Source organism: Duganella radicis (assembly GCF_009720825.1).
Classification (GTDB): domain Bacteria; phylum Pseudomonadota; class Gammaproteobacteria; order Burkholderiales; family Burkholderiaceae_D; genus Rugamonas; species Rugamonas radicis.
Window position 1 is genome coordinate 1 of sequence record NZ_WNKY01000043.1, and the last position, 53,026, is coordinate 53,026.

Sequence of the window (53,026 nt, forward strand, 5' to 3'; positions counted from 1 at the left end):
GGCGGCGCGCCACGCAACGGCAATCCGGCGCGCGGCAACGGCGGCGGCAGCGCCGCCCAGCACCGCTCCGGCGGCCGCGGCCGCTAAAACTCCGGAGTCAAAACTCCGGGGTCAAACTCCGGGGTCAGGTCCTCCATTTCAACACGGCCCCGGCTATAGCATCACGCTACGGCCGGGGCCGTGTTCAATTGGAGGACCTGACCCCGGATTTTGGATTAGGATAGCGAATCGCCCATCGACCGCCATCCTTCATGCCCAAGTTCGCCGCCAATCTGTCCATGCTGTACACCGAAGCGCCTTTTCTGGAGCGCTTCGCCCGAGCCCGCCAGGCCGGCTTTGACGCCGTCGAATTCCTCTTCCCCTACGCCTTCGAACCCGAACAGATCGCCGCGCAGCTGCGCCAGCACCAGCTCCAGCTGGTGCTGTTCAATCTGCCGCCGGGCGATTGGGATGCCGGCGAGCGCGGCATGGCCTGCCACCCGGACCGCGTCGGGGAATTCCACGCCAGCGTCGCGCTGGCCCTGCGCTACGCCCAGGCCCTGGGCGTCAAACAAGTCCACTGCATGGCCGGCAAGGTGCCGCCCGGCATCCCCCTGGAACAAGCCCGCGCCACTTACCTGGCCAATCTGCGCCACGCCGCCCAAACGCTGGCACCGGCCGGCATCAACCTGCTGATCGAGCCGATCAATCACTACGACATGCCCGGCTACTTCCTGAACCGCAGCAGCCAGGCGCTGGACCTGATCCGCGCGGCGGCCTGCCCCAACCTGTTCCTGCAATACGACATCTATCACATGCAGCGCATGGAGGGCGAGCTGTCCAACACCATCCAGGCCCACCTGCCGCTGATCCGGCATATGCAGATCGCCGACACGCCCGGCCGCCACGAACCCGGCACCGGCGAGATCAATTACCGCCACCTGTTCGCCTTCCTCGACCAGATCGGCTACGACGGCTGGCTCGGCTGCGAATACCACCCGGCCAACGGCACCGACGCCGGCCTCGGCTGGCGAGCGGCGCTGACCACATAGTCTGCGCCCGCGCAACACGCGAATATTCACCAGAGGCAACAATCGTCCCATCCACCGCGGAGTGCCCATGAAACTATCCCGCCTGTTTTTGATCCTCGGCCTGCTGGCCATCCTGAGCGGCTGCGCCAGCAGCACGCCGCGCATGGCCGAGGTGCGCGCCTTTGCCGCCGAGTCGCCCAAGCTCGGCGCCTATCACGAGTTGACCGAGCGCTACCGCAACACCTATCAGCGCGAGCAGCCCTATCTCTCGCCCGAGGCCGACGCCCGCGAACAGCAGCTCAACGCCGCCCGCCAGCAGGCCTGCGACGATTTCGTCAAGCTGCAATACGGCTTGCAGGCTTATATGCAAACGCTGGGCAAGCTGGCCGGCGACAACCAGTACGACCTGGAGGACCAGGTGAAAAATCTCGGCGGCGGCGTCAAGGCCTGGCCCGGTTCCGGCCTGGACGACCGCCACGTCAGCGCCTTCGCCGGCCTGACGCGGCTGGTCACGCGCGGCCTCACCCGCAACTTGCAGGAGGGCGCCGTCAACGACCTGCTGCGCGACGGCCGGCAGCCGGTGCAGGATGTGCTGGACGCCATGCGCACCCTGCTGCGCCTGTACGACAAGAGCAGCGACAATGAACAGAAAATCGTGCTCGGCATGCTGGACAGTGAAATCCCCTTCCTCGATCCCAAACGCGAGCGGCTGCTGCTGGCCCTGGCGCGCGCGCAGCAGCAGGACAAGCAGGCCGAGTTCCGCCTGGTCGGCCTGCGTTACACGCTGGCGCGCAAGCATCTGGACGCGATCGAGCAACAACACCGCGCGCTGGTGGCGCAAATCCCGCCTGAAACCAAGGAGCAGCCATGAGCGATCCCGCCCAGCAAGCCCGCTATGAAGCCCTGGCCGATCACCTGTCGGCCTGCGCCGACGCCCTGCACGCGCGTCTGATGCGCGCCCTGCGCCAGCCGGCGCCGGGCGGTGCGCCGGCCGTGTCCCAGGAGGTGGCGCAGGCACTGTTTGACGACGAGGTGACGCTGCGCCAGCGCGCCAACGGCCTTTACCTCGACGCCGCCAGACTGGCCGCCAGCGGCCTCGCGCCGCAACAGCAGGCACTGTTGGACCTGACCGCGCGCGCCCGGCAAAAAATCGATAAGATAGACCGCATCAAGGATCTGGTCGATCTGGCCGCCGAGCTGCTGTCGCTGGGCGCGGCCGTGGCCACCGGCAAGCCGGACAAGCTCGTGCAGCCGCTGGAAAAACTCAAGCACCATCTGGACGCACTGTAGAACGAAACGCCGTCGCACCGGTCCAATGCCCTAAGGAGCATCAGCATGAACGGACTGGACGACCAACAATGGCGTGGCTTGCAGGCGCGGCTGGAACGCGCGCGCGCCGCCCTGCTCAGCCAGCTGGCGGACGATCTGGACCGCGGCACCGACCTGCGCCTGCCGCTGCCGCACGTGGCCGAGGCCTCGCCGGCCGACAACGCCAGCCAGCGCACGCTGCACGCGGCCGTGCACGAGGCGGCCACCCACACGGCGCGCCAGCTCGACATCGTGCGCCACGCGCTGGCCCGGTTCGACCAGCAAAGTTATGGCTTGTGCGAGAGCTGCGGCGAGGCCATCGGCTACTCGCGCCTGAACGCGCGCCCGGAAGCGCGCTTCTGCATCAATTGCCAGACGCGGCTGGAGCGGCGCCGGCCTTAATCGTCCGACAGCCACGGTTGATTGCGGATTTTCGCCACCTGCCGCTGCGCCATCAGGCGCCACAGCTGCAAGGCGTCGGCCGGCCTGGCCACGGTCATGGTGCGCGGCGCGGCCAGCGCGATCTCGCAATCGCGGTCCGACCATTCGGCAAAGCGCACCGCGCCGCCGCCCGACACTTCCATCTCGTACATCAGGCCATCGTCGTAACCGAAGCGCAGCACTGCACTGCCGGGACCGCCATCCGCGGCCAGCACCTTGCCGTCATAGACGTCGGCCAGGGCGGCCGCCATCTGGGCCTCGGACGGCGCCGTCACATCGCGCCCGTCCGGACGAGTGAGCACTAGCCATGCCTGTGTCATTGCCGCCTCCCGCTCTTCGGTTGGTGTGTAGCGGCTATCATACCGAAAATTGCTCAGCGCAATAGCATCGTCTCGGATAAGCAACAGCGGCAAGCGACAGCGGAATCGGCGGGATCGGCGGCCGGCACGGCGCCCCGCCCTACAGCAGGACCGGCAGCGAATTGGGATCGAAATCGCGCCAGTCGCCGCCGCTGATGCTGCCCTCGGCCCGTTCGATGTCGCGCGCGCCGAGGCGGCGCAGCACTTCCAGCGCGCGCTGCTCGTGCGCCGCGTCGTCCACCGCCACGGCGATCAGCATGCCCGACTTGCGCGGCGCCTGCTGGTTGCTGCCATCCTTGTCCGGCTCGCCCGCCTCCTTCATCTTGTGCAGGCTGTACAGCGATCCCACGTGCGCGCCCACCAGCGCCCCCACCACCGGCCCCACCGGCCCGGTCACGGGAATGGTGGCGGCGCCCACCACGGCGCCGGCCACCGCCCCGGTGGCGCCGCCCTTGACCACGCCCTCGTCGCTTTCGCGGGCGCCGGGCGATTTGTCATGGTCGCCGCCGAGCTCGTACACATCGTGCTGGCCGGGCGGATTGACGTAGAAGGAACTGATGCGCGCGGCGGCGAAACCGGCATCCAGCAACGCCAGCCGCGCATCGGCGATTTCATCTTGCAACTGGAAATGGCCCGCGATAATGATGCTCATGGTCTACTCCCGTTTAAATGATAACCACAGTATGCCGCCTTTCACGGCGGGCTTTCCGTGCGCTCGCGCACGACCGCGCGGCATCGGCGCGGCGGGCCGCGCTTGATTCGTGCGAGCAAATAACATCAATGGTTTTATAATCAACCTGCACTGCCCCCCGTCCGCCTGCTTGCGTCTTGATAGGAGCGCCGATGAACCAGCTCATGCAACAGCCCGGTTTGCCATCCCCGCTGAGCGGCGTCCGGCTGGACGCGGCGCTGGCGCGCGCGCTGGCGGAAGACCAGTTGCTGCTGCTCTACCAGCCGCTGGTGGATCTGCAAAGCGGCGCCGTGGTCAGCCTGGAGGCGCTGGTGCGCTGGCAGCATCCCGAGCTGGGCCTGCTGTCGGCGCAGGAATTCCTGGCCCAGGCCGACGCCGCCGGCCAGACCGCCGCCATCGGCCACTGGGTGTTGCGGCACGCCTGCGGCGACCTGCGCAGCTGGCGCCACAGCGGGCGGCCCCAGCTCAAGGTGGCGATCAACGTCGCCACCAGCCAGTTCCTCGACCCGCACTTTGGCGCCGACGTCGCCGCCACGCTCGACCAGTACGCGGTGGCCGCCGACGCCCTCAGCCTGGAGATCACCGAGACCGCGCTGACCCAGGCCGGCGCCGCCTGCGACCAGGTGCTGGCCGGCTTCAAGCAGCGCGGCCTGTGCCTGACGCTGGACGACTTCGGCACCGGCCACGCCTCGCTGGCCGATCTCAAGCGCTATCCCTTCGACGCCATCAAGATCGACGCCGACTTCATCCGCAGGGTGGTCACCAGCAGCAGCGACGCCGCCATGTCGCGCAGCATCATCGACATGGCCCACCACCTCGGCATGAAGGTGGTGGCCGAGGGGGTGGAGACCGAGGGCCAGTGCGACTTCCTGCGCCGCAATATGTGCGACCAGATCCAGGGCTTCTTCTTCGCCCCGCCGATGGCGCCAGCCGAGCTGCAACGCTGGCTGGACGGCGGCCCGGCGCTGCCGCCGCACCTGCTGCGCATGCACAAGCCGCCGCGCCGGCTGCTGCTGGTGGACGACGAGCCCAACATCGTGTCGGCGCTGCGCCGCTTGCTGCGCGCCGACCACTACGAGATCCACACCGCCAACGACGGCCCGCAGGGGCTGGAGGTGCTGGGGCGCCAGCCGGTCGACGTGATCGTCTCCGACCAGCGCATGCCCGGCATGCTGGGCGCCGACTTCCTGCGCAAGGCGCGCCAGCTGGCGCCCGACTCGATCCGCATCATGCTGTCCGGCTACACCGAGCTGCAATCGGTGACCGACGCCGTCAACGAGGGCGCGATCTACAAATTCCTGACCAAGCCCTGGGATGACGAGCAGCTGCGCAGCCACATCGCCGACGCCTTCCGCGTCAAGGAAATCGCCGACGACAACCGCCGCCTGCACCTGGAGGTGCGCACCGCCAACCAGGAACTGGCCGCCGCCAACCGCCGCATGGAGCAGCTGCTGCACGAAAAGCAGCGCCAGATCAGCCGCGACGAGGTCAGCCTCAACGTCGCGCGCGAGGTGCTCCAGCACCTGCCCCTGCCGGTGATCGGCCTCGACGACGCCGGCATGATCGCCTTCATCAACGCCGCCGGCGCCCGCCTGTTCGAGCCGCACGGCAGCCTGCTTGGCAGCGAGGCCGGCAGCGTGCTGCCCGAGCTGTTCAGCGACGGCGACGGCGCCGCCACCGCCGCCGGCCAGCACGTGGCGCGCGTGGGCGGCCAGCGCTACGCCGTGCTGTGCTATCCGATGGGGGCCGAGTCGGCCTCGCGCGGCAGCCTGCTCACCCTCAGCAAAATGGAGTCCGACCATGCGCCATGCCGGCAAGACCAGTGAGATCGCGCTGGACCAGGCGGCCGCCGGCATGACGCTGGCCGCCGCCCTGCTCGACGCCAACGGCAGCGTGCTGCTGCCGCAGGACGCCGCGCTGACCACCGCCATGCTGGCGGCGCTGCGCCGCCGCGGCGTCGAGCGCTGCGTGGTGTGGCGCGACGACCAGCAGGAGGCCGAAGATCCGGCCGCGCTGGCGCTGCGGCGCGAACAGCGCCTGCGGCGGCTGGAGCACCTGTTCCGCCACTGCGGCGAGCATGCCGGCAGCCAGGCCTTGCTGGCGCAGCTGCGCATCTACCGCCAGGAGCAGCCATGAGCCCGGACGCCATCAGCAAGGCGGTGCGCGACCTACCCTCGCTGCCGGCCGTGGTCAGCGAACTGCTGGTCAGCATGGAGCAGGAAGACCTCGACACCCACGCGCTGGCCGCCAAGATCACGCTCGACCAGGCGCTCACCGCCAAGACGCTGCGGCTGGCCAATTCCTCGTTCTACGGCCTGCCGTCCAAGGTCACCACCATCCACCAGGCGGTGTCGGTGCTGGGCTTCCACAGCATCCGCACGCTGGTGACCGCGTGCGCGCTGACCGGCAGCTTCACGCCGGCGCCCGCCAGCGGCCTCGACTTCCCGGCCTTCTGGCGCCACGCCATGGCCAGCGCGGTGTGCGCGCGCGTGCTGGCGCCGTATTGCCGCATCAACGCCGACACCGCCTTCATCGCCGGCCTGCTGCACGACCTCGGCACGCTGGTGCTGGCCACCCGCTTCCCGCAGCAGTACCAGCAAGTCATCGCCTACCAGCGCCAGCACGACTGCGACAGCGCCACCGCCCAGCTGGCGGTGTTTGGCGTCGACCACGCGGCGGTCGGCAGCGCGCTGGCGGCCCATTGGAAATTCCCGCCGGCCATCCTGGCGGCGGTGGCCGAGCACCACCGGCCGCCGCCGCCCACGCCGCCCGGCATGCAGCCGCCGCTGGCCACCCTGATCCACCTGGCCAACGCCATGGCCCACGCGCTCGACCTGAGCGAGCGCGAGGACGACCAGGCGCCGCCGCTGTCGCTGGCGGCGTGGCAGGCGCTGGACCTGAGCACGGCGGCCTGCACCCGGGTGTTCCACGAAACCGAACAGCTGTACCACGACATGTGCCAGATGCTGCCGCCATGAAGCCCGCCGCCACCTCCGCCCCCGCCCTGCTGTCCGCGCACAGCGACATCGGCGACATCGCCCTGTCGGAGTTCTTCGACGGCCATCCGGTCGCCACCTTCGCCATCGACACCCGCCACGTGGTCACCCACTGGAACCGCGCCTGCGAGCACCTGCTGGGCTGGAGCAAGGCCGACATGATCGGCACCGACCACCACTGGCAAGCCTTCTACCCGCGCGCGCGGCCGCTGCTGGCCGACCTGATCGTCGACAACCAGCCCGAGCAGCTGCCGCGCCACTACGGCGAGAAATACCGTCCCTGCGCCCTGATCCCCGGCGCCTACGAGGCCGAGGACTTCTTCCCCAACCTGGGCGCGGGCGGCCACTGGCTGCACTTCACCGCCGCGCCGCTGCGCGACAGCCGCGGCCAGGTGGTGGGCGCGATCGAGACCCTGCGCGACGTCACCGAGCGGCGGGTGGCGGAAAACGCCCTGCGCCGCGCCTACGACAACCTGGAGCACGTGGTGCACAAGCGCACCGCCCAGCTGGCCGACATGAACGAGCAGTTGCAGGAAGACATACGCCAGCGCCACCAGGCCGAGGCCGAGCTACGCCGCAGCAACCTGGAGCTGACCGCGCTCAACGACCAGCTCTCGCGCGCCCAGCAGCAGCTGGTGCAGGCCGACAAGCTGGCCTCGATCGGCCAGCTGGCGGCCGGCGTGGCGCACGAGATCAACAATCCGGTCGGCTACATCTTCTCCAACTTCAGCACCCTGCAAGGCTATCTCGACCAGCTGTTCGCCATGCTGGACGCCTACCAGGGCGCCGAGGCCGCGCTGGCCGACGCCGCCCCGGCCGCCGCCGCCGCGCTGCGCGAGCAACGCCAGCGCATCGACCTCGACTTCCTGCGCCAGGACGTGCCGGCGCTGATGGCCGAGTCGCGCGAGGGCATCGTGCGGGTGCGCCACATCGTCCAGGACCTCAAAGACTTCTCGCGCGTCGACAGCAACCAGGAATGGGTGTGGGCCAATCTGCACCGCGGCATCGACTCCACCCTGAACATCGTCAGCAACGAGGTCAAGTACAAGGCCGACGTGGTCAAGGACTACGGCGACATCCCCGACATCCAGTGCCTGCCGCTGCAAATCAACCAGGTGGTGATGAACCTGGTGGTGAACGCGGCCCACGCCATCGGCGCGCAGCGCGGCCGCATCACCGTGCGCACCGGCAGCGCCGACCCCGACCAGGTGTGGCTGGAGGTGGCCGACAACGGCAGCGGCATCGCGCCCGAGGTGCTGGCGCGCATCTTCGATCCCTTCTTCACCACCAAGGCGGTCGGCCAGGGCACCGGGCTGGGCCTGTCGCTGGCCTACGGCATCGTGCGCAAGCACGGCGGCCGCATCGAGGTCGACACCGCGCCCGGCGCCGGCAGCCGCTTCCGCGTCTGGCTGCCGGTGCGCCAGCCCGGCCCCGGCGCCGCAGAGGCCCCATGAACAGCATGCTGCAGCCGCCGCCGGCGGACCAGGCCGCGCCAGCCACCGTGCTGTGCGTGGACGACGAACCCAACATCCTGGCGGCGCTGCGCCGCCTGTTCCGCCCGGCCGGCTACCGGGTGCTGCTGGCCGAGAGCGGCGCCGCCGGACTGGCCGTGCTGGAACAGCAGGCGGTGGACCTGGTGATCTCCGACATGCGCATGCCGGAAATGAACGGCGCCCAGTTCCTGGCCCAGGTGCGGCAGCGCTGGCCGGACACCCTGCGCCTGCTGCTGACCGGCTACTCCGACATCCAGTCGATCCAGGACGCCATCAACTGCGGCGAGATCTACCGCTACATCACCAAGCCGTGGGAGGACGGCGACATGCTGCTGGTGGTGCGCCACGCGCTGGAGCGGCGCCAGCTGGAGCAGGACAAGCAGCGGCTGGAGGCGCTGACGCTGCGCCAGAACGAGGAACTCAAGGCGCTCAACCAGAGCCTGGAGGCCAAGGTCGAGCAGCGCACCCGCCAGCTCAAGACCGAGCACGAGGCCACCGTGGCCGCCAACGCCAAGCTCAAGCAAAACTTCGTCACCACCATCAAGATCTTCTCCAGCATGATCGAGCTGCGCGCCCACAACCAGCCCGGCCACGCGCGCCTGGTGGCCGACCTGGCGCGCAAGATGGCCGCCGTGCTGGGGCTGGAGGGGCGCGACGCCCAGGACGTGTTCATCGCCGCCCTGCTGCACGACATCGGCAAGATCGGCTTTTCCGACGAGATGCTGCAAACGCCGCTGACCCTGCTGCGCGGCGACGCCTTGGCGCTGTTCCGCAAGCACCCGGTGCGCGCCGAGGAACTGCTGATGCCGCTGGAGGACTTGCGCGGCAGCGCGCTCATCCTGCGCAGCCAGCTGGAACGCTTCGACGGCAACGGCTTCCCGGACGGCCTGGCCGGGCTGGCCATCCCGCTGGGCGCGCGCATCCTGGCGCTGGCGGCCGACTACTACAATCTGCAACAGGGCGCCATGGTGCAGCGCCATCTGCGCGCCGACGAGGCCAAGTCGCTGATCCTCGACGCCGGCGGCAAGCGCTACGACCCGCACGTGGTAGCGGCGTTCCGCCAGATCATCGACGGCGCCCAGCCCGACAGCGGCGCCGGGGTGGAGGTGCTGTCCGGCGAGCTGCTGCCGGGCATGGTGCTGGCGCGCGACCTGGTCAGCCGCGACGGCCTGATGCTGCTGGCGGTCGACCACGTGCTGGACGCGCGCATGATCCAGCAGGTGCAGGACTTCGAGACCAAGAGCGGCGGCCGGCTGCCGATCTGGGTGCGCAACCCGCGGGAGGGCGCATGAGCAAGATCCTGCTGATCGACGACGACCCCCACGTGCTGGCCGCGCTGGAGCGGGCGCTGCGCCAGATCCTGCGCGAGCAGCCGCCCGAGATCGAACGCCACGCCAATCCCTTCGACGCCCTGGCGCGCATCTGCGAATGCGAGTTCGATCTGGTGATCTGCGACTACCTGATGCCGCAGATGAGCGGCGGCGAGCTGTTGCAGGTGCTCAAGGACGTGGCGCCGCGCACCGTGCGCATCATGCTGAGCGCCTCGACCGAGTACGGCACCGTGGTCAGCGCCATCAACGAGGCGGCCGCGTTCCGCTTCATGAGCAAGCCGTGGGACGCGGCCGAGCTGGAGCAGAACGTGCGCCAGGCGCTGGCGCTGCGCGCCAGCCTGGTGCCGCCGCCCTCGGCCGAGGAGCTGGAGGCGCGGCGGCTGGAGGCCGAGGAACCGGGCCTGCTGCAAGTGCGGCGCGACGCCGACGGCTCGGTCATCCTTTAGCCTCGGCGCCGGGCGGGTGCACCGGCAGGTGCACGGTGAAGCGGGTGCCCTGCCCCAGCACCGAGGCCACCTCGATGCGGCCGCCGTGGCGGTTGACGATGCCATACGACAGCGACAGCCCCAGCCCGGTGCCGCTGCCGACCGGCTTGGTGGTGAAGAAGGGTTCGAAGATGCGGTTCAGGTTTTCCGGCGCGATGCCGACGCCGTTGTCGCCGATCTCCACGAACACCCAGTGGTCCTTGGGGCCGCCGGGGCCGGCCTCCAGCCCGGTGCGGATGGTGATCACGCCCTGCTCGCGCAGCGCGTGGGCCGCGTTCACCAGCAGGTTCATGAACACCTGGTTCAGCTGCGAGGCCAGGCAGGTGACCGGCGGCAGCACGCCGTAGCGCTTCTCGACCCGGGCCTTGTACTTGATCTCGTTGCTGACGATGTTGAGGGTGCTGTCCAGCCCGTGGTGCAGATCGGCCACCTGCCACTCGGTCTCGCCCACGTGGGAAAAATCCTTGAGCGCCTGGACGATGTCCTTGACCCGCTTGAGGCCGTCCATCGATTCGCGCACCAGGTCGGTCACGTCGTCGCGCAGGAATTCCAGGTCGGCCTGGCGCCGCAGCGCCGCCAGCTGCGCCGCCAGCGCGGGGTGCGGCGCGGCGGCCTGCTCGTATTGATCGATCACCTGCAACAGCGTGCCGACATAGTTCTTGAGCGAGCCCATGTTGGAATTGACGAAGCCGACCGGATTGTTGATCTCGTGGGCGATGCCGGCCGCCAGCTGGCCGATCGAGGCCATCTTTTCCGATTGCAGCAATTGCTCGTGGGCGTTGCGCAGCTCGGCGATCAGCTGTTGCTGCTCCACGCCCTTGGCCTGCAAATCCTCCTCCATGCGCTTGCGCTCGGTGATGTCGGTCAGCGAGCCGATCACCTCCAGCGGCGCGCCGTGCTCGTCGCGGATCAGGCGCAGCGTGTCGTGCATCCACAGATAGCTGCCGTCGTGGATGCGGAAGCGGTATTCATACGCGCGCTGGCCCTCGGTGAACACCAGCGCCAGGCTGGAAAAGATATTCGGCGCATCCTCGGGATGGATGTGGTCGAACCAGAAATTGGGGTCGGCCACCATCTGCTCGGGACGGTAGCCCAGCACATTGTAGGCGTTGTTACTGACAAAGGTCATCTTGAAGTCACCGCTGGGCACGGTGCAATAGATGATGGCCGGCGTGTTGTCGACCAGGTATTGCAAGCGCACCAGCGGCGACGCGGCGGCGGCCGGCGTGGCGCGCGCGCTGGCGGTGTCGGCGATGAGAGAATCAAACTCTTCAAATTGCATATCGATAGCCTCGCAGCACGGCCGGCACGCGCCCCGTGGGCGCTGGCGGCTTTCCCGATTATGCCTTAGTTTGCCTCGCCGCGCGCGCAATCTCGCGCGGCGTCACCAGCCGGGCAGATAGGCGTAAGGGGCGGGCTCCGGTGGCGCGGGCGCCGGCGGCGGCGTCATCCATTCGCGCGGATCGACCCGGTAGTACTTGAGGAACTCGGCATACAGCGCGGGATGATGCCCGGCCATCTGGTACGGCTTCTCGAAAAAGGTTTCGGTGGCGACCGCGAAGAATTCGGCCGGATTGGTGGCGCCGTACGGGTCCATCACCGTCTGCTGGCGGTACATGGCGTGCAGGCGCAGGTTCTGGTAGTCGCGCGACAGCACTTCCGACCATTCGCTGTAGCTGGCCGGATTGCCCAGATACGGCGCGCCGTTGGCGCGGCCCGACTCGCTGTCGAGCTGATGGGCGAATTCGTGCAGCACCACATTGTGGCCATCGGTCCAGTCGGCCGCGCCGCGCCGCACATTGTCCCACGACAGCACCACGCGGCCATCGTCCCACGATTCGCCCAGCATGCTTTGGCGGCCCGGCGTGACCACCCCGCCCGGCCCCACCTCGGCGCGCTGCGCCACGAACTCGCTGGGATAGACCAGGATGGTGTGCAGGGCCGGATACACCTTGCTGGGGCGGTTCAGCAACAGCAGGCAGGCCTGGCCGGCGATGGTGACCGCCATCTCGTCGCTCACCGCCAGCCCCTCGCAGCCGACGAATTTCTTCTGATGCAGGAATTGCACCACCAGGCGCCGCAGCTGCTGTTGCAGGTCCGGGCTCATGCGTTGGTAGACGGGGATATTACGCTGCAACACCGCCTCCGCCGCCGCGGGCAGGGGCCGGGCCAGCACACGCCGGAGGCGCCAGCGCGGATACAGAAAAGGCGCCGCGATCAGCAGCGCCGTCAGGCCTATCCAGATTAAAGCTTCCATATGCCGCCGTCCGTGTCATGTCTTGACGGAATAGTTGGGGTTGCATGTTTGCATTTCAATACGCAAACATCCTACCCCTGCGGCGGCTGGGCTTACTCCGCTTTTTGTTGCGATGCCGGCGTGCCGAACAGGGCGGCCACCAGCGGGTCGCGCATCACCGGGCCGCGGTTGACGCGGATGGCGTAATGGGTGTCGTCGGCCAGAATGTGGAAGTGGCGGCCGCTGCCGGCCATGGCTTGCTCGCGCAGGCCCGGACGTTCCTTGCGCGGCGGCGCGCCCTCGCGCTTCGGCTGGGCGATGGCGGCCAGGAAGGCGGCGATGCGCTCCGGGTCGGGGGTCAGCTGGTAGACCGCCTTGCCCAGATAGGTGGCCGTGCCTTCGACGTAGCGCGCCAGCTCGATCACGCCGGCCTCGCGCAGGTCGCGGATGTATTTGCGGGCGCCCGAGGGCGAGAATTTCAGGAACCAGGCGATTTCGTCGGCCAGCATTTCGTGCTGGGTCAGCTCGGCGATCAGCTTTTGCATGTTCTCGATGCGGCGCAGGGTGGCCGAGGTGGAACGCACGCGTTCGATCGACGCCATCGACAGGCCGGGCTTGCGGTCCAGCGGCGCCGGTGTGGAACGCTCCATCATCGTCAAACGCGCCGTGGTGGCTTGCATGTCCGGCGAGGCTTTCATCTCGTTCTGGACCATGGTCTGTTGTTTGCTGGCTGCATGCATGGGAACACTCCTTAAAAACATTTCAATGGCTTGGGGTCAAGAATGCCCGCTCGCAGCGTTCCGGTCTGTGCGTCAACGAACATTGTGGAGGCTTCTTTGCCTTAACTTGGGACAAGCGCGTTTCAATTAAGTTCCAGGAAATGTGGCGGGTTTGATACAGCTCAAAGTTTGGTGCGCTAGCGAACGGTGAAAACGCACCAACGCGCCTAATCTTCGGTCCAACAGCGATGCGACAACATTGCTGCTTTTGAAACAATTATTTCTCAATAAAAACGGGAGCTAACCAGTGAATAAATCCAAGAAGATTGCCCTCGCCGCCGCAGCCCTGTGTGCGTCGTGTTCCGCCATGGCCCAAGATCCGGTCATCAATCCATCGTGGTATATCCAGCCCAGCGTGAACGGCGTCAAGCCCGACTCCGACTTCGGCGTGGACAAGCGCGGCTACGGCGCCGGCCTGAAGTTCGGCAAGGCCGTGAGCGAAAACTGGGACGTGCAGACCGGCTACACCTATGCCCGCTCCCGTGAAAACAACCAGCGCTATCAGCAGGAAACGCTGGGCGTCGACGGCCTCTACCTGTTCTCGCGCAAAAGCTTCCGTCCCTTCATCCTGGTGGGCGTCGGCGCCGAGCGCGACAAGGTCAACCTGCTGGGCAATATCGAGCGCAAGAAAACCTCGCCTTACGCCAGCGTCGGGCTCGGCTTCCAGGCCGACCTGAGCGAGCGCGTGGCGCTGCAAGCGGACCTCCGCAATGTGCACGGCTTCATCCGCGGCGACGAGTTCCCCAACTCCAAGAGCAACAACTACTACGCCACCGTCGGCCTGAACATCGCCTTCAACGCGCCGCCGCGCGCCGCCCCGCCGGCGCCGCCGCCAGCGCCGGTGGTGCAGGAACCGCCGCCACCGCCACCGGCGCCGCCAGCCCCGCCGCCGCCGCCGCCGGCGCGCTTCGAGAAGGTGACCATGTCGGCCACCGAGCTGTTCGCGTTTGACAGCGCCAAGCTCAACCCGAACCAGCCCAAGCTGGACGACATCGCCAACGTCCTCAACAACAACACCGGCATCAATGACGTGGTGATCAGCGGCTACGCCGACCGCCTCGGCAGCGAGAAGTACAACCAGAAACTGTCCGAGCGCCGCGCCAACGTGGTCAAGGACTACTTGGTCGGCAAGGGCGTGGCCGCCAGCCGCCTGAAGGCCGAGGGCCGCGGCGAGGCCAATCCGGTGGTCGAGTGCCACGACAAGAAGCGCGCCGACCTGATCAAGTGCCTGGAACCGAACCGCCGGGTCGAGGTGGAGCAGATCACCATCGAGCGCCGGGTGCAGTAAAGCGGCGGGCCAGCCATGTTCCCGGTGCTGAAATGCACGGTCTCCGAGTGGTTCGAGCACCGCGGCGGCAGCATGGGAGCGGCGCTGGCGTTCTACACGCTGTTCTCGCTGGCGCCGATCCTGGTCCTGGTGCTGGCGATCGCCGGCTGGTTCTACGGGCCGCAGGCCGCGCAGGGTGAACTGTTCGCCCAGTTGCGCGGCCTGGTCGGCCCGCAGGGCGCGGAAGCCATCCAGCTGGTGCTGGCCGGCGCCCGCAACAAGGAAGAAGGCCGCCTCGCGACCCTGGTCGCCGGCGGCCTGCTGCTGTTTGGCGCCACCACCGTGTTCGCCGAGCTCAAGGCCAGCCTCGACGCCATCTGGCAAGTCCCGCCCCTCACCCACGGCACCGTGTGGGACGTGGTGCGCACCCGCCTGCTCTCGTTCGGCATGGTGCTGGTGCTGGCCTTCCTGCTGATGGTGTCGCTGGTGGTCAGCGCCGCGCTGACGGTGCTGGAAAAATACTGGGGCAGCCTGTGGAGCGAGGCCGGCGTGGCGCTGACCGTGATCAACGCCGTGATCAGCTTCGCGGTGATCGCCGCCCTGTTTGGCGTGATCTTCAAGATGCTGCCGCGCGTGCAGCTGTCCTGGCACGACGTCACCATCGGCGCGCTTGGCACGGCGGCCCTGTTCACGCTGGGGAAATATGCGATCGGCGCCTACATCGGCAACAGCGGCGTGGCCAGCAGCTTTGGCGCGGCCGGCTCGATGATCGCGCTGCTGCTGTGGGTGTACTACTCGGCGCAGATCTTCTTCCTGGGCGCCGAGTTCGCGCGCCAGTACGCGCTACAGCTGGGCAGCCTGCGCCACCGCTCACTCGCCCAGTAGCTCGGCCACCACCTCCATGCCCTCGACGCGCTCGGCCACCACCTTGACGATCACGATCAGCGGCACACCCAGCAGCAAACCCCACACGCCCCACAGCCAGCCCCAGAACAGCAGGCTGACAAACACCGCCGCCGCGTTCATGCGGGCGAAGCGGCCGGTCATCCAGGTCGCCACCACCGTGCCGATCAGGGTGGCGATGGCCAGCGAGGCCCCCATCACCAGCAAGCTCATCTGCAAAGACTCAAACTGGAGAAACGCCACCATGCCGGTCGCCAGCATGATCAGCAGCGGACCGAAGTAAGGCATCAGGTGCAGCAGGCCGGCCACGATGGCCCAGGCGCCGGCGTTCTCCAGCCCCACCCAGCGCAGCGCGATCCACATCAGCAGCGCCAGCGCGGCGTTGGTCACCAGCAGCATCAGCATGTATTTCTGGATCGAGCTGTTGATGTCCTCCAGTATGTGCACCGTGATGCGCTTCTTGGTCAGCGACGGCCCGGTCAGCTTGACCAGCTTGCGCTTGAAGGTGTCGCCCGACAGCAGCAGGAAGAACACCAGGAAGATCACCATGGTGGCCTGGCCGAGGAAGCCCATCACGCCCATCGAGCCGGCCCAGATCCAGTTCATCACCGGGAAGGCTTCCGACGGCGGCGTCGGCGCGGCGCGGCGCGCGGCGCGCTTTTCCTGCGCGCCGGCGGTGGCTTGCTGGAGCTCCGCCGCCACGTCCTGGAGGCGCTGGATGGCGCTGGGACCGCCGCTGTGCAGGCGCTCCGACAGCAGCCGCGACAGCTTGTGGCCGGCGGTCGGCAATTCGTCGACGATCGACTGGAATTCGCCCTGCACCTTGTCCAGCACCAGCGCCGAGCCGCCCAGGATGGCGGCCGTCACCAGCGTGGCGCCGACTAGGCGCGGAATGCGCAGGCGCTCCAGCCAGCACACCAGCGGACTCAGGGTATAAGTGATGAGGATGCCCAGCACCAGCGGCACCAGGAAGTCGCGCGACCATTGCAGCGCGTACAGGAAGACAACGGTGGCGATCACGCCCAGCGCCAGGCCGCGCGCGTGGACATGCAAGGGAAGTCGAGGAGCATCCAGGTCCTCCGCGGGCTGATTCATGATGACTCACAAGAACGCCGGCGCGTCCACGCGCGCCGGCCAGGGTTGCTTACTTGACGTGGATGTCGTTCTTCACGGCGGTCACGCCTTTCACGCCGCGGGCGATTTCAGCGGCCTTGGCGATGTCTTCAGGCTGGGACACAAAGCCGCTCAGCTGCACCGTGCCCTTGAAGGTCTCGACATTGATCTCGGTCGACTTCAGGGTCGGCTCGTTGAAGATGCTGGCCTTGACTTTGGTGGTGATGACGGAATCGTCGACATACTCGCCGGTGCCTTCCTTGGTGGAGGTCGAAGCGCAGCCGGTCATGGCGCCCAGCAGCGAGACGGTGAACAGGGCAGTGGCGATTTTATGTGCGATTTTCATGGCGATTCTCCTTGGAGTGATGGAACAATGAGTTTGTCAGCCCTCGGCCGATGTCGCCATTAAACGCCGCTTTGCCGCGCTTCTCTGTTCGGTACCGTACAAAAATCGCCACGCACCGCACGGTGCGCAATCGCACAGACCCGGCCAGCGCTCCTGTCTATGCTGGCATCACACTTTTCCGGGAGGACAATATGAAACGCTCAACTACGCTAGCCGCCGCGCTGTTTGCCGGCGTCGCCGTGCTGAGCGGCTGCGCCAGCGACAACCGCCAGCCGCAACAGATCGGCTATATCAGCAACGAATCTTCCACTTACGGCACCATCGATTCCATCCAGGTGATGCAGGCGCAAGGCAGCTCCGGCGTGGGCGCCGTCACCGGCGGCCTGATCGGCGGCTTGCTGGGCAATCAGGTGGGCTCGGGCAGCGGCCGCACGGCGGCCACGGTGGCCGGCGCGGTCGGCGGCGCGGTGGTCGGCAACAACGTCGAGAACAACCGCAACGCCGGCAAGCAGGAATACCAGATCAGCGTGCGCATGGACAACGGCGACTACCGCATCGTCCAGCAGGACAGCATCTACGACCTGCGCGTGGGCAACCGCGTGCGCCTGATCGACGGCCGTCTGTATCGCTACTAAAACAAGGAGAACATCATGGGCACCATCATTCTGATTATTCTGGTATTGGCTCTGATCGGCGCCCTGCCGACCTGGCCGCACAGCCGCAACTGGGGCTATGCGCCCAGCGGCATCACCGGCCTGATTGTGGTGATACTGCTGATTATGCTGCTCACCGGCAGGCTATGACAACAAGGAGAACATCATGGTACGTCACATCGTCACCGGCGTGATGATGGCGTGCGCGGCCTGGGGCACCGCGCACGCGCAGGACACCACGCCGCCGCAAAACGCCCAGCTGCAACGTCAGGAAATCGCCCGCGGCGAACCGACGCGCTGGTCCCAGCCCGATATCACGCGGGCCCAGCAAGTCCACACACTGCGCAAGGAAATCGGCGCCGCGCTGGCCGAGGCGCGGCAGGCCTGCCGCCAGGGCCCGGCCGCCGAGCGCGGCCCCTGCCTGAAGGAAGCGCAGGCCACCTACCAGCACGACATGGCCAACCTGCCGCAGCTGCTGGCGCAAAGCCACGACTAAAGCAACAGGGCCGCATCACGCGGCCCTGCTGGTTCCTGCTGGTTCCTGCCTGTTCCGGTTGATGCCCCGGTTTATTCGCGCGGCGGCGCGTGGCGCCGCCACAGCCACGCCACGCCGGCCCCGGCCAGCACCACCAGCGCCAGCGCCGGCTTCACCAGCCGCTTGCGCGCGATGTAGGAACCGATGGTCAGCGCATACGGCATCAGGGCCTTGTAGTTAAAGCCGCTGAGGCCGCCCGGTTGCAGCAAGCCGCCCAGGCGCGCCTGCGCCATGCCGATGGCGTGATCGACCGCGCCGTGGAACAGCGCATCCGGTTGCAGCGCCTGGCCCACCAGCGCCTTCGAATGCACCACCTTGATGCGCAGCAGTTCGCCCTCGCGTATCAACCGGTGTTTTTCGGCCGCCAGCGCGGCCTCGTCTTCCTGCTTGCTCATGGCATCTCCTTACACCAGCATGTCGCGGTCCGACTTGAGTTCCGCCATGGTCGCCGGCAGGGACAGCTTGCCGCTGCGGATCAGGGCCCGCGCGTACAGGATCAGGCCGATGGCGAACAGCAGGAACACCGCGGTGATGATCGGCAGGATCACCCAGCCGATCGCCGCCCACGCCAGATAGACGATGGTGACCGTGGCATAGATCAGCGCGAAGCCGCCCAGCAGCACGGCCAGCGCGAACACCAGCACCAGTTGGAGCAGATGGTTGCGCACTTCCGCCAGCTCCAGCGCGGCCAGTTCCAGCCGGTTGAGCAGCAAAGCGATCGCGTTGCGGGTCACCAGACCCAGCGACGCGATCAGGCCCGGCGGCGGGCGGTTGGCTTCGTCATGCGCCACGGTAGCTTACTTGCGGCCGATGATCACGCCAATCAGCAGGCCGATGCCGGCCGCCGCCGCGATCGAGCGCCAAGGGTTTTCCTTGACGTACTCGTCGGCTTGCTTGGCCGCCTCCTTGGTGGCGGCCACGGCGCTGACCTGGGCTTCGTGGGCCTTGGCCAGCGCGGTGTCCAGCGCGCGCATGCCGCGGCCGCGCAACTCCTCCGCCTTTTCACCGGTCAGCGCGGTGGCGGCGGTGAACAAGGCCTGGGCATCTTTCACCAGAGTTTTCACGTCGTTATTCACGGTACTGATGTTTTGTTCCAGCATGATGAAGCTCCTGTTGTGGTTGTTGATGTGAAAACTGTACAGCAAATGCCCTCAGGCTGCTTTTCCATGTTCGTCAAGCAGATCACGCATATCGTCCGCGTGTTCCTCTTCCACCGCCATGATCTTGATCAACAGTTGGCGCGTGGTCGGGTCGCTGTCGCCGATTTTGGCGATCATTTGCCGGTACGATTCAATGGCGACCCGCTCCGCGATCAGATTGGCCCGCACCATCGATTGTACGTCTTCTGACGCATCATACTCGGCATGGCTGCGTGCGAGCAATGTTGCCGGATTGAAATCAGGATCGCCATTCAGCTGGACGATGCGCTCGGCCAGCCAGTCGGCGTGCTCCTGCTCTTCCTGCGCGTGCTCCAGGAATTCGGCCTTGATGCCGGCGTTTTCGCGCCCGCTCACCGTGTAGTAGTGGCGCTTGTAGCGCATGATGCACACCAGCTCGGTGGCCAGCGCCTCGTTCAGCATCTGCACCACGGCACGGCGGTCGCCCTGGTAGCCGGCCGTGACCGGGCCGTCCTCCAGGTTGCGCGCGGCGGCGCGGATGGCTTCGACATCAATGCCGGTTGGGGTAGATTCAGCCATGACTTCTCCTTTGAAAAATTAGCGGCGGTTGGCGATCGGCGCGCCGTTCTGCGACAGCACGATTTCCACCCGGCGGTTCAGCTGGCGGCTGCCGGCGTCGCCATTGCTGGCCACCGGATAGGCTTCGCCATAGCCGCGCGTGGCGATCTTGCCGGCCGGGACGCCCAGGCCGATCAGCGCGTTGCGCACCGATTCCGCGCGCCGCTGCGACAGCTCCAGATTGTGCGACGCGGTGCCGGTGCTGTCGGTAAAGCCTTCGACCAGCACCACGCTTTGTGGTTCCTGCATCAGCACGTCGGCCACTTTCTGCGCGGTGCGCATGCCCTCGGCGCTGAGCTCGGCGCGGTCGACATTGAACAGCACATCGCTCAGGGTGATGACGATGCCGCGCTCGGTCTGCTTGGCTTGCAGGTCGGCCAGTTGCTGTTGCAGGGCGGCGTTCCTGGCCGCTTCGTCGCGCGCCGAGTTGGCGGCGGCGTCGGCCTGGGCGCGGGCGGCGTCGGCGTCGGCCTTGGCCTGGTCGGCCTGCGACTTGGCGCGTTCGGCGCTCATGCGCGCCTGGTTGGCCTCGGCGGTGCGGGCCTGCAGGCGGATCTCGTCGCGCTGGCGGGCGGCGTTGGCCACGTCAGCCTCGGCCTGCTTGGCCTTGGCCGCCTCCTGCGCGGTGGCGATCTTCTGCTTGGCGACATAGGCCAGCTTGTCGATCTCGTTCAGGCTCTCTTTTTTCGCGGCGGCGGCGTTGGCGCGGTCCAGCGCATCGGCGGCGGCCTTGAATTCCAGCGGCGCGTTGGCGGCCACCGAGGGATTGCTCTGCGCCACGCTGAAATCGGCGCGCGCCTGGTCGAGCTGGGTGGTGGTGGTCGGCGTGGTGCTGCACGCGGCAAACATCATCGAGACCGCGAAGGCGGTCGGCAACAGGACGAGTTTTTTCATGATCGGCTCCATCGGCTTTATTGTTGGCTGGTCGCGTTGGCCCGTTGCAGTTCTTCGCGCAGCAGGCGGATGTTTTGTTGCAGTTCATCGGCGGCGCTGGTGGCCTTGGCCGAGTTGGCCTTGCTCTGCGCCAGCTGGGCATCGGCCTGCGCCTGCGTGGCGAGGTCTTGCGCGGTTTTGTAATCCCTGGCGGCCAGCGCCTGGTTGGCGCGCATCAGCTTGTCGCGCGCCGATTGCATTTCGGCCGGCGCCAGGTCGGCCGCGCCGGCGCTGGTGGCGGCCGTGACCGCTGCGCGCGAGGCCGCCACGTCAGCCGTGGCGGGCGTCTTGTTGCTGGCGCAGCCACCCAAGCCCACCAGCACGGCCATGCCAAACAGCATTTGCCATTGCGTATTCAGGTTCATCATTATTTTTCTCCTCAAGATGTTTGGGATAGCCGTAGTTATAGGCGCATGGCAGAGCGGCATCAGTACGGTGACGCACAAAAACAGAATGTGTACAATGATGCAATGCCTGTTTCCCTGTCTCCCCGCTCCCGTATCGCCCTTGCCGCCGGCGGCCTCGTGCTGGCCGTGCCGCTGGCCGCCCTCATCGCGCTTGCCAACCATGATTGGAACCGGGCGCGCCCCTGGCTCAACGACAAGATCAGCGCCGCCATCGACCGTCCGTTCGCCATCCGCGGCGAAGTGGCGCTGGCCTGGCGCCAGCAAGACCGCTGGCTGCCCATGCCGCACCTGGTGGCGCATGATGTCCATGTCGGCAATCCGCGCGGCATGCGGGCGCCGGCCGAGATGGTCAGCGTGCGCCAGTTCACCTTTGCCATCGCGCTGTTGCCGCTGCTGCGCCAGCGCATCGAAATCCCGGAGCTGCGCTTCGACAATCCGGCCCTGCTGCTGCAACGCGATGCCGACGGCGCCAACAACTGGACCTTCAAACGCGACGACAAGCCTTCGCCGTGGGTGCTGGATGTGCAGCGCGTGGTGTTCTCCAAAGGCACGGTGCGTTACATCGACGCCATGACCCATGTCGACGCCCGCGCCGACATCGACACCATCAACGATGGGCAATACGGCGTGGCCTGGCAGCTGCGCGGCAAGTGGAACAACCAGGACGTCAGCGGCGGCGGCAAGGCCGGCGCCGTGCTGTCGCTGCAATCGCAGACCCGGCCGTTCCCGCTGGCGGCCAGCCTCAACGTCGGCGGCACCCGCATCAGCCTTGAAGGCACACTGACCAAGCCGGCCGCGCTGGCGGCGCTGGACATGCGGCTCAAGCTGTCCGGTCCCAGCATGGCGCGCCTGTACGGCCTGACCGGCGTGCTGCTGCCGGAAACGCCACCGTTCGCCACCGAGGGCCATCTCACCGGCCAGCTGGGCGCCGACGCCAGCCACTGGGTCTACGACCGGTTCACCGGCAAGGTCGGGCAAAGCGACATCGGCGGTAGGCTGGAATTCAAGACCGGCGAGCCGCGCCCGCTGTTGAGCGGCAATGTGCAATCGCAGCTGCTGCAAGTGTCCGACCTCGGCCCGCTGATCGGCGCCGACTCCAGGGCCAGCAAGGAGGCGCGCGGCGCCGAGGCTGTCCAGCCGGGCAACAAGGTGCTGCCGGTGGAACAGTTCCGCACCGAACGCTGGACCGCCATCGATGCCGACGTCAATTTCAAGGCCGCGCAAATCACCCGCGACAAGGACCTGCCGATCCACCGGCTGGACACGCAAATCCACATGAAGGACGGCGTGCTGGCGCTGACGCCGCTCGACTTCGACATCGCCGGCGGCCGCTTCACCTCCAACGTCATGCTGGACGGCAGCGGCAAGATCAATCCGCACGCCATCCGCGCCGAACTGAAGGCCGGCGCGCGCCATCTGCAACTCAAGCAGCTGTTCCCGTCGATTGAAGGCATGCAGGCCACGGTGGGCGAGGTGAACGCCGACCTGGCGCTGTCGGCCACCGGCAACTCGGTGGCCAGCCTGCTCGGCTCGTCCAACGGCGAACTCAAAGGCGTGGTCAATCAGGGCAGCGTCAGCAAACTGCTGCTGGAAGCCATGGGCCTCAACCTCGGCAGCGTGGTGCTGACCAAGCTGGTGGGCGACAAGCAGGTCAAGCTCAACTGCATGGTGACCGACTTCGCCGTCACCAACGGCCTGATGAAGTCGCGCCTGTTCGTGGCCGACACCTCCGATGCGCGCATCGACATCGGCGGCACCGTCAACCTCGGCAACGAGCAACTGGACCTGACCCTGAAGCCGGATGCGAAAAGCATGCGCGTGATCTCGCTGCGCGCGCCGATCTATGTGCGCGGCACCTTCAAGCAGCCGGACATCAGCGTCGACAAAGGCACGCTGGCCCTGCGCGCCGGCGGCGCGCTGGCGCTGGCGGTGGTGGCGCCGGTGGCCGCCATCGTGCCGCTGGTCAGCACCGGGCCGGGCGAGACGGCGGAGTGCAAGTCGCTGATCGCGCAAGTCGGCGGCAAGACCAGCGCCCCGCCGCCGCCTTGATTGCCGCCCACTGTGCGATGCCGAACGGAAGCATGCTCCTGGCTTGCGTAAGCTGTAACCGTCTACCAAACAAGGAGATCATCATGAACAACATCAAGCGAATTGCAGCGACCGCCGCCGTGCTGGCGGCCACCCTGGGCCTGAGCGCCTGTGCCAATATGTCGGGCCAGGATAAAAACACCGCGATCGGCGCTGGCGTCGGCGCCGTGGCCGGCTCGGTACTGACCGGCGGCAGCGCGGTCGGCACCGTCGGCGGCGCGGCCGTGGGCGGCGTGATCGGCAATCAAGTGCAAAAGCCACCGCGTTAATCCGCGACGCTGCCATCAAAACGGACCTTCGGGTCCGTTTTTATTTTTCCTTGAACAGATCGTAGCAGTGGCAGGAGACCGCCTCCAGCCCGGCCGTATCGAGGATCTCGATATTGCCACGGCTGTAGGTGATCAGCTTTTGCTGTTGCAGCGCGCTGGCGGCCTTGGTGACGCCCACGCGCCGCACGCCCAGCGCATGGGCCAGGAACTCGTGGGTCAGGTGAAATTTATCCGACTGCAAGCGGTCGCGCGTGATCAGCAGCGAGCGCGCCAGCCGCGCCTCCAGCACATGGAAGCGGCTGCACACGGCGATCTGGATCGCCTGCGCCAGCAGGGTATCGGTATAACGATGCAGCAGCCGCTGCAAGGACTCCATGCGATAAAACTCGGTGACGAAATCCTCGGCCGCCATACGGTACACGCGGCCCGAGCGCTGCACCACCGCGCGCACCTGCGCCCTGCCATTGCCGAGCACCACCGAGGCCCCCAGCATGCCCTCGCGTCCGAGCGAGCCGACCTCCAGCGTCATGCGGCCGCCGGTCACGCCCAGCAGCGAAATCAGGCAATCGATGGGGAAGTACACATGGCGCATCTCCTGCCCCGGCTCGGTGAGCACCTGGCCGTTTTCCACGCGCACCGTCTCGCATTGCTCGGCGAGCTGGCGCTGATCCTCGTCCGGCAGGCTGGCCAGCAGGCGGTTGTTCGCCAGCCGGGGTTGCGCGCGGTCTTCGTCGGGAGAATGGGCGGATATAGTGTGCATGGAAACAGATTAAAGGCAATTATTTGCCCTGTATGTACGGTGACGCACGGAAGACCTGGATGTCCTTGAGGAAAATATAGGCCTCTACTAAAAAACCAAGGACACTTCTCATGGATACCCAAAACAAACCAGCTACCCACCCAATCATGGTGATCGCCGCCGTGGCGGTGGTGCTGTTCTGCGGCGTCGGCAGCGCCGCCATCTTGGGCTGGCTGCCGACCTCCAACGCCACCGTGCCGGAGAAAGTCGCCGGCCTGCCGCCGGCGCCGGAACAGGCGCCCAAAGCGGCCTATCCCGAGGCGCCGGCGCAATCGCTGGCCCAGCAAGACCGCGGCCAGGCCCCGCAACAGGAAGCCCGCCAGGCGCCATGCACCAACTGCGGCGTGGTGGAATCGGTGCGCGCGATCGAACATCGTCCGAAAGGCAGCGGCGTCGGCGCGGTCGGCGGCGCGGTGCTGGGCGGCCTGCTGGGCAACCAGGTCGGCAGCGGCCATGGCCGCCAATTGGCCACCGTGGCCGGCGCGGTCGGCGGCGCCGTGGCCGGCAACCAGATCGAAGGCAATATGAAAACCACCCACACCTGGGACGTGGTGGTGCGCATGGACAACGGCACCAGGCGCACCTTCCACAATGCGCAGCAGCCATCGTGGCGCTCGGGCGACTCGGTGCGCGTAGTCAACGGCCAACTGCGTTCGATGGACTAAGGCGCAAAGTACGGCAGCGTACAGAATCCAGCGCGGCGCTTGCAGATAATAGACGCAACACAACCCGAGGAGATAATCATGCTTTACACCATCGCTGTAGTTCTGCTCATCCTGTGGCTGCTGGGTCTGGTAACGTCGTACACCATCGGCGGCTTCATCCACATTCTGCTGGTGGTCGCCATCATCATGGTGCTGCTGCGCCTGATTAGCGGACGCGGCGTGTAGCCATCTCCGCCCCCGGCTGAAACGGCGCCTGAACTTGCAGGCGCCGTTTTCGTTTATGCTAGTCGTTTTCGGGAGGACTTATGAAACGCTTCATGCTCATCCTGGCGATCCTGGCGCTTGGCCAGGCCGCCGCCCAGACCATCAAGCCCGGACTGTGGGAAATGAACAGCAAGGTCAAGACCGGCAATGCCCAGACCGACCAGGCCATGAGCGCCGCGCTGGCCCAGCTGTCCGCCATGCCGCCCGAGCAGCGCGCCAACATCGAAGCCATGATGGCGCAGAACGGCGTCTCCATGCCCAAGGCCGGCAGCGATGGCGCCATCACCATCAGCGCCTGCGTCACGCCGGAGATGGCCGCGCGCAAGGAGCTGCCGCTCAACCAGCAAGGCAAGTGCACGTCCCGGCAGGAACCGGTGACGGGCGGCCTGAACGTCTCCTTCACCTGTACCGATCCGGCCTCCAGCGGCAACGGCCAGATCCGCTTCAACGGCGACACCGCCTACACCATGACCATGAACGTCACCAACAACAGCGGCACCGGCCCGCGGAACGCGACGGTGGAATCGACCGGCCGCTGGCTGAGCGCCACCTGCCCTGTCAAACCGAAATAATCAGAAAGCGTGTTTGAGGCCGAAGTTGACGGCGCGGTCGTTGCCGCCGCCGGTGCGCACGGAGCGGTTCTGGATGGTGGTGAAGGAAGTGAACACCTTGGTGCGGCGCGAGAAGGCGTAGCTGGCGCCCAGCGCGAACTGGTTGGCGTCGTGATCGGCCAGGCCGCGGTCATCGCGGTGGATGTAGGAAGCGAGGAAGGTGGTGGCACCCATCGGCACCGACACGCCGACCAGCACATCGCGGCTATTGTTCAGCGGATCGCGCCGCGCCACCGCGCCGTAGAGATTGTTCTGATCCCACAGCAGACTGCTGTCGCCTTTGCTGAGGCCGTACGCGGCATAGCCGATGAAGCGGCCGAAATCGACATTGGCCGCCACCAGCGTATTGCGCGCCGACTGATCGACGGCCGGCGTGGTGCCGGTGGCGTCCAGCATGTTTTCCTTGCGCTGATGGGTGATGCTGATGCTGGCCCGGCCCTTTTCATAACCGATGGTGGCGCCGTAAGCGCGGTTGACCCAGTTGTTGAACGGCGCCTCGCCCACGCTGTAGCTCATCGATCCCACCAGCCCGCTGCGCGAGCGCGGCGACTTGAACTGGATGGTGCTGTCGTAGCGCTTGAGCGCGCCCACTTGCGTGTCGTCCATCAGATTGTACTGGCGCCCCAGCGCGCCCAGCCCTAGCGGCCCGTCGAGGCCTTCCAGCACACGGCTGTCGAACGGCTTGCTGTCCACCGGATTCGGATCGATCGCGCGATACACCCCGCTCTGCGCTATCGCAGCCAGTGGTGCCATCAGGGCAATGGAGGCGAGGACGGTTTTCATGATGGAACCAGTGTAGGCCACGGCCCCGCGCCGCTCTGTGCGCGCAATCACGAACACCGCAAAAATTCTATGTTCGGTACCGTACATACAAGCTCGGCGGTGATGTCTATACTGCGCCCATGCTAGAAATCCTTGAAAAAATCAGCGCCGACAGCAACGACATCGGCCAGATGATCGCCCTGTTCGATACGCTCCGCCCCCCGCGCGCCATCGACGGCGCGCGGGCCACCGCCAATGTGCGCACCTTGTGCCAGCTACTGAAAGGCAATCCTGCGCACGCCGTGGCCTTGCGCAGTTATGCGCGCAACCTGGTGGCGTCGCGCCGCCATGCCAGCCTGTACACCGAGATCGGCGTGCTGTCGAACGACGGCTTCTTTTCCGAGCTGCGCACCCGCATCGCCTACCGCATCCTGCCGCCCGCGCTGGGCAACGACTACCTGAGCGAAGCGCTGGACCAGATCGTCTACAGGCGCACCGACTACATCTGGATGAGCGCCGTGCCCACCGAGGACTGGCTGGCGCTGTGCGATGTGGTCTGCCATGCCGAGCAGCGCGCCGACGCGCCGCGCCAGGACAACCTGATGCTGCCGGGACTGCTGGACGCCATCCGCACCTTGTCCTACCGCGTGTGCGCCATTGGCCTGGAACCGCGCCTGACCAATTTCCACACCGAGATGGAAACCTACGAGTCGCCCTTCATGGTGCAGAACTTCGAGGTCAACGCCTGGCTCGACGCCTACCAGCGCAAGCTGGCCGGCGACGACCTCGCCCTCGAAGACAGCCGCCACCTGCTGGTGATGCTGGACCAGTGCGACACCGTGATCGGCAAGATCCGCAAGAAAGCGCTGAGCCAGGGCACCAGCATCGCCCTCACCTACTTGCTGGTATCGCTGACGCAAAGCCTGGACCGCATGCGCAAGCTGCTGATGCTGGTCGACCGCCAGCAGGACACCGACCGCCGCGGCGCCGCGGTGGCGCTGGGACTGGAACTGGTGGAGGCGCACAACAACAAATACATGGTGCGCGACCTGCTGCGCGACAACGTCGACCTGCTGGCGCGCAACGTCACCGAAAACGCCAGCCACACCGGCGAGCACTACGTGGCCGACAGCCGCAAGCAACTGCGCGGCATGTTCGTCTCCTCGGCCGGCGCCGGGCTGGTGATCGGCTTCATGGCGTTGTTCAAGATCCTGATGTCCTACCTGCGCGCGGCGCCGCTGGTGGAAGCTTTTTTGTTCAGCATGAACTACTCGCTGGGCTTTGTGTTCATCCACCTGCTGCACTTCACGGTGGCGACCAAGCAGCCGGCCATGACCGCCTCGCGCATCGCCTCCGGCCTGCATTCCAAGGATGGCCGCAACATCGACATTGAAAGCATGGCCGAGCTGTGCGCCAGGGTGATCCGCACGCAGAACATGGCGGTGCTGGGCAACCTGGCGGTGTGCATCCCGACCGCGTGGCTGATCGCCATGGCGTGGCCGTGGCTGACCGGCCACCATCTGGTGTCGCCGGAGAAGGCCATGCACCTGCTGCACGACATCGATCCCATCCATGCGCCGACCCTGATCTACGCGGCCATCGCCGGCGTCTGCCTGTTCCTGGCCGGCCTGATCTCCGGCTACTACGACAACAAGGCGCTGTACACGCGCTGGGCGCAACGGATCTCGCAACTGCGCGGCCTGCGCCGCCTGCTGGGGCAGGAACGGCTGGACCGTCTTGGCGTCTATCTGGAGAACAATCTCGGCGGGCTGATGGGCAATTTCTTCTTCGGCATCATGCTGGGCGCGATGCCGTTCATCGGCTTTGTGCTGGGCATTCCGCTGGACATCCGGCATGTGACCTTCTCCTCCGCCAACTTTGCGACAGCAATTGTTGGACTCGATCACAATGTCAGCTGGGAACTGGTTGTGACTTCTGTGGCAGGATTCCTTGCCATCGGAACAGTCAACCTGCTGGTCAGCTTTGGCCTTGCCCTGTGGGTGGCGCTGCGTTCGCGCGGGGTGCATTTCAAGCACGGCTGGCAACTGCTCAAGGCGCTGGGCCGCAGGTTCCGGCAAGGGCCGGTGGCGTTCCTGTTCGGCGCCAGAGAAGATGACGAACTCACTGAAAAGGCCTGAAGATGAGACTGGTGCGCATGCATGTGTGGCTTCCCTCGATGCTGATGTGCTGGGGTTTGCTGGGCGCCTGCGCATCGCTGCCCAATGTGACCGGGCTGAACGAGAAAATCGACGCGCCCGCCGCGCCCACCGTCAAGGGGCCGAACGGCGACCTGAGCGACGCCCGCACCAAGGCCCTGCTGGCCAAGCGCTGGTCCAAGGGCACGCTGGACTTGCAGCAGCAGGCGGCGCTGGAAGAAGCCGCCACCGGCGTGCCCCTCATCGCCGGCAATAAATGCACGCTGCTGTTCGACGGTCCGCAGACCATGTCGGAAATGCTGAAGGCGATCGCCGGCGCGCGCAATCACATCAACCTCGAAACCTATATCTTCGACCAGGACGAACTGGGCCTCAAGTTCGCCGACGCGCTGATCGAGAAGCAGCAGCAAGGCGTGACCGTCAACATCCTGTACGACAGCGTCGGCACCATCGGCGTGCCGGCCGAGTTCTTCGCCCGCATGCGCAAGGCCGGCATCCACCTGATCGAATTCAATCCGGTGAACCCGGCCAAGGTCAGCGGCGAAGGCTGGAAGATCAACAACCGCGACCACCGCAAGGTGCTGATCGTGGACGGCAAGATGGCCTTCACCGGCGGCATCAACATCAGCGCCACGTACGCCAAGAGCTCGCTGTTCCGCTCGGCCTCCAAGCCGACCGACAAGTCGCAGGTGGGCTGGCGCGACACCCACATCAAGGTGGAGGGGCCGGCGGTGCAGACTTTCCAGTGGCTGTTCGTGCGCCAGTGGGCCTCGCAGGACAAGGACGATCTGCCCGAGGCCGACTATTTCCCCAAGCCGGTGATTGCCGGCGACAAGGTGGTGCGCGTGCTGGGCAGCGCGCCGGGCGGGCAGTTTGAAATCTACAAGGCCTATGCGCTGGCGATCCAGGAGGCGAAGAAATCCATCCACCTCACCTCGGCCTACTTCGTGCCAGACCGGCAAACCGTGGACGCGCTGATCGCGGCGGCCAAACGCGGCGTGGATGTGAAAATCGTGCTGCCGGGCGTGTCCGACAGCGGGCTGGTGTTCTACGCCGGCCATGCCTTCTACGACGATCTGCTGTCGGCCGGCGTGAAGATTTACCAGCTCAAGCTGGCCGTGCTGCACGCCAAGACGGCGGTGATCGACGGCGCCTGGTCGACGGTGGGCTCGACCAACATCGACACCCGCAGCTTCCTGCACAACAGCGAGCTCAATGTGATCGTCATGGGCGAAGCGTTTGGCGTGGAGATGGAGAAGGCCTTCCAGGAAGACATGAAGGACTCCAATCTCATCACACTGGAGCAATGGCGCGACCGGCCGTTCGTGAACCGCATGAAAGAATGGGCGGCCCGCTTCATGAATTACTGGCTCTAACCCTCCGCCGCCAGCGACCAGACGTCGCCGCTGCGGCGGAAGCATTCAGTGTGGACCGGCTCGAAGCTGGCCGTGCCTTCGATCCAGCTGTAGCGCTCGACCCGCACGTCGTCCGGATCGATGCGCAGCACGTTGAAGGAGTTGGACTCGCCGCGCCCGCGCGTCGAGGTCGCCGTGCCGGCCTGCACCACCAGCGCCGCATAGCCGCTGATCTTGTAGCGGTGCGCGCTATTGCCCGCATGGCTGGCATGCAGGTGCCCGGCCAGCAGCACATCCACTCCGCACTCGGCAAACGCCTGCATCGCCATCGGCGCGCGGTCGACCAGATCGTCCTTGTCGAAGGTATCCGGCAAATCGAAGGGATGGTGGGTGACGATGATGCGCGTGTGGTCCGGCCCCACCGCCTGCATGCGCTGCCGCATCTGCGCCAGCTGTTCCTTGTTGACGCGGCCATCCTTGAAGGTCAGCGAACGCGCGGTGTTGATGCCGAGGACGGCGATCTCCTCGTCCACATACTCCGGCGCCAGGTCCAGCGTGATGTAACGCGTGTATTTGCGCAGCGGCGTCAGGAAGCGGCTGGCGACGTTGTACAAAGGGATGTCGTGGTTGCCCGGCACCACGATCTGCGGCCCCGGCAAGGTATCCAGCCAGGCGCGCGCGGCCTTGAACTCCTCGGTCCTGGCGCGCTGGGTCAGGTCGCCCGACACCACCACCACGTCCGGCGCCAGCCGGTTCACCAGCTCCTGCAAGGGCCGCAGCAAATCCTGATCGACGCGGCCGAAATGCAGATCGGATAAATGGACGATGGTGCGCATACTCTTCTCCCGGGCGCTAGGCAGCCGGCACGATCACATGCAGCGCCGATGCCCTTGAACGATAGCACAACGGCGGGCTCATGAGCGTGACCTCACCATCGGTCGCCACCCGCAATCGCTGATGGCGCGTTTCAATGGTCAACTCCTGCGACGACAGCACATCGAAATCGCGCGCCTCGCGCAGGCGACCGAACAGCGCGTGCACGGCGTAGCGCAGCAGGCCCAGCCGGGTCGGCTTCTGCGCCACGTACAGACACAGCTTGCCGGTGTCCAGCCGCTCGCGCGCGCCCAGCGTCAGGCCTTGCAGGTATTCGTTGTTGCCGATGAAGACAAACGGCGTGCGCCGCAGATGCTCCTCGCCATTGATCTTGAGCCGCACGCTGAGGAAAGGAAAACGCCGCAGCGCGGCAAACAGCGCCCAGCCAAACGCCGGCCATTTGCCGCGCCCGAGATGGCGCTGCTGGGCCTCGCGGTCGCGCACGATGTCCGGGTAGATGCCGAGGCTGGAGTTATTCAGGAAGATGCGGCCGTTGACCTCGCCAACATCGACGCGCACCGCAACGCCGTGCACGGTGTTGGCGACCGCCTCGTCCAGCTCCAGCGGAATATTCAAGTCCTTGGCAAAGTGGTTCAGCGTGCCCAGCGGCAGCACGCCCAGCCGCGTTTCGGTGCCGGCCAGCACCGAGGCCACGGCATTGATGGTGCCATCGCCGCCGCCCGCCACCACCACCGGAGCGCCTTCGGTCACGGCACATTCGGCGCGCGCGATCATCTCGGCGCCGCTCTTCGCCAGCGTGATGTCGGCCTCCACCCCCTGGGCGCGGAACTTCTCGGACAGCGCGGCAGTCCAGCCGCCACAGTAGCCCAGGCCCGCGCTCGCATTCACAATGACGACGATATGATTCATACGGTTTATATTGTTTTCGCTTCGCGCCGGCGGCGCAGCGTGGAAATCGCGGTGATGCAAACCGCCAGCCACGCCACGCTTCCGGCCATGGCGGCCAGCACGTCGCTGACATAATGCGCCCCCAGATAGACGCGGCTCAATGCCACCAACAATACCATTGTCAGGCACACCGCCACTGTTCCCAAGCGCACACTCCACGCCGGCCGCGCGATCACCAGATAGCTGACCAGCAGGCCGTAGAAGCAAGTCGCCGCCGTGGTGTGGCCGCTGGGGAAGCTGTAGGTCGCCAGCGTGACCAGCGGCTCCTCGAACACCGGGCGCGTGCGCTGGAACACATGCTTGAGGGCCACGTTCAGCAACATCCCACCCGGCACCGCGAAAGCCAGCGCCAGCAGCCAGTAGCGCGCCTGCGCGCGCCACAAATACAGCGCAAAGGCGCCGAACAGCAGCGCCATGCCGGCCACCGAATGCAGCGCCGAGATCCCGTACATCAAGCTGGTGAGCGGCTCGAACGCATGCGCGTTGAACCAATGCGCCACCTGCACGTCCAACACCGTGATGGCTTCCTGCCCCATCACCGCCTCGGCCAGTTCATGGAAAACGTAGCCCGACACCAGCAACAACACCATGCCGATAGTCAGATGCAGGCCGAATTCGCCGCCCGGAGACAGTCTTGCCTCCACGAAACTAAGCAATTTGTTAGAAATTTGGTCCTCCAGTGTGGTCCGCCGATGAAGTTAGCGTAAAAACCACGAAACAACGAATTTACTGTTTATTTGCACAGTACCTGTTTATTCATACAGTAGTTATGCTATTCTGAACTCCTCGAACAACACATCACCAACAAAAAGGAATTCACATGAGCACTTTGAACAGCAGCTATGGTTCCCGCTTCGGTCTGGAATACCTGCCTACCTCTTTCATGGTTCGCATGGGCAAACGCGAAATGATGGTGTGCCGTGACTTCCGCAAGCGTTTCTACGCAGTGAACCCGATCATGGAGTGCGACACCGGCGTACAGGCAGGTCATCTGGAAGTACTGCTGTTCCGCCGCTGGTTGCTGATCCTGTCGAAATCGAAGGCTCACTAATGGTTGCCGGTGCCAGTTGCCCATCCCAGTCGCATGACAGGCCGGCCAACGCCGCCGCCTCGCTAGCGCTCCTCACCTGGGTTTGGCAACTGGCGAGCCGACATCCGGTTCATTCACCGGATGCGCCTCGTGCCACAGCGTCACAAACAACACCATCACCACCGGACCGATAAACAGTCCGACCAGGCCCAGCGTTTCGACGCCGCCGAGTATGCCGAACAGTACGGCCAGGAATGGCAGCCGCGTGGCATTGCCAATGATGCCTGGTCGTACAAAGTGATCGGCCACGAACAGCACCACGCCGCCCCAGGCCGCCACGGCAATGGCCGCCGGCACCGCGCCGTTAAAGGCCAGCACACCGGCCGCACTCAGGAAAGCCAGCGGCGCGCCGAAGGGAATGATGGCCAGGATGCCCGTCGCCGCCGCCCACAGTGCCGGTGACGACAAGCCTGCCAGCGCGTAGCCTACGCCGATCAGCAAGCCTTCCGCCAGGCCAACCAGCACCAGTCCGTTGACGGTGGCACGAATGGCGGTCGGGATTTTTTGCGCGTAGTGCAGCCAGCGCTCCGCGCTCAGCCAGTGACTGCCGATGGCGCTGATCTGGCGGTTCAGCACTTCGCCGTCCTTGTAGAAAAAGAACAGGCACAAAAAGGCCAGGCCGAAATCCACCAGCCGGTGCATGAAGCCGACGCCAGCAACCTTGAGCATGTCGCTGGCCGAATGGAAGCCATTGATCTGGCGCTCGGACATCAGGTGCGCCAGCCCATGCGGCTGGCTCAGGGTGGCTTGCCACCAGTCGGTGATGGCGTCGCCGATCACCGGCAAATGGTGGATGAAGGCCGGCACCGGTATGCCGTCGGTATTTGCCGTGACCACATAGTTGGCCAGCTCAGGCGCCTGTCGCGCGGCCTGCGTCACGCCCAGCAGCACCGGTACGATGAAGACGGCGGCCATCAACAAGGTCAGCACGGCAGCCGCCACGATGTGATGGCGGCCGAAGCGCGCCCGCATGCGCAGGTACAGCGGCCAGGTGGCGACGCATAAAATCCCCGCCCAGATCAGCGGCAGGAAGAAGCGGTGCGTCACGAAGGCGGCCAGTGCTATCAGCGTCAGCGAAAAACCGGCGCTGAGGATGTCGCGCTGGGTTTCGGTCATTGCTCTCTCCCGGATGTTCTTGTTGGCGCTATGGTAAGCGCATTTTGTCGCCCTGCCACCACACCGAAGGCCGATTTCAGGCGGCCTTAAGCTTTCTCACACTGGGCGCGCAGGAAGTCGCGCAATTGCAGCACGGTCGGCGTCACCTGCGAGCGGTGCATGCAGATCATGTGCAGCGCAGTGCGTTCGCCCAGCACATCGGGCAGCAGCACTTGCAAACGGCCGGCGCGGATGTCGGCGCTCAGGTCGAGGCGTGATTTGTAGGCGATGCCGTGACCGGCCACCGCCCAGCGCCGTACCACGTCGGCATCGTCCACGCTGCGGTTGCCGTTGACGTGAATAACTTCAGCTTCCGCGTCGGCATCATGGTAAAAACTCCAGCGGTCGTGGATCACGTCGTCCAGCATGAAGCGCAGACAGTTGTGGCGCGCCAGGTCGTCCAGCGCGTTCAGTTTGCCGTGCTGCTTGATGTAGTCCGGCGACGCCACCAGCACGCGGCGGTTTTCCGGCGCCAACGGGAAGGCGATCAGGCTGGAGTCCTCTTGCGCGCCGTAGCGGATGGCGATGTCGACCGGCTGCCGGTACATGTCCGACACGCGGTCGCTGATGCCCAGCTGGAAGCTGACCTTGGGGTACAGCGCCTGGAACGCATCCAGCCAGCCCACCACCATGTTGCGGCCCAGGTCGGACGGCATGGAGATTTTCAGCGTGCCGCCCAGCGTCTCCTTGCCCTGCATCAGCGCATCATGTCCCTCCTGTAGCAGGCGCAGCGCCTCGCGCGCGTGGCGCAGATAGGTTTCGCCCTCCTCCGTCAGCCGCAGCGAGCGCGTGGTGCGGGCGAACAGGCGTATCTTCAACTCCCCTTCCAGCCGCTTGACGGCGGCGCTGGCCAGCGCCGGTGAAATCTCCAGCTCGCGGGCGGCGGCCGACAGACTGCCCCGGTCGGCGGTACGGACGAAGACGGTCAGATCATCCAGTTTCAGCATTTTTTTGAAAGTGTTTCGGCATAAAGCGGCTTTTTCATCACCACGAAATAAATGATGATACGCCCATCCCAACTATTTCGGAGCATTTCATGAAAGCCATCGCCTACGGCCAGTCCCTCCCCATCGAACACGCCGACTCCCTGATCGACGTCGAACTGCCAACGCCGCAGGCCACCGGCCGCGACCTGCTGGTCGAAGTGCGCGCCATTTCGGTTAATCCGGTCGACACCAAGATCCGCCGCAACGTCGCCCCGACCGAAGGCCAGGTCAAGGTGATCGGCTGGGACGCCGCCGGCGTGGTGAAAGCGGTCGGTCCGGACGTGACCCTGTTCAAGCCGGGCGATGAAGTCTGGTACGCCGGCGACCTGACCCGCGCCGGCACCAACAGCGAGCTGCATCTGGTGGACGAGCGCATCGTCGGCCACAAGCCGCAGAACATCGACTTCGCGCAAGCGGCCGCGCTGCCGCTGACCGCCATCACCGCCTGGGAATTATTGTTCGACCGTCTGGAAGTGAGCCGCGACGCCGGCGCCACGCAGGGCAAGTCGCTGCTGGTGATCGGCGCGGCGGGCGGCGTCGGTTCCATCCTGGTGCAGCTGGCGCGCCAGCTGACCGGCCTGACCATCATCGGCACCGCCTCGCGTCCAGAAACCGGCGAGTGGATCAAGCAGCTGGGGGCGCACCACGTGATTGACCACAGCAAGCCGCTGAACGAAGAAATCGCCCGCCTCGGCCTGCCCTCGGTGACGTACGTCGCCGCCCTGAACCAGACCGACCACCACTGGAACGCCATCAGCGACCTGGTGGCGCCGCAAGGCAAGGTGGCGCTGATCGACGATCCGGCCGCGATCGACGTGCGCACGTTGAAACGCAAGAGCGTCTCGCTGCACTGGGAATTCATGTACACCCGCTCGATGTTCCAGACCGACGACATCCAGAAACAGCACCAGTTGCTGAACGATGTCGCCCGGCTGGTGGAAACCGGCGCGGTGAAGACCACGCTGGCCGAGCGCTACGGCAAGATCAACGCCGCCAACCTCAAGCGCGCGCACGCCCTCATCGAGAGCAACACCGCCAAGGGCAAGATCGTGCTCGAAGGTTTCTAACCAGCCCTCGCCGCCGCCGCGGCTGCGGAATCCGCCTCGGCCCGCAGCCGCGCCAGCACCGCGTCGTCATGCCGCGTCAAGGCATCCTGCATGCGGGTGGCCGAGGCGCAGGAGGCATCCAGCACCTCGATCAGCGTCGCCTGCCGGCGCTTCAAGCCGGCCGACTCATGGCCCAGCTGCTCGAACATGCGGCCGATATCGATACAGTAATCGCGCAGCTCCAGCATGGTGCCCTTGGTGAACTCGATATCGGTGCGCATGCTGTGATCGAGATCCAGCATTTCCAGCTTTTCATGCGCCACCGGCGACGCTTCGCGGATGGCCGGCCCCCAGCGGTCAAACTTGCCGGCGATGCGGCGCATGCTGGCGATTTTCTGGTCCAGCATGCGGCAGTAATGCCAGCACAACCACCACACCGGCATGCGCGCCACAAACCGTGGCAAGCCCGCCGTGGCCAGGGTGCGTTCGAGTTTTTGGACAGAGGTGACCAGCCGCCGTGTGCTGGTACCGGTAGGAAATGAGGACATGATAGTAGCTCCGAAGTGGGGTCCAGAGAGCTACGGTAGCCGCCGCATCAAACACCCGGTTTGATGCGGCTTAAACTTCGTGCGGATTTTAGGCTGAAGTCTTGCGCAACATGGCCTTGATGCCGCGCAGGCCCTGGCGGATGCGCGCTTCGTTCTCGATCAGCGCGAAGCGCACATACTCATCCCCGTACTCTCCGAAGCCGATGCCGGGGGAGACGCAAACCTTGGCCTCGGCCAGCAGCAGCTTGGAAAACTCCAGCGAACCGAGGTGGCGGTACGCTTCCGGGATGCGCGCCCAGATGTACATCGAGGCTTTCGGCTTGTCGACCGGCCAGCCCGCTTCGCACAAGCCTTTGTGCAGCACGTCGCGCCGGCTTTGATACTGCGCGCAGATCTCGCTCACGCAGCCCTGGTCGCCTTCCAGCGCGGCGATCGCCGCCACCTGCACCGGCGTGAAGCTGCCGTAATCGTGATAGCTCTTGATGCGCGCCAGCGCCGCCACCAGTTCCTTGTTGCCGACCATGAAGCCAACGCGCCAGCCCGCCATATTGTAGCTCTTGGACAGGGTGAAGAATTCCACCGCCACCTCGCGCGCGCCCGGCACCTGCATGATGGACGGCGCTTTCCAGCCGTCGAACACGATGTCGGCATAAGCCAGGTCGTGCACCACCAGGATGTTGTGCTGCCTGGCCAGCGCCACCACGCGCTCGAAGAATTCCAGCTCCACGCACTGCGCGGTTGGATTCGAGGGGAAGCCGAGGATCATCATCTTCGGTTTCGGATAGCTCTCGCGCACCGCGCGTTCCAGTTCGTCGAAGAAATCGACGCCGGGCGTCATGCGCACCGAACGGATGTTGGCGCCGGCGATCACCGCGCCCCAGATGTGGATCGGGTAGCTGGGATTCGGCACCAGCACGGTGTCGCCCTGGTCCAGCGTGGCCAGCATCAGGTGCGCCAGGCCTTCCTTGGAGCCGATGGTGACGATGGCTTCCGAATCGGGATCGAACTCGACCTCGTAGCGCGTCTTGTACCACTTGGAGATGGCGCGGCGCAGGCGCGGGATACCTTTGGAGGCCGAGTAGCCGTGCGTGTCGGGCCGCTGCACGGTGTCGACCAGTTTGCTCACGATGTGCGGCGGCGTCGCGCCATCCGGATTCCCCATCGACATGTCGATGATATCCTCGCCGCGACGGCGCGCCGCGAGCTTGAGCTCGGCGGTGACATTGAAAACGTATGGGGGTAAGCGATCGATGCGCGCAAAGCTGCGCGGCGATGAAGTGTCAGTCATGAATTGTCCACGTAAGCGCCCGGAACCGTCCGAGCGACGTCGATGCAGGTTGCATCGGGATCGATACTAGACGATCCCGTTCATGTCTGTCCAGTGTTTTAAACGGCGGCGGGTGCCACGATCTGCTTGCAAAAGCAACAAGCTACTTGTATGGCGGAACCTGGATGATGATGGGCGCAGGCGGTGGTTGTGGCGGCGCTTTCGGCACGGCGTTGTTCAGCACAAAAGTCATGACGGTGATGGCGGCGATGCCGGAGCCGACAAACATGCCCACCATCCATTTGATCATGGTGGCAGTCAGGCGTTCCAGATCCTCCTTGGTGACCATGGTGGTTTCAATATGATCGAGCCGCGTTTCTATCTTCGACAGGCGTTCAAGGACGTTGACAAACATTTCGTCATGCTTGTCGAGGCGGACTTCAATCTTATCAAGGCGGGCATCGATATCCATAATGGCTTCATCGTGGCCCCGCGCTCGCGGCTCAGGCAAGCTGAGCCGGTTTGATCTAGCGCAAGGAAGTCAGCGCCGAGGCCAGCACGATGGAGCCGATGGCCAGCCATTGCGTCAGCGTCAGATGCTCGCCCAGCACCACCATGCCGGCCAGCGCGCTCAGCGCCGGCGCCGCGCTGCTGAACATGCTGAAGGTGCGCGACGACAGCGTGCGCATCGACAGCATCTCCAGCGTGTACGGCAGCGCGCTGGACATCACCGCAATCGCCGCGCCGACCAGCAGGAACGATGGCGTCAGCAACACCTCGCCCGCGTGCCACACGCCGATCGGCAAGATGAACACCGACGCCGCCAGCATGCCCCACGCCACCGACTGCCCACCCGACATGGCCGACACCCGCTTGCCGTACACGATGTACAAGGCCCAGCACACCGCCGCCCCTGCCGCATAGGCCACACCCAGCGGATCGAGCTGGTCGACATGGCCATGGATCGGCAGCAGGAAGTACAAGCCTGCCACCGCCAGGCACACCGCCACAACATCGCGCGGCCGATGCGAGGCCAGCACCGCCACCGTCAGCGGCCCCGCCACTTCAATCGCCACCGCCACGCCCATCGGGATGCGGCTGAAAGCGCGGTAGATCAGCAAATTCATCAAGCCGATCACCGAGCCGTAAATGGCGACGTTGGCAGTCTGCTTCCACGTCAGCGGCGTACGCCACGGACGAAACATCAGCAGCATCACCAGCGCCGAGATGCCGACGCGATACGCCGTCACGCCCTCCACGCCCACCTTGGGGAACAGGTGTTTGGCGATCGCCGCGCCCACGTTCAGCGAAAGCTGGCTGCACAACAGGGCCAGCCCGGCCAGCCATGGGTTGCCGGGAGCGTGATCTTTTTCCTGGCCCATTTTATTTCGCCGACAGTTCCAGCTTCAACGCCACCGGTTTGCCTGCGCCGCCGTCCGCGCCAGCCGGGGCCGTTGCGCTGGCCGTCGCCGCCGACACGCCAGCATCCTTCAACACCGCCAGCACCGCCGCCGCGCGCTGCGCGCCCAGTTGCGGCAAGGCGTCCTTGGCCAATGGCTGATTCTGCTCCAGCCGTGCTTGCAGGCCGTCGTAGAAGGCTGTGGCGTCCGCCACCTGCGGCTCGCCCTGTACCATCTTGCCGAGGCGTTGCAGCACCGGCAGTTTTTTCGTCGCAGCGTCCTCGGCGCCACTCCCGCCACCAGCGGTTTCAGCGGCCTTCTTCTGCTTGTCCAGCTCGGCCGCGCCAAAGCGTTCAGCGTACAGATCGCGCAACGCACCGCGTATTTTGCGCTGGCCGATGTCCAGCGGCCCCGGCGCTTCGCCGGCGGCCAGTTTGATGTCGGCACGGGCCAGCACCGCGCGGCGCAAGGCTTGCGCGCGCAGGGCCGCACCATCGGCGGCCTCGCTGTAGACGGCGGGCACGGCCAGCCTCAGCTCCGGCTTCCTGGCGAGTATCTTGGCGATCTGTTGCAGCTTCTCGCGTTCGGGCGGCAGCACCACATCGCTGCCGGCGTCGAACTCCACGGCTTCCAGCTTGTCGCCGCTGACGCCGAACAGATTGCCCAGCGCACGGAACGGCGCCGTCACTACCTTGCTCATGATGTTGCCCAGCGCCTTCCACACCACCGCGCCGTAGCTGAAGCTCGGATCATTCATATTGCCCGACACTGGAATGCCCAGATCGATGCGGCCGTTGCTGTCCTTGAGGATGGCCAGCGCCAGCTCCAGCGGCAGCTTGAGCGCGTCCGGACTGTCGATACGCTCACCCAGCGTCAGGTTGTCCAGCACCACCTGGTTATTGCCCTCCAGCTGGTTGTTGCGGACCTTGTATTGCAGGTCCAGCGAGATCTTGCCTTCGGCGATTTTGTAGCCGGCGAACTTCATGCTGTACGGCGAGGCCGACACCATATCGACGTTCTTGAAGATCACGTTGAGGTCGGTGTTATCGGCCGGCACGAAGGGATTCAGCTGGCCGCGCACGCGGGCCAGGCCGTAATCATCGACGCGGCCATCCAGCTCGATCTGGCTGCGTGCATCGCGCTTGGACGACAGGCCGGTGACGACGCCATTCAGCTCATAAATCTTGGCGGCGAATTGGGGACGCAGGCTCAGGTCGGTGAAGTCCAGCTTGGCGTTCTGCACGCGCACGCGGCGCATGCGGATCGGGAATGGTTCGCTCGCAGGCGCGGCGGCTGGCGCCGCTGGGGTCGCGACCGGCGCTTGCTGCTGCACCAGCAAGCGCTGGGCGTTGAAACTGCGATCGTTTTCGATGATCAGGATGGCATTAGGCTCGACGATGCGCAGCTCGGCCACGTCCAGCAGGTCGGGCTTGAGACTGAGTGCCAGCGTGTCGGCACGCACCGATTTCCAGTGGGCGAAGCGGTCGTTGTCTTCTTCGTTGAGCGACAGTTCGGCCACTTCGAACGCGCCATCGTAGCGCAGGGCGGGATCGGCCTTGCTGCCGCCGGCGCCGGTGCGCAGGCGGCCTTGGGCATTGATCGCGCCATCGGCGATTTTCAGCTTGACGTATTTGGCCAGCAGCGGCTGCACCGGCGCCAACGCCAGCTTGCTCAGCTTCAGTTCCGTATCGACCGCGCCGGTGGATGGCACCACCTTGCCCTTGGCCACCAGTTGCCCACCTTCGCGCAGACCGACGCTGCCATCAAAGGCCAGCGGCTTTTTCAGATCGGTGCCGGCGTCGCGCACTTTCAGGTTGAAGTCTTGCAGATTGACTTTGATGCCGGTGCTGGCGTCATCGTAGCGCGCACCGAATTTGTTCAGCTCGACGGATTTCACCTCGGCCACCCAAGCCGCATCACTATCCGTCCGCGCCGGCGCTGCGCCGGCGGCCACAGGCGGCTTCGCGCCCGCTGCCGACTTGGCCGGCGCTGCGGCAGGAGCGGCCTTGGCGGCAGGCGCGCCCGCGCCGCTGCCTGGCAACGCCGCCATGAACAGGAACTGCCCCTTGGCGTCGCGCGACAGATCGAGCTGACCGCCATCCGCATACAAGCGTCCCACGCTGGCCTTGCGCGCCGCCAGATCCAGCGATGCCTCATCAAAACCAATGCGCGACAACTTGAGCGGCGCCAGCGAACCGCTATTCATCGCCACGTTATCCATGGAGAACGAACCGCCATCCAGCATCAGCTTCGAGCCATCCAGCAGCAGGCCCAGCTTCAACTGCGCCTTGTCGGCGCTGACCTTGAGCACCGGGCTGACCGTTTCATCCACATAGCTGAGCGCCACCGAGTCCAGCCCGATCTGCTTGAACTGTACCTTCCAGCCGGCCTCCTTCGCCGCCGGCGCGGCAGCCTGCGAGCCGGCGGAAGCGCCGGACGTGGCCGCCGGCCTGCCGGGAGCGGGCGCGGCAGCTGGCGCCGGCAACATCAGGCCCGCCACATCCAGCTCGCCACGCGCATCGCGCCGCACGGCCAGCGCGCCGCCGTTCAACTGCAAGCCGCCCACCTGAACCGACCGCTTCAGCAAATCCACCCCCACATCGCTGACCGCCAACTGCTTGAACTGCACAAAAGGCGCATCAATCCCGCGCCGCAGCGACAGCGCATTCAAACTCAAGCCAGCACCAGCCAGGCTGGCATCCAGCTTGCCATCCTTGTAGGCAAACTTGTACGGCAACTGCGCCGACAACTTGCCATCCGCCACCACAATCCGCGAGAACGACTTGAGATACGCCGCCATGCCCGGCAAGGACACATTCTCCAGCGTCAGCAAGCCGCTGCCGCCGATCGGATTCACCGACGCCACGCCCTTCCAGCGCAGCTTGCCGCCCAGGCCGGCATCCGCGCTCAGGGTGTAGTCGCCATTCTCATCCGGCAGCGTGCTCAGGTTATTCAGCGCAAAGGTGATCGGCGCGAAGGTATCGTTGTAGCCGGCATGCTGGTCATGCATCGCCACCTTGCCGCCATCGAGCACAAAATGCTCGATCACCAGGCGCGGCATGCCGCTATCGGGCTCATCCTTCTTGTGCTTGTCGAGGGTCGCCAGAAACTCGGCGATATTGAACTTGCCATCCTTGGCAATCGCCAGTTGCACGGCAGGCTCGGTGATGCGGATCTCGGCGAAGCTGAACGCGCGGCGGAACAGCGAGCGCCACTGCATCTCCACCGCCAGTCCGCCCACGGCGAACAACGGCGCATCGTTGGCCTCGGTCAGGCGCACATCCTGCGCCTCCAGCCGCAGCGTAAACGGATTGAACGAGAGCGCGCCGATGCTGGCCTTGCGCTCCAGTTCAGTCTGGGCATACTTCGGAAGCTGGCTCTTGATCACACTGGGCACCAGCCAGAAGCCTGCCACCGCGTACACCCCGACCGCGCTTGCCGCGCCGATCGCCCATCGCTTCCATCGTATCGTCATACCTTGCCAACCTTTGCTTTTTTTATGTTACAGGCAACAGTATAATCGAATGATGAATGCGCAACTTGAACCCTTCCACGCCATTGCCATCAGCAAGCTGGCGCACGCCCTGAAAGCCCAGGGCCGATCGATCATCCACATGGAATTTGGCCAGCCGTCCACCGGCGCGCCGAAAACCGCCATCGCCAAGGCCCACGCCGTGCTCGACGCCGAAAGCATGGGCTATTGGGAAAGCGCGCCGCTCAAGGAACGCCTCGCGCGGTTTTATCAGGAACGCTATGGCGTGCAGGTGTCGGCCGACCAGTTCGTGCTGACCTGCGGCGCCTCGCCGGCGCTGGTGCTGGCGCTGAGCTCGATGTTCGCGCCGGGCGACCGCATCGCCATGGCGCGCCCCGGCTACGTGGCCTATCGCAACACGCTGAAAGCGCTGCACATGACGCCGGTGGAAATCGCCTGCGGCGCGGAGGTCGGCTTCCAGCTGACGGCCGCCGCGCTGGCCGCCGTCGAACCGGCGCCGCAAGGCGTCATCATCGCCAGCCCGGCCAACCCGACCGGCACCCTGATCAAGGCCGAAGAACTGCAAGCCATCGTCGACGTGTGCCGCACGCGCGGCATCCGCATCATCTCGGACGAGATCTACCACGGCCTGAGCTACGTGGAACCGGCGCAAACCATCCTCGCCTACGAACCGCAGGCCCAGGTGGTCAGCAGCTTCTCCAAGTATTTCAGCATGGCGGGCTGGCGCCTGGGCTGGCTGCTGGCGCCGCCTGACCACATCGAACGCGCGCAAGCCTACTGCGGCAACCTGTTCCTGACCGCGCCGTCGCTGAGCCAGCACGCCGGGCTGGCCGCCTTCGATGCGCTGGATGAGCTGGACGGCCACCTCAGCGTCTACCGCGAAAACCGCCGCCTGCTGCTGGCCGCGCTGCCGGAACTGGGCCTGACCACGGTGGCGCCGCCGGATGGCGCGTTCTACATCTACGCCAGCATCGCCCATCTGACCGACGACAGCCTGGGCTTCTGCAAGCGCCTGCTGGAAGATACGGGCATAGCCAGTGCGCCCGGCATCGATTTCGATCCGGTCGACGGCAAGCACTTCATCCGTTTCAGCTTTGCGGTGTCGACAGCGGAAATCGCCGAAGCGATCCGCCGCATGAAGCCGTGGTTTGCGGCACAGCCGCGCCGCTAGCTATTGCTCGGTCATGCCGCGCAGATTTTCAATATCGGCGACGGCATGGCGCCAGGCGATTTCCGGATCGTAGACCGGCGCCGATTGCAGGCCCAGCTGTATGTCCTTGAGCACTTTATTGCCGAGGGAGATCTTGTAGCGCAGCGCCGTGTATTCAACGTCGTAGGTTTTTTTCAACCCCTGGCTGCGCGTGTAAGTGTCGTGAGAGGCAGGCATATATCCTCCTTATTCAGAGCGTACGCCTAGCATAGCACTAACTCAAATCTCAGGCATTTTCGCAATCAGTTTGTCCAGCGTGATGGGATAGTCGCGCACCCGCACCCCGGTGGCGTGGTAGATGGCATTGGCCACCGCCGCCGCCACGCCACAGATGCCCAGCTCGCCCACGCCCTTGGCTTTCATCGGTGAAGAGACCGGGTCGGTTTCATCGAGAAAGATCACCTCCTGATGCGGAATGTCGGCATGCACCGGCACCTCGTAGCCGGCCAGGTCGTGATTGACGAAGAAGCCGGCACGCCGGTCCACCACCAGATCCTCCATCAAGGCCGCGCCCACCCCCATGGTCATGGCGCCGATCACCTGGCTGCGCGCCGACTTGGGATTGAGGATGCGCCCCGCCGCGCACACCGCCAGCATGCGGCGCACGCGCGTCTCGCCGGTGGCGGCATCGACGCCCACCTCAACGAAATGCGCGCCAAAGGTCGATTGCTGGAATTTCTTGTCGAGGTCGCCGTACTCCATCGCATCCTCGCCCACCAGCTCGCCATTGGCGGCGGCTTGCGTCAGCGGGAAACTGCGGCCCTCGGCCCGCACCTCGCCATGCGCGAACTCGGCCAGCACGGGGTCGAGGCCCAGCTTCTGCGCCGCCAGCTCGCGCAGCTTGACGCAGGCCGCGTACACCCCCGCCGTCGAACTATTGCCGCCCCACTGCCCGCCCGAGCCGGCCGAAATCGGAAAATCCGAATCGCCCAGCCTGACCACCACCTGCTTGAGCGGCACGCCCATCATCTCGGCCGCCGTCTGCGCGATGATGGTGTAGCTGCCGGTGCCGATGTCGGTCATGTCGGTTTCCACCGTGACCGTGCCCTGCGCATCCAGCCGCACCCGCGCGGCCGACTTCTGCACCAGATTGTTGCGGAAAGCCGAGGCCATGCCGATGCCGATCAGCCAGCGGCCGTCGCGCGTTTTGCCCGGCTGCGGATTGCGCTTGTCCCAGCCGAAGCGCTGCGCGCCCAGCCGCAAACAATCGACAAAGCGGCGCGTGGAAAACTTGCGGTCGCGCTGGGCCGGATCGACCGTGGTGTCGTTGATGATGCGGAAGGTGATCGGGTCCATCTTCAACTTTTCCGCCATTTCGTCGATGGCGATTTCCAGCGCCATCAGGCCCGGCGCCTCGCCCGGCGCGCGCATGGCGTTACCCTCGGGCAGATCGAGCACGGCCAGCCGCATTTTGGTCATGCGGTGCGGGCCGGCATACAACAGCTGGGTTTGCTGCACGGCGGTTTCCGGCTTGCCGTCCGGCAGATCGCCGGACCAGCTTTCATGCGCGATGGCGCTGATCTTGCCTTCGCGGCTGGCGCCGATGCGGATGCGCTGGATGGTGGCCGGACGGTGCGTGGTGTTGTTCATCATCAGTGGCCGCTGCAAGGCCACCTTGACCGGCCTGCCCGCGGCCTTCGCGCCCAGCGCCGCCAGCAAGGCCTCCGAACGCAGGAACAGCTTGCCGCCAAAACCGCCGCCGATGTAGGGCGAAACCAGGCGCACGTTTTCCGGCGGGATGCCCAGCGTCTTCGCCATGTCGCCCTTGCTCCAGTTGATCATTTGGTTGGAGGTCCACAGCGTCAGCTTGTCGCCCTGCCATGCCGCCAGCGAGGCGTGTGGCTCCATCATGGCGTGCGTCTGGTCGGGCGTGGTGTAGCTGGCGTCCAGCCGCACCGGCGCGGCGTTGAACGCGGTGTTGAAATCGCCGACCTGCTTGTCCTGGTTTTCCTTCTCCTTGGGCTGTTTGGCGGATTCCCTCGCCTTGGCCAGATCGTAGGCGCCCTGTTCCTTGCTGTACTGGACGCGCACCAGCTGCGCCGCCGCGCGCGCCTGCTCGAACGTTTCCGCCACCACCAGCGCTATCGCCTGATGATAGTGCTGAATCTCCGGCCCGCCCAGCAGCTTGGCGGTATTGAACTTGCCCTTGCCCAGCTTGCCCGCGCTGTCAGCCGTCACCACGGTGAGCACGCCGGGCGCGCGCCGGGCGTCGTTGATATCCATGGAGACGATGCGGCCCTTGGCGATGCCTGCGCCGACCACATAGCCGTAAGCCGCTTCACGCTCATACGCATAGGGCGCGGTGCCGGTGGTTTTGTATGGCCCGTCGATGCGGTCGGTCGCGTGGCCGATGACTTTCAGCTGATCGATGGGATTGGTGGTGGCAGGCGTGGTGAATTTCATCTCGTCAGCCTTTCTTTGCTTCGCTCAAAACGGAGACCAGGGCACGCTGCACCAGCGATACCTTGAACGCACTTTCCGCGCTGGGTTTGGCGCCCACCAGCAGGCGTTCGGCCACCGCTTGCGGGCCGTGCACCATGCTGGCATCGGCCGCCGGCGTACGCCACGGCTTGTGCGCCACGCCCCCCAGCGCCACGCGGCCGCTGCCGTCCGGCAGCACAATCGCCGCCACCGAAATCAAGGCGAAGGCATACGAGGAGCGGTCGCGCACCTTGCGATAGATGTGCACGCCGCCGGCCGGCCTCGGCAGAGTGACGGCGGTGATCAGCTCGCCTTGCGCCAGCGCGTGCTCGATGTGCGGCGTGTTGCCGGGCAGGCGGTGAAAGTCGGCGATGGGAATCGTGCGCGTGGCGCCGTCGGGCTTGACCGTTTCCACCGTCGCATCCAGCAACGCCATCGCCACCGCCATGTCGCTGGGATTGGTGGCGATGCAGGCCTCGCTGGCGCCGAGGATGGCGTGGTTGCGGCTGTAGCCGCCAATGGCAGAGCAGCCACTTCCCGGCTGACGCTTGTTGCAAGGCTGGTTAGTGTCGTAGAAGTATGGACAGCGCGTGCGTTGCAGCAGGTTGCCGCCGGTGGTGGCCTTGTTGCGCAACTGCGCCGAAGCGCCGGCCAGCAAGGCGCGCGACAGCACGGCGTAATCCTTGCGCACGCGCGCATCGGCAGCCAGATCGGTGTTGCGCACCAGCGCGCCGACGCGCAGGCCGCCGCCGGACGTGGCTTCGATCTTGTCGAGCGCGAGGCCGTTCACGTCGATCAGATGCTGTGGCGTTTCGATCTCCAGCTTCATGAGATCGAGCAGATTGGTGCCGCCGGCGATGAAGCGCGCGCCGGGCGTGCGCGCGGCGGCGGCAGCGGCTTCCGCGGGCGATTGCGCGCGCTGATAGGTGAAGGCCCTCATCCCGCCACCTCGATCATCGCATCGAGGATATTGGAGTACGCGCCACATCGACAGATATTGCCGCTCATGCGCTCGCGCAGTTCGGCGGCGTTGAGCAGCGGCCTGGCGTTGAGGTCGCCGGTGACGTGGCTGGGGATGCCTTGCTTGATTTCATCCAGCACTGCCACGGCGGAACAGATCTGCCCGGGCGTACAGTAGCCGCACTGGTAGCCGTCGTGCTTGATGAAGGCCGCCTGCATGGGATGCAGCTTGTCCGGCGTGCCCAGGCCTTCGATGGTGGTGACCTTGTCGCCGTCGTGCATGACGGCCAGCGTCAGGCAGGAATTGATGCGGCGCCCGTTCACCATCACCGTGCAGGCGCCGCACTGGCCGTGATCGCAGCCCTTCTTGGTGCCGGTGAGATGCAGATGTTCACGCAAAGCATCGAGCAGCGTGGTCCGCGTATCGAGTTCCAGCGCATGCTGCTTGCCGTTGACTTGCAAGGAGAGTTTGGCCGGGGTGGGCGGTGGCGTGGGCGGCTGCGCCTCGGCCACCAGAGGCATGGCCGTCGAGGTAGCCGACAGCGCGCCGGCAATCAACAAATTACGCCGAGAAACGTTAAGCTCATCCATACGCCACACCCTCCCGCCTTTTAGGTAGAGCCAAGTGTAAATGCGATACGGATTCAGGTTAAACACCATTGACCAAGGTCATTGCCAGCCTCGGTGACCAGTTCAAAATGGCCGGATGGAGACGCCCACCGAAAAAGCCTATGTTGATGCCAGGCTGGAAACCGTCATCGAGAAGGTGAACGGTGAAATCAGGGCACAACAAATCTCAAACAACGCCCGCTTCGACAAGCTTGAGCAAGCCTTGGCGTTCGGATTTCAATCAATGCGGGACGAGGTCAATCTCAAGCTTGCGCAGAACGAGGCGCAGCTCCAGAAAATTGCAAACGAGGTGACTAAAAGCCAGAGCGAGATAGTGAAAAGCCAGAGCGGCATTATCAAATGGGTAGTGGGCGCCATGTTCACCAGCTCAGCCCTCACGATCTCGACCGTGTCCTTCCTGCTGAGCCAATCCGCGCCCAGGAATAACGCTCCCATCGTCATCTATGCGCAACCAACACCACCGGCAGCGCCCGCGAAAGCGCAGCCATGAAGCACCTTCGTCCGTGCCGCCATCACGCTCATGTCAGCCATGCGTCGATCAAGGCCCGGCCCGCCAGGCCCAGTTCGGCGCCGTGACGTTGCGTGTCTTCGCGCAAGCGGTGCAGATCGACACCGGCCTGCTGCAACTCCACCGCGTGGCCGGTCAGCCACTGCTCCAGCGCCGCCGGGTCAAATTCGGCGTGGAACTGAATCCCCAGCGCATGGTCGCCGACCAGGAAAGCCTGGCACGGCGTGCCCTGCGTCCAGGCGATCGACGGTATCCCTTCCGGCAGGCGGATGTTATCGCCATGCCAGTGCAGCACCGGCACGCCACGCAGATGCGCGAGCGGCCCCGCATACTCGCACACCTCCACCGGCGACCAGCCGATCTCCTTGCCGGCCGCACGGCCCTGCACCTCGCCGCCCAGCGCCACCGCCATCAACTGCGCGCCCAGGCAAACGCCCAGCGTCGGCTTTTTCAACTGCAAGCGCAGCTTGATACCGGCAATCTCGTCGGCCAGCCATGGATACAGGCTGGCGTCATTCACGCCGACCGGTCCGCCCAGCACCACCACCAGATCGGCCTGGCACCACTGCGCCGCCGTCAGCGGCGTGCCGGCATGCTGATACCGGATGTGATAGCCGCGCGCCTCCAGCGGCGCGGCAAACGTCCCCAAATCCTCAAACCCGACATGATAAAGCGCGATGCAGTTCATAAATCACCATAAGTAGGAGTCCTAATTAACTACATCATACTTCAAAACTGGCGCCGCTGCCACGCAGCAGCGCCGGGGGCACAGTGATTACTTGGTCATCTCGGTCTGAAGCGCGGCAATGATGGTTTCGGCATACGCTTTCGGGAACGCGACGATGGCATCTTCTTCCCCGCCAAAGCCCTGCTGGCGGATCACGATTTCGCCGCGCACATTGGTGTAGATCGCAATCGCATCGACCTGCTGCACCACGATGCTCTTTTGCTTTTCCGGATTCCAATCCCAATCGTTTGCCATCATGCCCTCTCAAAAGTGTTGAGTAAGCATGATACCTTGATCGGAGGAAGCGGAAAAGCGCTTGACCTTTTACCTACCAGAAGGTAGGCTACTCGCATGGGAAAATTATCCACCACCTCAGAAGACATCCTGGCCTGCGCGCACAAGCTCATTATTGCTGGCGGCTACAACGGCTTCAGTTACGCTGACATCGCAGATGTGGTCGGCATTCGCAAGGCCAGCATTCACCACCACTTCCCCAGCAAGGCCGATCTGGCGACGGTACTGGTCAGGCGTTATCGCGAGTCGGCGGAAAACGGCATCAAAAACCTGGAACATGGCATTCCCCATCCGATGGACCAACTGCGTGCCTACGTCCAGTACTGGGAAACCTGCATCACCGACGCCAGCGCGCCGTTCTGTGTTTGCGCTTTGCTGGCCAGCGAACTGCCTATCCTGCCGGATGAAGTGGCGCAGGAAATCCGTGCCTATTTCAGCTTCCTGTCGGGATGGCTGACCTCGGTGCTGGAACGCGGCGTGCAGCGCGGTGTCATCACGCTGCGCGACTCAGCGCGGGTTGAAGCGGAAGCGTTCATGGCCACCGTTCATGGCGCCATGCTGTCGGCGCGGGCTTACGGCAATGCCGGCATCTTTGGCGTCATCATGGCGCCGCAACTGAAACGTCTCTCGGCCAAAAGCTGAGATTTTTTTAACCGCAAAACCTACCAATTAGTAGGTAGGTATTTTAAGGACGATATCATGACCCATCCTCTCGCCGCCAACGAAAGCTGGCTGAAGAAATACTACTTTGCCCGCGCGGCCTTTTCCTTCGCCTGGCTAGCCGCCGCGGTGACGGTGGCGGCACATTCCAGCGGCATCGCCGCGGCGCTGCTGGTCTGCTATCCGCTCTGGGATGCGCTCGCCAATCTGGTCGACGCCACGCGCAGCGGTGGCCTGGCCAGCAATCGGCCGCAAGCGATCAACGTTCTCGTCAGTCTGGGAATTGCAGTGGCTGTACTGATTGCCCTGCCCGCGATGCACCACGTGTTGGGCGTGTTCGGCTTCTGGGCCATCCTGTCCGGCCTGCTGCAACTGAGCGCGGGCCTGCGCCGCCGAAAACAGTACGGCGCCCAATGGGCGATGATGCTGAGCGGAGCGCAATCGGCTCTGGCAGGCGCCGTCTTCGTTTTCCAGGCGCAGGCGCCTGCCGTGCCATCCATCGCCACCGTCGCCGGCTACGCTGGCTTCGGCGGATTTTACTTCCTGGTGTCAGCAATATCGCTGAGTATCGCGGCGTGGCGGCAGCCGGCCGGGCATCTATAAAGCGGTAACGATGGACCGGCCATCGAGACCGGGCGCGTAATAGCGCTGGCCCTCAGGCGTGGCAACCAACTGCCGGGTCGAACGATGCAGCCGCCGCGTGTCCAGCGCCTTTCCAGCGAGGCGATGTGGCGACTGACGTTGGGCTGGCCGATACCCTGCTCGCCCATCTGGCGTCGCTGATTCCGATGGGCCGGATTGGACGGCGGGCTGCGCCAGATTTAACCTCGCGCACGATTGCAAAAAAACAAGAAGTTATTGTAGCATTGACTTTTCGTCACTACTCATTCTCGATAAACATGACACTTTCCTACGATCCAAACCGTCTGCTCGATGAGCTACAGTGCCGGCTAAATGCAAAAAATGATGCGGCGCTGGCGCGCGCGCTGGAAGTGCAGCCACCGCTACTCAGCAAGATTCGCCATCGCCGCATGCCTGTAGGTAGCGGACTGCTGCTGAGAGCGCACGAGGCCACCGGCCTCAGCATCAGAACGCTACAGGACCTGCTCGGCGATCGGCGCAGAAAATATCGCATCTCGGAGACCGATGGAAAGCCAGACAAGATGGCCGGGCGCACAGCAATTCGCACGGGGGCGGAGCTCCGTGACGGAATGCTCCGGTAGGCACAATAAAAACCCGCTATTGGCGGTTTTTTTATGGCGGCAGCGGTGAGATTCGAACTCACCGAGCGAAGTGTCAGCTCCGAGCGAAGTGTCAGCTCTGTCATTTGGACACGTACACGCAACGTTTGAGGAAGATCAAAGCGATAAGCGGATGCCTTGCTTGGGCTACGAGCCGGAATTCAGGACACGGGCTGAGCCGTTGACGGATGATTAGGTGAGGAACGCGCGCCCTCGGCGCGCGAGGCTGCCGCACAGCGGCAGCAGTCGGGCGATTCGGAGCGGGATGGCCCGGTAGGGCCATGCCCTTCGAATCTCACACGCAAGGCCCGCAGGGGCCTTGCTCGTTTCCGCCAAGAAATAAATAAAAAACCGCCTCATGGGCGGTTTGTTCATTTATTTCCTGACGAAAACGGTGTAATGCATATAGCTAGAATTCATGCGGGTTTTAAGCCTTCGCGACAGATCCATACCTACTTTCGTACCCACATACCGAAATTGACTTCAACTCGCCGCCTTCGGCCGCTCAGATTCGGTTTTCTCAAAAACCCGGCATAGCTTGCCCCGCTGGCACATATGGTAGTCCTTCGCCGATAGGGATGATTTCTCGGATACCTTCTCCCATGTACTCAACCATGAAATCCGTAAGCCGTTGTTGATGTTTATCAATTAACAACGCAGGTTGCAAGGGTGGCTTTGTGCTCAAAAGCAAAGGATGAGCATACGGCCAGACTGTGCGCATGCCCCACCTATACCCCTTGGCCGCAACGGTATAGGGATCAAGCTCAGGTAATGATACTACCTGGATCAAAAACATTCCTAGGTGTATTGTTGTAGCCTGAAATTTCCCGACTTCTGTCACATAGCTGCGATGTGCCTTCGATCTTGACGGAATTGCTTGAGGCGCTAGACCTATCCAAATCGCAACAGTACTAGGAATTGCTCTATTTTCCTTAAATGCTTTTCGCTCCTCCGCAGTGAAGTCCACAGTAAGTGGATGGTCAAATTCGAACACCATCGTTGTCATTAGTGCCCATTCAGCTATCAATCTGATATTTGAGCCGAAGTCAGGCCAACCGCCGAGCAATGCCTCAGTGATTAATCCCTTGCTTCGTTTTTGAAGCACAGACATCCAATTATTATTGCACTGCGCGCAGACCACTCTAAGTTTGCTGGAACCAGGATGACCAGAAACCGTTTTGGTCCTAACGTAAGAGTCTCCCGGCCCCTCCGTCAAATGGTTCGGAAACCATGTCGTCTTATGCTTGTGGTTGATATAGCCTGGCTCCAAGGGCAATGGGCCTTCCATCCATTCCGCGTACTTGTGCTCTCGCGTAAGCTCGCCATACTTTCCGCAAAAAATACAGTTACTATGCGAAGCCTTGTACCCCTTCTGGCGCCCTACTTTTTCTCCGCTCTCCACGCCGCTCTCCTCTTTGTGGGCAAATCGACTGGTTTTATCTTCGGACATAGTTTCCGTCCCCGGATGTATAACATACATCCTAGCTCTTTGAATCGCCCCGGGTTTGAAGGAGGCTCCAACATTTGAGAAAATGGAGCCACCATGAAAAAATCAGTCCGATATTCCCCCGAAGTGATGGAGCGCGCCGTGCGCATGGTCCAGGAGGCCGGCAGCGA

General features: G+C 64.9%; 61 protein-coding genes. 29 read left to right on the top strand and 32 right to left on the bottom strand.

Annotation, left to right across the window (positions count from 1 at the left end; genetic code table 11):
- Positions 1-251: 251 nt before the first annotated feature.
- The 4 genes from otnI (at position 252) to GM676_RS25295 (ending at position 2,720) form a co-directional block, all read left to right on the top strand.
- Entirely contained in the window at positions 252-1,031 is a 780-nt protein-coding gene (gene otnI / locus GM676_RS25280) for a 2-oxo-tetronate isomerase (RefSeq protein WP_155466977.1), read from the top strand.
- Between the two features lie 67 nt (positions 1,032-1,098).
- Positions 1,099-1,881, top strand: coding sequence for a hypothetical protein (locus tag GM676_RS25285; protein WP_155466978.1), 783 nt, complete (start codon positions 1,099-1,101; stop codon positions 1,879-1,881).
- The gene (locus GM676_RS25290) at positions 1,878-2,300 is read left to right on the top strand and encodes a hypothetical protein (RefSeq protein WP_155466979.1); all 423 of its coding nucleotides are present in this window, start codon (positions 1,878-1,880) and stop codon (positions 2,298-2,300) included. Before GM676_RS25285 ends, GM676_RS25290 begins: the two co-directional genes overlap by 4 nt.
- 45 nt (positions 2,301-2,345) lie before the next feature.
- The gene (locus tag GM676_RS25295) at positions 2,346-2,720 is read left to right on the top strand and encodes a TraR/DksA family transcriptional regulator (protein ID WP_155466980.1); all 375 of its coding nucleotides are present in this window, start codon (positions 2,346-2,348) and stop codon (positions 2,718-2,720) included.
- On the opposite strand, the gene GM676_RS25300 is transcribed toward GM676_RS25295, so the two are convergent.
- The gene (locus GM676_RS25300; protein WP_155466981.1) at positions 2,717-3,079 is read right to left on the bottom strand and encodes a hypothetical protein; all 363 of its coding nucleotides are present in this window, start codon (positions 3,077-3,079) and stop codon (positions 2,717-2,719) included. The genes GM676_RS25295 and GM676_RS25300 overlap by 4 nt on opposite strands.
- Before the next feature lie 139 nt (positions 3,080-3,218).
- On the bottom strand, positions 3,219-3,770 hold the full coding sequence (locus GM676_RS25305) for a glycine zipper domain-containing protein (RefSeq protein WP_155466982.1): 552 nt from the start codon (positions 3,768-3,770) through the stop codon (positions 3,219-3,221).
- 191 nt (positions 3,771-3,961) lie between these two features.
- Between GM676_RS25305 and GM676_RS25310 the strand changes: the two genes are divergently transcribed.
- Genes GM676_RS25310 through GM676_RS25335 form a run of 6 tightly spaced genes read left to right on the top strand, consistent with a single transcriptional unit; the run spans position 3,962 to position 10,075 of the window.
- The gene (locus GM676_RS25310) at positions 3,962-5,635 is read left to right on the top strand and encodes an EAL domain-containing protein (RefSeq protein ID WP_229262855.1); all 1,674 of its coding nucleotides are present in this window, start codon (positions 3,962-3,964) and stop codon (positions 5,633-5,635) included.
- A complete protein-coding gene (locus GM676_RS25315) occupies positions 5,610-5,945 on the top strand; it encodes a hypothetical protein (protein ID WP_155466983.1) in 336 nt (111 codons plus the stop codon). The genes GM676_RS25310 and GM676_RS25315 overlap by 26 nt, the downstream gene beginning before the upstream one ends.
- Positions 5,942-6,787 (top strand): HDOD domain-containing protein, encoded by an 846-nt coding sequence (locus GM676_RS25320; RefSeq protein ID WP_155466984.1) that lies wholly within the window; start codon positions 5,942-5,944, stop codon positions 6,785-6,787. The genes GM676_RS25315 and GM676_RS25320 overlap by 4 nt, the downstream gene beginning before the upstream one ends.
- Positions 6,784-8,259 (top strand): PAS domain-containing sensor histidine kinase, encoded by a 1,476-nt coding sequence (locus tag GM676_RS25325; RefSeq protein WP_155466985.1) that lies wholly within the window; start codon positions 6,784-6,786, stop codon positions 8,257-8,259. The genes GM676_RS25320 and GM676_RS25325 overlap by 4 nt, the downstream gene beginning before the upstream one ends.
- Positions 8,256-9,590, top strand: coding sequence for a response regulator c-di-GMP phosphodiesterase, NosR family (gene nosR, locus GM676_RS25330; RefSeq protein ID WP_155466986.1), 1,335 nt, complete (start codon positions 8,256-8,258; stop codon positions 9,588-9,590). Before GM676_RS25325 ends, nosR begins: the two co-directional genes overlap by 4 nt.
- Positions 9,587-10,075: a response regulator gene (locus GM676_RS25335; RefSeq protein WP_155466987.1), complete on the top strand. Its 489-nt coding sequence runs from the start codon at positions 9,587-9,589 to the stop codon at positions 10,073-10,075. Before nosR ends, GM676_RS25335 begins: the two co-directional genes overlap by 4 nt.
- Here the strand turns inward: GM676_RS25335 and GM676_RS25340 are convergent.
- The 3 genes from GM676_RS25340 to GM676_RS25350 form a co-directional block, all read right to left on the bottom strand.
- Positions 10,065-11,396, bottom strand: coding sequence for an ATP-binding protein (locus tag GM676_RS25340; protein WP_155466988.1), 1,332 nt, complete (start codon positions 11,394-11,396; stop codon positions 10,065-10,067). The genes GM676_RS25335 and GM676_RS25340 overlap by 11 nt on opposite strands.
- Positions 11,397-11,498: 102 nt before the next feature.
- Complete coding sequence (locus GM676_RS25345) at positions 11,499-12,371, bottom strand: M90 family metallopeptidase (protein WP_155466989.1); 873 nt, start codon at positions 12,369-12,371, stop codon at positions 11,499-11,501.
- 92 nt (positions 12,372-12,463) lie between these two features.
- Complete coding sequence (locus GM676_RS25350; RefSeq protein ID WP_371866372.1) at positions 12,464-13,003, bottom strand: winged helix-turn-helix domain-containing protein; 540 nt, start codon at positions 13,001-13,003, stop codon at positions 12,464-12,466.
- 373 nt (positions 13,004-13,376) lie between these two features.
- On the opposite strand from GM676_RS25350, the gene GM676_RS25355 reads away from it, so the two are divergent.
- Complete coding sequence (locus tag GM676_RS25355; RefSeq protein WP_371866368.1) at positions 13,377-14,417, top strand: OmpA family protein; 1,041 nt, start codon at positions 13,377-13,379, stop codon at positions 14,415-14,417.
- A 15-nt stretch (positions 14,418-14,432) separates the two neighbouring features.
- Positions 14,433-15,281, top strand: a complete 849-nt coding sequence (locus GM676_RS25360) for a YihY/virulence factor BrkB family protein (RefSeq protein WP_155466990.1) — start codon at positions 14,433-14,435, stop codon at positions 15,279-15,281.
- Here GM676_RS25360 and GM676_RS25365 read toward each other — a convergent pair.
- A complete protein-coding gene (locus tag GM676_RS25365; RefSeq protein WP_155466991.1) occupies positions 15,267-16,394 on the bottom strand; it encodes an AI-2E family transporter in 1,128 nt (375 codons plus the stop codon). The two genes, GM676_RS25360 and GM676_RS25365, sit on opposite strands and share 15 nt — an antisense overlap.
- 49 nt (positions 16,395-16,443) lie before the next feature.
- Positions 16,444-16,758: a BON domain-containing protein gene (locus GM676_RS25370; protein WP_155466992.1), complete on the bottom strand. Its 315-nt coding sequence runs from the start codon at positions 16,756-16,758 to the stop codon at positions 16,444-16,446.
- 191 nt (positions 16,759-16,949) lie between these two features.
- On the opposite strand from GM676_RS25370, the gene GM676_RS25375 reads away from it, so the two are divergent.
- Genes GM676_RS25375 through GM676_RS25385 form a run of 3 tightly spaced genes read left to right on the top strand, consistent with a single transcriptional unit; the run spans position 16,950 to position 17,907 of the window.
- Positions 16,950-17,393: a glycine zipper 2TM domain-containing protein gene (locus GM676_RS25375; protein ID WP_155466993.1), complete on the top strand. Its 444-nt coding sequence runs from the start codon at positions 16,950-16,952 to the stop codon at positions 17,391-17,393.
- Positions 17,394-17,408: 15 nt separating this feature from the next.
- A complete protein-coding gene (locus tag GM676_RS25380; protein WP_090192273.1) occupies positions 17,409-17,561 on the top strand; it encodes a DUF3309 domain-containing protein in 153 nt (50 codons plus the stop codon).
- A 16-nt stretch (positions 17,562-17,577) separates the two neighbouring features.
- On the top strand, positions 17,578-17,907 hold the full coding sequence (locus tag GM676_RS25385; RefSeq protein ID WP_155466994.1) for a hypothetical protein: 330 nt from the start codon (positions 17,578-17,580) through the stop codon (positions 17,905-17,907).
- A 71-nt stretch (positions 17,908-17,978) separates the two neighbouring features.
- Here GM676_RS25385 and GM676_RS25390 read toward each other — a convergent pair whose 3' ends face one another.
- The 6 genes from GM676_RS25390 to GM676_RS25415 are packed head-to-tail and all read right to left on the bottom strand — an operon-like array spanning position 17,979 to position 20,983.
- A complete protein-coding gene (locus tag GM676_RS25390; protein WP_155466995.1) occupies positions 17,979-18,341 on the bottom strand; it encodes a hypothetical protein in 363 nt (120 codons plus the stop codon).
- A gap of 9 nt (positions 18,342-18,350) precedes the next feature.
- On the bottom strand, positions 18,351-18,737 hold the full coding sequence (locus tag GM676_RS25395; protein WP_371866369.1) for a phage holin family protein: 387 nt from the start codon (positions 18,735-18,737) through the stop codon (positions 18,351-18,353).
- Between the two features lie 6 nt (positions 18,738-18,743).
- On the bottom strand, positions 18,744-19,046 hold the full coding sequence (locus GM676_RS25400) for an ElaB/YgaM/YqjD family protein (protein ID WP_155466996.1): 303 nt from the start codon (positions 19,044-19,046) through the stop codon (positions 18,744-18,746).
- Between the two features lie 51 nt (positions 19,047-19,097).
- Positions 19,098-19,643, bottom strand: a complete 546-nt coding sequence (locus GM676_RS25405) for a ferritin-like domain-containing protein (protein ID WP_155466997.1) — start codon at positions 19,641-19,643, stop codon at positions 19,098-19,100.
- Between the two features lie 18 nt (positions 19,644-19,661).
- Entirely contained in the window at positions 19,662-20,576 is a 915-nt protein-coding gene (locus GM676_RS25410) for an OmpA family protein (RefSeq protein ID WP_229262856.1), read from the bottom strand.
- Between the two features lie 17 nt (positions 20,577-20,593).
- On the bottom strand, positions 20,594-20,983 hold the full coding sequence (locus tag GM676_RS25415) for a DUF4398 domain-containing protein (protein WP_155466999.1): 390 nt from the start codon (positions 20,981-20,983) through the stop codon (positions 20,594-20,596).
- A gap of 102 nt (positions 20,984-21,085) precedes the next feature.
- Between GM676_RS25415 and GM676_RS25420 the strand changes: the two genes are divergently transcribed.
- Positions 21,086-23,071: an AsmA family protein gene (locus tag GM676_RS25420; RefSeq protein ID WP_155467000.1), complete on the top strand. Its 1,986-nt coding sequence runs from the start codon at positions 21,086-21,088 to the stop codon at positions 23,069-23,071.
- 83 nt (positions 23,072-23,154) lie between these two features.
- Complete coding sequence (locus GM676_RS25425) at positions 23,155-23,379, top strand: YMGG-like glycine zipper-containing protein (RefSeq protein WP_155467001.1); 225 nt, start codon at positions 23,155-23,157, stop codon at positions 23,377-23,379.
- Between the two features lie 40 nt (positions 23,380-23,419).
- Here the strand turns inward: GM676_RS25425 and GM676_RS25430 are convergent, their stop codons facing one another.
- The gene (locus GM676_RS25430; RefSeq protein WP_155467002.1) at positions 23,420-24,139 is read right to left on the bottom strand and encodes a Crp/Fnr family transcriptional regulator; all 720 of its coding nucleotides are present in this window, start codon (positions 24,137-24,139) and stop codon (positions 23,420-23,422) included.
- Positions 24,140-24,249: 110 nt separating this feature from the next.
- Here GM676_RS25430 and GM676_RS25435 point away from each other — a divergent pair, with 110 nt between their 5' ends.
- The 3 genes from GM676_RS25435 (at position 24,250) to GM676_RS25445 (ending at position 25,679) form a co-directional block, all read left to right on the top strand.
- Entirely contained in the window at positions 24,250-24,843 is a 594-nt protein-coding gene (locus GM676_RS25435) for a glycine zipper 2TM domain-containing protein (RefSeq protein WP_229262857.1), read from the top strand.
- Positions 24,844-24,921: 78 nt separating this feature from the next.
- The gene (locus GM676_RS25440; protein ID WP_008446864.1) at positions 24,922-25,068 is read left to right on the top strand and encodes a lmo0937 family membrane protein; all 147 of its coding nucleotides are present in this window, start codon (positions 24,922-24,924) and stop codon (positions 25,066-25,068) included.
- Between the two features lie 80 nt (positions 25,069-25,148).
- Complete coding sequence (locus GM676_RS25445) at positions 25,149-25,679, top strand: DUF3617 domain-containing protein (protein WP_155467003.1); 531 nt, start codon at positions 25,149-25,151, stop codon at positions 25,677-25,679.
- Here the strand turns inward: GM676_RS25445 and GM676_RS25450 are convergent, their stop codons facing one another.
- Complete coding sequence (locus GM676_RS25450) at positions 25,680-26,501, bottom strand: porin (protein ID WP_229262858.1); 822 nt, start codon at positions 26,499-26,501, stop codon at positions 25,680-25,682. It lies immediately after the preceding gene.
- Positions 26,502-26,620: 119 nt separating this feature from the next.
- On the opposite strand from GM676_RS25450, the gene GM676_RS25455 reads away from it, so the two are divergent.
- Together GM676_RS25455 and cls are read left to right on the top strand one after the other, a co-directional pair.
- Positions 26,621-28,618, top strand: a complete 1,998-nt coding sequence (locus tag GM676_RS25455) for a site-specific recombinase (protein ID WP_155467005.1) — start codon at positions 26,621-26,623, stop codon at positions 28,616-28,618.
- 17 nt (positions 28,619-28,635) lie between these two features.
- The gene (cls, locus tag GM676_RS25460) at positions 28,636-30,012 is read left to right on the top strand and encodes a cardiolipin synthase (protein ID WP_371866370.1); all 1,377 of its coding nucleotides are present in this window, start codon (positions 28,636-28,638) and stop codon (positions 30,010-30,012) included.
- On the opposite strand, the gene GM676_RS25465 is transcribed toward cls, so the two are convergent.
- Genes GM676_RS25465 through GM676_RS25475 form a run of 3 tightly spaced genes read right to left on the bottom strand, consistent with a single transcriptional unit; the run spans position 30,009 to position 32,417 of the window.
- Complete coding sequence (locus GM676_RS25465; protein ID WP_155467007.1) at positions 30,009-30,827, bottom strand: metallophosphoesterase family protein; 819 nt, start codon at positions 30,825-30,827, stop codon at positions 30,009-30,011. The genes cls and GM676_RS25465 overlap by 4 nt on opposite strands.
- A gap of 16 nt (positions 30,828-30,843) precedes the next feature.
- Positions 30,844-31,734, bottom strand: a complete 891-nt coding sequence (locus GM676_RS25470; RefSeq protein WP_155467008.1) for a diacylglycerol/lipid kinase family protein — start codon at positions 31,732-31,734, stop codon at positions 30,844-30,846.
- Positions 31,735-31,739: 5 nt separating this feature from the next.
- On the bottom strand, positions 31,740-32,417 hold the full coding sequence (locus tag GM676_RS25475) for a phosphatase PAP2 family protein (RefSeq protein WP_371866371.1): 678 nt from the start codon (positions 32,415-32,417) through the stop codon (positions 31,740-31,742).
- A gap of 176 nt (positions 32,418-32,593) precedes the next feature.
- Between GM676_RS25475 and GM676_RS25480 the strand changes: the two genes are divergently transcribed.
- Positions 32,594-32,824, top strand: a complete 231-nt coding sequence (locus tag GM676_RS25480) for a hypothetical protein (RefSeq protein ID WP_090192292.1) — start codon at positions 32,594-32,596, stop codon at positions 32,822-32,824.
- A gap of 72 nt (positions 32,825-32,896) precedes the next feature.
- Here GM676_RS25480 and GM676_RS25485 read toward each other — a convergent pair whose 3' ends face one another.
- A complete protein-coding gene (locus tag GM676_RS25485) occupies positions 32,897-33,979 on the bottom strand; it encodes an AI-2E family transporter (protein ID WP_155467010.1) in 1,083 nt (360 codons plus the stop codon).
- Positions 33,980-34,065: 86 nt separating this feature from the next.
- Positions 34,066-34,965 carry a LysR family transcriptional regulator gene (locus tag GM676_RS25490; protein ID WP_155467011.1) on the bottom strand — a complete coding sequence of 300 codons (900 nt, stop codon included), beginning with the start codon at positions 34,963-34,965 and terminating at the stop codon, positions 34,066-34,068.
- Between the two features lie 89 nt (positions 34,966-35,054).
- Between GM676_RS25490 and GM676_RS25495 the strand changes: the two genes are divergently transcribed.
- On the top strand, positions 35,055-36,071 hold the full coding sequence (locus GM676_RS25495; RefSeq protein WP_155467012.1) for a zinc-binding alcohol dehydrogenase family protein: 1,017 nt from the start codon (positions 35,055-35,057) through the stop codon (positions 36,069-36,071).
- Here the strand turns inward: GM676_RS25495 and GM676_RS25500 are convergent.
- The 5 genes from GM676_RS25500 to GM676_RS25520 form a co-directional block, all read right to left on the bottom strand.
- Complete coding sequence (locus tag GM676_RS25500) at positions 36,068-36,598, bottom strand: hypothetical protein (RefSeq protein WP_155467013.1); 531 nt, start codon at positions 36,596-36,598, stop codon at positions 36,068-36,070. The two genes, GM676_RS25495 and GM676_RS25500, sit on opposite strands and share 4 nt — an antisense overlap.
- Positions 36,599-36,686: 88 nt before the next feature.
- Positions 36,687-37,886 carry an alanine transaminase gene (alaC, locus tag GM676_RS25505; protein WP_155467014.1) on the bottom strand — a complete coding sequence of 400 codons (1,200 nt, stop codon included), beginning with the start codon at positions 37,884-37,886 and terminating at the stop codon, positions 36,687-36,689.
- 142 nt (positions 37,887-38,028) lie between these two features.
- Positions 38,029-38,337 (bottom strand): hypothetical protein, encoded by a 309-nt coding sequence (locus tag GM676_RS25510; RefSeq protein ID WP_155467015.1) that lies wholly within the window; start codon positions 38,335-38,337, stop codon positions 38,029-38,031.
- Between the two features lie 55 nt (positions 38,338-38,392).
- Positions 38,393-39,247: an EamA family transporter gene (locus GM676_RS25515; protein WP_155467016.1), complete on the bottom strand. Its 855-nt coding sequence runs from the start codon at positions 39,245-39,247 to the stop codon at positions 38,393-38,395.
- 1 nt (position 39,248) lies between these two features.
- The gene (locus GM676_RS25520) at positions 39,249-42,740 is read right to left on the bottom strand and encodes a DUF748 domain-containing protein (RefSeq protein WP_155467017.1); all 3,492 of its coding nucleotides are present in this window, start codon (positions 42,738-42,740) and stop codon (positions 39,249-39,251) included.
- A gap of 49 nt (positions 42,741-42,789) precedes the next feature.
- Here GM676_RS25520 and GM676_RS25525 point away from each other — a divergent pair, with 49 nt between their 5' ends.
- The gene (locus tag GM676_RS25525; protein WP_229262859.1) at positions 42,790-43,929 is read left to right on the top strand and encodes a pyridoxal phosphate-dependent aminotransferase; all 1,140 of its coding nucleotides are present in this window, start codon (positions 42,790-42,792) and stop codon (positions 43,927-43,929) included.
- Here GM676_RS25525 and GM676_RS25530 read toward each other — a convergent pair whose 3' ends face one another.
- From GM676_RS25530 to paoA, 4 genes are read right to left on the bottom strand one after another with little or no spacing between them, the layout of a single operon-like run.
- Positions 43,930-44,145 carry a hypothetical protein gene (locus GM676_RS25530; RefSeq protein ID WP_155467018.1) on the bottom strand — a complete coding sequence of 72 codons (216 nt, stop codon included), beginning with the start codon at positions 44,143-44,145 and terminating at the stop codon, positions 43,930-43,932.
- Between the two features lie 42 nt (positions 44,146-44,187).
- The gene (gene paoC / locus GM676_RS25535; RefSeq protein WP_155467019.1) at positions 44,188-46,371 is read right to left on the bottom strand and encodes an aldehyde oxidoreductase molybdenum-binding subunit PaoC; all 2,184 of its coding nucleotides are present in this window, start codon (positions 46,369-46,371) and stop codon (positions 44,188-44,190) included.
- A 4-nt stretch (positions 46,372-46,375) separates the two neighbouring features.
- Positions 46,376-47,329 (bottom strand): FAD binding domain-containing protein, encoded by a 954-nt coding sequence (locus tag GM676_RS25540; protein ID WP_155467020.1) that lies wholly within the window; start codon positions 47,327-47,329, stop codon positions 46,376-46,378.
- On the bottom strand, positions 47,326-47,940 hold the full coding sequence (paoA, locus tag GM676_RS25545) for an aldehyde dehydrogenase iron-sulfur subunit PaoA (RefSeq protein ID WP_155467021.1): 615 nt from the start codon (positions 47,938-47,940) through the stop codon (positions 47,326-47,328). Before paoA ends, GM676_RS25540 begins: the two co-directional genes overlap by 4 nt.
- Positions 47,941-48,055: 115 nt before the next feature.
- On the opposite strand from paoA, the gene GM676_RS25550 reads away from it, so the two are divergent.
- Positions 48,056-48,469, top strand: coding sequence for a hypothetical protein (locus GM676_RS25550; protein ID WP_155467022.1), 414 nt, complete (start codon positions 48,056-48,058; stop codon positions 48,467-48,469).
- 28 nt (positions 48,470-48,497) lie between these two features.
- On the opposite strand, the gene GM676_RS25555 is transcribed toward GM676_RS25550, so the two are convergent.
- Positions 48,498-49,175 carry a glutamine amidotransferase gene (locus GM676_RS25555; RefSeq protein WP_155467023.1) on the bottom strand — a complete coding sequence of 226 codons (678 nt, stop codon included), beginning with the start codon at positions 49,173-49,175 and terminating at the stop codon, positions 48,498-48,500.
- An 87-nt stretch (positions 49,176-49,262) separates the two neighbouring features.
- On the bottom strand, positions 49,263-49,472 hold the full coding sequence (locus tag GM676_RS25560) for a hypothetical protein (RefSeq protein ID WP_155467024.1): 210 nt from the start codon (positions 49,470-49,472) through the stop codon (positions 49,263-49,265).
- 93 nt (positions 49,473-49,565) lie between these two features.
- Here GM676_RS25560 and GM676_RS25565 point away from each other — a divergent pair, with 93 nt between their 5' ends.
- The 3 genes from GM676_RS25565 to GM676_RS25575 all read left to right on the top strand — a co-directional run bounded on the left by GM676_RS25565 (position 49,566) and on the right by GM676_RS25575 (position 51,391).
- Entirely contained in the window at positions 49,566-50,150 is a 585-nt protein-coding gene (locus tag GM676_RS25565; protein ID WP_155467025.1) for a TetR/AcrR family transcriptional regulator, read from the top strand.
- Positions 50,151-50,207: 57 nt separating this feature from the next.
- Positions 50,208-50,771 carry a DUF308 domain-containing protein gene (locus GM676_RS25570; RefSeq protein WP_155467026.1) on the top strand — a complete coding sequence of 188 codons (564 nt, stop codon included), beginning with the start codon at positions 50,208-50,210 and terminating at the stop codon, positions 50,769-50,771.
- A gap of 296 nt (positions 50,772-51,067) precedes the next feature.
- Positions 51,068-51,391 (top strand): hypothetical protein, encoded by a 324-nt coding sequence (locus tag GM676_RS25575; protein ID WP_229262862.1) that lies wholly within the window; start codon positions 51,068-51,070, stop codon positions 51,389-51,391.
- Between the two features lie 538 nt (positions 51,392-51,929).
- Here the strand turns inward: GM676_RS25575 and GM676_RS25580 are convergent.
- A complete protein-coding gene (locus tag GM676_RS25580; protein ID WP_155467027.1) occupies positions 51,930-52,859 on the bottom strand; it encodes a hypothetical protein in 930 nt (309 codons plus the stop codon).
- Between the last annotated feature and the right edge of the window lie 167 nt (positions 52,860-53,026).

What these genes read in the sequence shown, in the direction of transcription:
- otnI (WP_155466977.1), top strand. Translation starts at nt 252, where the DNA reads ATGCCCAAGTTCGCCGCCAATCTGTCCATGCTGTACACCGAAGCGCCT.
- GM676_RS25285 (WP_155466978.1), top strand. Translation starts at nt 1,099, where the DNA reads ATGAAACTATCCCGCCTGTTTTTGATCCTCGGCCTGCTGGCCATCCTG.
- GM676_RS25290 (WP_155466979.1), top strand. Translation starts at nt 1,878, where the DNA reads ATGAGCGATCCCGCCCAGCAAGCCCGCTATGAAGCCCTGGCCGATCAC.
- GM676_RS25295 (WP_155466980.1), top strand. Translation starts at nt 2,346, where the DNA reads ATGAACGGACTGGACGACCAACAATGGCGTGGCTTGCAGGCGCGGCTG.
- GM676_RS25300 (WP_155466981.1), bottom strand. Translation starts at nt 3,079, where the DNA reads ATGACACAGGCATGGCTAGTGCTCACTCGTCCGGACGGGCGCGATGTG.
- GM676_RS25305 (WP_155466982.1), bottom strand. Translation starts at nt 3,770, where the DNA reads ATGAGCATCATTATCGCGGGCCATTTCCAGTTGCAAGATGAAATCGCC.
- GM676_RS25310 (WP_229262855.1), top strand. Translation starts at nt 3,962, where the DNA reads ATGAACCAGCTCATGCAACAGCCCGGTTTGCCATCCCCGCTGAGCGGC.
- GM676_RS25315 (WP_155466983.1), top strand. Translation starts at nt 5,610, where the DNA reads ATGCGCCATGCCGGCAAGACCAGTGAGATCGCGCTGGACCAGGCGGCC.
- GM676_RS25320 (WP_155466984.1), top strand. Translation starts at nt 5,942, where the DNA reads ATGAGCCCGGACGCCATCAGCAAGGCGGTGCGCGACCTACCCTCGCTG.
- GM676_RS25325 (WP_155466985.1), top strand. Translation starts at nt 6,784, where the DNA reads ATGAAGCCCGCCGCCACCTCCGCCCCCGCCCTGCTGTCCGCGCACAGC.
- nosR (WP_155466986.1), top strand. Translation starts at nt 8,256, where the DNA reads ATGAACAGCATGCTGCAGCCGCCGCCGGCGGACCAGGCCGCGCCAGCC.
- GM676_RS25335 (WP_155466987.1), top strand. Translation starts at nt 9,587, where the DNA reads ATGAGCAAGATCCTGCTGATCGACGACGACCCCCACGTGCTGGCCGCG.
- GM676_RS25340 (WP_155466988.1), bottom strand. Translation starts at nt 11,396, where the DNA reads ATGCAATTTGAAGAGTTTGATTCTCTCATCGCCGACACCGCCAGCGCG.
- GM676_RS25345 (WP_155466989.1), bottom strand. Translation starts at nt 12,371, where the DNA reads ATGGAAGCTTTAATCTGGATAGGCCTGACGGCGCTGCTGATCGCGGCG.
- GM676_RS25350 (WP_371866372.1), bottom strand. Translation starts at nt 13,003, where the DNA reads ATGATGGAGCGTTCCACACCGGCGCCGCTGGACCGCAAGCCCGGCCTG.
- GM676_RS25360 (WP_155466990.1), top strand. Translation starts at nt 14,433, where the DNA reads ATGTTCCCGGTGCTGAAATGCACGGTCTCCGAGTGGTTCGAGCACCGC.
- GM676_RS25365 (WP_155466991.1), bottom strand. Translation starts at nt 16,394, where the DNA reads ATGAATCAGCCCGCGGAGGACCTGGATGCTCCTCGACTTCCCTTGCAT.
- GM676_RS25370 (WP_155466992.1), bottom strand. Translation starts at nt 16,758, where the DNA reads ATGAAAATCGCACATAAAATCGCCACTGCCCTGTTCACCGTCTCGCTG.
- GM676_RS25375 (WP_155466993.1), top strand. Translation starts at nt 16,950, where the DNA reads ATGAAACGCTCAACTACGCTAGCCGCCGCGCTGTTTGCCGGCGTCGCC.
- GM676_RS25380 (WP_090192273.1), top strand. Translation starts at nt 17,409, where the DNA reads ATGGGCACCATCATTCTGATTATTCTGGTATTGGCTCTGATCGGCGCC.
- GM676_RS25385 (WP_155466994.1), top strand. Translation starts at nt 17,578, where the DNA reads ATGGTACGTCACATCGTCACCGGCGTGATGATGGCGTGCGCGGCCTGG.
- GM676_RS25390 (WP_155466995.1), bottom strand. Translation starts at nt 18,341, where the DNA reads ATGAGCAAGCAGGAAGACGAGGCCGCGCTGGCGGCCGAAAAACACCGG.
- GM676_RS25400 (WP_155466996.1), bottom strand. Translation starts at nt 19,046, where the DNA reads ATGCTGGAACAAAACATCAGTACCGTGAATAACGACGTGAAAACTCTG.
- GM676_RS25405 (WP_155466997.1), bottom strand. Translation starts at nt 19,643, where the DNA reads ATGGCTGAATCTACCCCAACCGGCATTGATGTCGAAGCCATCCGCGCC.
- GM676_RS25410 (WP_229262856.1), bottom strand. Translation starts at nt 20,576, where the DNA reads ATGAAAAAACTCGTCCTGTTGCCGACCGCCTTCGCGGTCTCGATGATG.
- GM676_RS25415 (WP_155466999.1), bottom strand. Translation starts at nt 20,983, where the DNA reads ATGATGAACCTGAATACGCAATGGCAAATGCTGTTTGGCATGGCCGTG.
- GM676_RS25420 (WP_155467000.1), top strand. Translation starts at nt 21,086, where the DNA reads ATGCCTGTTTCCCTGTCTCCCCGCTCCCGTATCGCCCTTGCCGCCGGC.
- GM676_RS25425 (WP_155467001.1), top strand. Translation starts at nt 23,155, where the DNA reads ATGAACAACATCAAGCGAATTGCAGCGACCGCCGCCGTGCTGGCGGCC.
- GM676_RS25430 (WP_155467002.1), bottom strand. Translation starts at nt 24,139, where the DNA reads ATGCACACTATATCCGCCCATTCTCCCGACGAAGACCGCGCGCAACCC.
- GM676_RS25435 (WP_229262857.1), top strand. Translation starts at nt 24,250, where the DNA reads ATGGATACCCAAAACAAACCAGCTACCCACCCAATCATGGTGATCGCC.
- GM676_RS25440 (WP_008446864.1), top strand. Translation starts at nt 24,922, where the DNA reads ATGCTTTACACCATCGCTGTAGTTCTGCTCATCCTGTGGCTGCTGGGT.
- GM676_RS25445 (WP_155467003.1), top strand. Translation starts at nt 25,149, where the DNA reads ATGAAACGCTTCATGCTCATCCTGGCGATCCTGGCGCTTGGCCAGGCC.
- GM676_RS25450 (WP_229262858.1), bottom strand. Translation starts at nt 26,501, where the DNA reads ATGAAAACCGTCCTCGCCTCCATTGCCCTGATGGCACCACTGGCTGCG.
- GM676_RS25455 (WP_155467005.1), top strand. Translation starts at nt 26,621, where the DNA reads ATGCTAGAAATCCTTGAAAAAATCAGCGCCGACAGCAACGACATCGGC.
- cls (WP_371866370.1), top strand. Translation starts at nt 28,636, where the DNA reads ATGCATGTGTGGCTTCCCTCGATGCTGATGTGCTGGGGTTTGCTGGGC.
- GM676_RS25465 (WP_155467007.1), bottom strand. Translation starts at nt 30,827, where the DNA reads ATGCGCACCATCGTCCATTTATCCGATCTGCATTTCGGCCGCGTCGAT.
- GM676_RS25470 (WP_155467008.1), bottom strand. Translation starts at nt 31,734, where the DNA reads ATGAATCATATCGTCGTCATTGTGAATGCGAGCGCGGGCCTGGGCTAC.
- GM676_RS25480 (WP_090192292.1), top strand. Translation starts at nt 32,594, where the DNA reads ATGAGCACTTTGAACAGCAGCTATGGTTCCCGCTTCGGTCTGGAATAC.
- GM676_RS25485 (WP_155467010.1), bottom strand. Translation starts at nt 33,979, where the DNA reads ATGACCGAAACCCAGCGCGACATCCTCAGCGCCGGTTTTTCGCTGACG.
- GM676_RS25490 (WP_155467011.1), bottom strand. Translation starts at nt 34,965, where the DNA reads ATGCTGAAACTGGATGATCTGACCGTCTTCGTCCGTACCGCCGACCGG.
- GM676_RS25495 (WP_155467012.1), top strand. Translation starts at nt 35,055, where the DNA reads ATGAAAGCCATCGCCTACGGCCAGTCCCTCCCCATCGAACACGCCGAC.
- GM676_RS25500 (WP_155467013.1), bottom strand. Translation starts at nt 36,598, where the DNA reads ATGTCCTCATTTCCTACCGGTACCAGCACACGGCGGCTGGTCACCTCT.
- alaC (WP_155467014.1), bottom strand. Translation starts at nt 37,886, where the DNA reads ATGACTGACACTTCATCGCCGCGCAGCTTTGCGCGCATCGATCGCTTA.
- GM676_RS25510 (WP_155467015.1), bottom strand. Translation starts at nt 38,337, where the DNA reads ATGGATATCGATGCCCGCCTTGATAAGATTGAAGTCCGCCTCGACAAG.
- GM676_RS25515 (WP_155467016.1), bottom strand. Translation starts at nt 39,247, where the DNA reads ATGGGCCAGGAAAAAGATCACGCTCCCGGCAACCCATGGCTGGCCGGG.
- GM676_RS25520 (WP_155467017.1), bottom strand. Translation starts at nt 42,740, where the DNA reads ATGACGATACGATGGAAGCGATGGGCGATCGGCGCGGCAAGCGCGGTC.
- GM676_RS25525 (WP_229262859.1), top strand. Translation starts at nt 42,790, where the DNA reads ATGATGAATGCGCAACTTGAACCCTTCCACGCCATTGCCATCAGCAAG.
- GM676_RS25530 (WP_155467018.1), bottom strand. Translation starts at nt 44,145, where the DNA reads ATGCCTGCCTCTCACGACACTTACACGCGCAGCCAGGGGTTGAAAAAA.
- paoC (WP_155467019.1), bottom strand. Translation starts at nt 46,371, where the DNA reads ATGAAATTCACCACGCCTGCCACCACCAATCCCATCGATCAGCTGAAA.
- GM676_RS25540 (WP_155467020.1), bottom strand. Translation starts at nt 47,329, where the DNA reads ATGAGGGCCTTCACCTATCAGCGCGCGCAATCGCCCGCGGAAGCCGCT.
- paoA (WP_155467021.1), bottom strand. Translation starts at nt 47,940, where the DNA reads ATGGATGAGCTTAACGTTTCTCGGCGTAATTTGTTGATTGCCGGCGCG.
- GM676_RS25550 (WP_155467022.1), top strand. Translation starts at nt 48,056, where the DNA reads ATGGAGACGCCCACCGAAAAAGCCTATGTTGATGCCAGGCTGGAAACC.
- GM676_RS25555 (WP_155467023.1), bottom strand. Translation starts at nt 49,175, where the DNA reads ATGAACTGCATCGCGCTTTATCATGTCGGGTTTGAGGATTTGGGGACG.
- GM676_RS25560 (WP_155467024.1), bottom strand. Translation starts at nt 49,472, where the DNA reads ATGATGGCAAACGATTGGGATTGGAATCCGGAAAAGCAAAAGAGCATC.
- GM676_RS25565 (WP_155467025.1), top strand. Translation starts at nt 49,566, where the DNA reads ATGGGAAAATTATCCACCACCTCAGAAGACATCCTGGCCTGCGCGCAC.
- GM676_RS25570 (WP_155467026.1), top strand. Translation starts at nt 50,208, where the DNA reads ATGACCCATCCTCTCGCCGCCAACGAAAGCTGGCTGAAGAAATACTAC.
- GM676_RS25575 (WP_229262862.1), top strand. Translation starts at nt 51,068, where the DNA reads ATGACACTTTCCTACGATCCAAACCGTCTGCTCGATGAGCTACAGTGC.
- GM676_RS25580 (WP_155467027.1), bottom strand. Translation starts at nt 52,859, where the DNA reads ATGTCCGAAGATAAAACCAGTCGATTTGCCCACAAAGAGGAGAGCGGC.